This window comes from Trinickia sp. Y13, from assembly GCF_029522115.1.
Taxonomy (GTDB): Bacteria; Pseudomonadota; Gammaproteobacteria; order Burkholderiales; family Burkholderiaceae; genus Trinickia.
The window spans coordinates 1-55,544 of the sequence record NZ_JAKWFK010000010.1 but is presented as its reverse complement, the minus strand read 5'-3'; the positions used below and the strand labels follow the sequence as shown (position 1 = coordinate 55,544).

The following is a 55,544-nucleotide window of genomic DNA, read 5'->3' as shown; positions in this document are numbered from 1 at the left end:
GCGGGCTTTCATTATCTGCAGGAAGATCACGCGGCGCAGATCGGGGAAACGCTGCGCGAATGGATCGGCAGCATCGAGCAGGATTCGCTTCGGGTCGAAGCGATAGGAGAAGGGGTAAGTAAGCTGCCTTGAGACGTGCTTCGCTCAGTCAGGGCTGGATGATCACACGGACGACATCAGCCAATCCTTAACGATGCGCGCAACCGCAGTGAGCGGACGATGCCGAGCGTGGACCAGAAAATCGGAATGGCCGGTCTCATAGGCGAATTCGCCTAGTTTGCTCAATGCCCCCGACTCGATCGCTTGCCGTGCCATGAAGTCCCATCCAAGCGTCACGCCAAGACCTTCCAATGCCGCGTTGAATGACAGCGTGACCTGATTGAACGTGAGCGCATTGCGGGGGATTTGATACCGTATGCCGAAGTGATCGAACCAATCCTGCCAGTCGAGACAATCCCATTGGCTCGAGTCTAGTTGTATCAGGGGCAGCCCGATCAGGTCTTCGGGCTTGACCGGCGGTGCAATGTTCAAAGCGGGGCTGCAGATCGGGTACACGATTTCCGGAAACAGTCGCGTGCTCTCGAGTGTCGGCCAGTCGCCATCGCCGTAAAGAATGCCGAAGTCGCTCTCACCGCAACTGCGCTCATTGATGGTATTGGTCGAGATCACGTTGACCGTAATGTCCGGGTGAAGCTGATTGAAGCGCACGATTCGAGGAAACAGCCAGAAGTGCGCTACCGCCTGCGTGCAAACGATCGATACGGCTTGGCGCGCGTCTCGATCTCGCGCTTTCAGTACCGCGCGTTGCAATTTGTAGAGGAGCGGTTCGATCTCTTCGAGAAAGGTTGCCCCTGCGGCGCTAAGCTCGATTCCGCGAGCGTGCCGGTCGAACAATGCACAATGCAGCACTTCCTCGAGCGCCTTTATCTGTTTGCTGACTGCGCTTTGCGTGATGAGAAGCTCGCGCGCTGCCCGCGTGAAACTCCCGCAACGTGCCACGGCCTCGAAGCACACCAGCGTCTCCATGGGAGGTAACGTCCGTAGCAGGCGTAGGTTTTGGGCTTTCATGGGAAGATCCATTCCATCGGAGAAGATATCGACCGATGCCATCGTACGCCCGCCGCGGCACGCGCGCACCGGCTATTCTCCGAGGGAATGGACGAGCGACGCGGCCGGCCCTAAACGTCTCCGCCGGCGGCCGCCGACTCACGGGTAAGTCGCAGCCGGGCGCCGATCGTTCGAAGAGGATCGGGCGGAACCCACGAGGGGCTGGAATGCTGCTGAATGAATTGCAGGTTCTCGCTCTGGATATTGTTGATCCGGTCCGCCATGTAGTAGCCGAGATAAGTGCCTTTCACCACCCCGACGCCATTACAGCCGCCCATCGTATAGACGCCGTCGCCGGCGTCCGCAAACACGGGCTCATGATTGAGTGTCATGGCGAGCATGCCGCCCCACGTGTATTCGAAGGGCATGTCTTTCAAGAATGGAAAGCGAGCTTCGAACGATTTCCGATGCTGCTTCCAAGCGTTGTCCAATCCCGCACGCGTGCTCTTGAGTTCAGGGAGGAAGTCGAGCGTATTGCGAACGAAAATCCTTTTGTCCACGGTGAAGCGAACCGTGCTGCCCGCGGGGTGTGCGGACGTCGTGCCCCATGATCGCACGCCATTGAAGTGCTTCTTGATTTGCTCGTCGGTCAGCACTGACGTGAGGCTCGCGTAGGTGAAGACCGGAGCGAGCGTACGTGACAGCTTGCCGAATTCCTCGGAGAACGCATTCGTGGCTTGCACGACGACGGGGGCAACGATACTGCCTCCGACGAATTGCAAGCGGTGCGGCGAGCCGTATTCGATCCCGGAAACGGGGCTGTTTTCGAATAGCGTGACGTTTTTCGGCAAAGCCTTCGTCAGGCCGCGCACGAGCGCGGCGGGATTCACCAAGACGTTTCCGGGGGTATAGACCGCCGATCGATAGTAGCTCGTGCCGAGACGCCTTTCGAGCTCGCGGCCCGATAACTGCTCGTACTCGAAGCCCGCTACGCTGAGCATCTTCACGAAGCTCGTGAGGCCGGACTCGTTCTCTTCTTCATGCGCCGACATATATTTGCCCGCGTCGTCCCAGAACGGAATCGCGAAGCGATCCTTGTACTCCCGTAGGCGATCGATGGCGAATGCGTTCAATCGATAGAGCGCGCGCGCATAGTTTGCGTCTGTTTTTCCCCCGTCTAGGTTATGCGGGAGATCGATCAGGAAGCCTGCGTTACGGCCGGACGTGCCTTCGCCAACGCGCAGCGCATCGACCACGGCGATACGCGCTGACGGTTGCAGTTCGGCGAAGCGCAGCGCGAGGGAAATGCCGGTGAAGCCCGCTCCGATTACGGCCACGTCGAACGCGTGAGCGCCCTTGACGCGTTGGCCGAGCGGTGCGGTGAAGCCGGGGGTAGTTTCAAGCCAGCCGAGGTCGCCATCGACTTGGGGAAATTTTTCGATCTTGATGCGCACGGTTGCCTCCGATAGATGCGTTGAGGCTAAGGTGCATCGATACTGGCGCGCCCCGCAAACGAAATATCGGCATCGCTCATTCCCTGTAGGAATATCGACACCTACGGCCTGGGGTATTTCGTCCCGGGGCCAGTTCCATGGAGAATGCTTTGCATCTGGGATAGAGCGAAGCGCGCCAGCGCATCCTCGCCTCCAAACGCACGCCGCTGCGATTTTCGGCTGGCCGAAACCGCTAGGGCCCGCAGCCAATTGCCTTCACCAGCGAACGGTCCTGCCCCGATAGTCGAGGTATTCCAAGCCTGGGCGATCCAATTTGCTCAGCAGCACGTTCACGACTCCGGGCACGCTCTCCTCGATCGACAATCGTCCCTCGGGCCCGCCGAGTTCGGTGCGCACCCAGCCGGGCGCCATCAGCACCATGGGCCGCGGTTTCCCCGCTTGGCGCGCCGCAAAGCTGCGCATGAACTGATTGAGTGCCGCCTTGCTGCCCCGATAGACCTCTCGTTGTCCCGTTTCGTTGTCGGTGATGCTGCCTTGTCCCGACGACATGATCCCGATTAGACCTTCCGCTGCAACGAGCGGCGATAAGGATTCGACCACGCGCATCGGGCTAAGGGCATTGGTGATCATCAGATTCACGAAATCCTCGGTCGACACTTCTCCTATGGTCTGGGTCGGGTCGGGATTGGTGGTGCCGGCGTTGACGAACAGCATGTCAAAGATTCGTCCGGCCAAGCGTTCGCGCAACGCGCGGATTTGCTCGGGGAGCGTGATGTCGAGCGTCTCGATCTCGACGCGTCCCGGAAACGCATCGGCCAAGTCGTGCAGCTGCGTGCGGCGACCCGTGCGAACGGTGCCCACGACATGCCATCCCTTTTTCACGAACTCGGCCGCCATCGCGTGTCCAAGCCCGCGCGAAGCGCCGATCAGCAAGACGGTGGGAGTGATAGTCGAAACGTTGGGCATGGAGCGATCCTTTGCATGAGTGACGTCGTCAATTTTGCGGACGGCAATCGAATTGCACCAGGCGCCTGGGATGCAATTGACGGTTGCACGAAACGCCATGCATCGATCGTTTTCGACTATGCTGCGGGCATGTCACGCGTCGACCTCAATCTCCTGATCGCACTCGATACATTGCTGAGCGAACGCAGCGTTACGCGAGCCGCGCTACGTCTCGACCTGAGCGTTTCGGCCATGAGCCGCACGTTGGCGCGGCTGCGGGCTGCCACGGGCGACCGCCTGCTATTGCAGGCTGGCCGCACGCTGGTTCTCACGCCTTACGCCGAGCAGTTGAGTCAGCGCATTCCCGCCCTGGTCCGCGAAGCGGAGGTGGCGCTCGGCCGAGCGGACCCTCGGCTCGAGATTGCGACGCTCGAGCAGCGCTTCACCGTGCGGGCGGGGGAGGGCTTCGTCGATCTGCTTGGTGCGGCGTTGATCGAGCGGGTGCGGCAAGCGGCGCCGGGCGTGCAGCTTCGCTTCGCGCCGAAGCCGGACTGGAATGCGCAGCCGCTCAGGGAGGGCAACGTCGATCTGGAGATCGGTATCGTCAAAACTTCGGCGCCGGAGGTGCGTACGCGGTTGCTCTTGCGCGACCGCTACGTCGGCGTGTGCGGCGTCGGCCATCCGCTTTTGATCGAGGGTAATGTCAGCCTCGAGCGATGGGTGGCGTACCCGCATGTTGCGATATCTCGTACGGGGCAAGCCGATGATCCGGTCGACGCGGCCCTCGAACTAAGCGAGCTGCAGCGCCATGTCCCGATCGTGGTGCCGTCCTATACGAGCGCCATCCAACTCGCTCGTCAATCGGACCTGCTGGCCGTCGTCCCGCATTCGTGTTTGGGCAATGCCTTTCTGCCTGACTATGCGGCGGCCAACGGCGTGCGGCCATTCGAGTTACCGCTGCGCGTGCCAGCGTTCAACGTCTCGGCGATTTGGCATCCTCGCCTCGATCGCGATCCTGCGCATCGCTGGTTTCGCGCTGAAGTGTCGGCGGTGTGCTCGGCCGCTTATCCGCACGCTTATCCGCAAATGGCAGATTCGGATGTGCGGCAATCCCGTAGTTGAGGCCGCGGCAATGCAACACCTTGCACGCTTGCCATTGCTCGCATGGCAACGGCGGTTTCACGCGCAGCGCACATCGAGCGCTTCCATGACATAGGGCGCATACCGGAAGTCGCGTATCCTCGCGAGCCGATCGCCGTCCCAACCCAGGAGGATGACGTAGGAGGTGACCCCGGCCCCGATCGTCGGGTCGCTCGCAAGCAGCACCATGCGACCCTCCGCGCAGCCAAGCGCTAGACGGCATGCCGTATTTTCTTCGTAACGTCCGAAATACTTGCCGACGTCTTTTCTGCCCGTCATTCGCGCGCGCCCAACTAGGTCCGTCCGCACTTCTTCCGACAACAGGTTGCGCAGCGCATCGAAGTCGCGAGCGTTGAAGCGTTCAACGTAGGCGGCCAGCCGCTCCCGGTCGATGTCATTCATTTCCCGCTGCTGATCGACGGGGGCCTGCGCCACGGCTTTGAGCCGCGTACGGCCTCGGTGCAATGCGGATTTGATGGCCGCCACGCTCGTCCCCAGCAGATCGCTTGCCTCGATCAGCGAATAGCCGAACACGTCGGCGTACAACACGGCCGCTCGCTCGATCGTAGAGAGATACATGAAATGGGCGAGGCTCGCCGCCGCCGCCACGCGCGTATCGGCCGCAGCCGCATCGTCCGGCAGGTCGTCGAGCGCCGTTTCGGGCTCGGCCCAGCCCTGACGCTTCTTGCGGCGCAAGGCATCGAGCGCGGCATTGTGGGCGATGCGCATGAGCCATGCTTGCGGTTGCCGGATGTCACCCGCCATAGGCCATGCCTGTAGTGCGTGGACCAACGCTTCCTGCACGACATCTTCGCCCTCGAATGCCGAGCCCACCATGCGCGCGCAATAACGATGTAAGCGCGGCCGCATTTCCGCCATCCATGCTGTCAGTTCTTCCGATTCCAATTGGGCCGTCCTCCTCGTTCCATTGCGGCATACGGTACAAGACGCTCGTCGGGAGGCGAATGATTCGTGGATGAAAAAAATAGTTGGGCGAATCCTTTTGCCCACTGGCGACGTCTATGAGGTGTCGGCGCAATCGTGCGCCGATCGACCAGCGAGGAGAGCGTAATGCAACGCGTCACCGTCGTACGATATACCGCGAAATCCGAATACGCCGACGAAAACGAGGCACTCGCGCGTGCCGTATTCGCCGAACTTGAAGAGAGCAAGCCCGAAGGCATTTCTTATGTGATCTTCAGAGAGGGCTGTGCGTTCCTGCATGTCTTCGTGAACGCCCGCGCCGACGATGCGGACGTATTGACGCAACTGCCCGCCTTCAAGGCGTATCAGGCACGGATTAGCGAGCGCTGCGAAAACCCGCCCGATGTCCAGCGCAGCCGGATGGAGATGCTCGAAGCTTATGGGTTGGCCTGCGGGCGAACGTAACGCGGGCCGGGCGAAGCCGTTCAGCGTGGCGAGTGGACTCGGCAGGGACAGGCGGATGCAGCGAATGTCGTTGCGTGGCACAAGTGCCGACCGACATGAAAGGCGTTGCTCCCGCGTGGGCGCGGGCGCAAATCATAGAGGCAGCGGCAGGAGCAGGGGTCGAAACGACATCGTCGGGCATCGAGGCGGCCCGACGATTCCTGTCGCCTTCGTCTTCAGTGCTTTTTCTGCGCTTGCGAAGTATTCGTCCGCGCGTTGCTTGGGCCCGGCCCGGATGGGGACCAAACGGGCGCGGGCTTTTTGGGTTGCTTCGGTTTCTTCGCTTCTCGATTGCTACGCAACTGACCTTTTGCCATGACACTGCTCCCGTTGTATCGATGCTCGTAGGAAAGCTCGAATGTCCCGGCAGTGTGCGCCGATTCAGGCTTGCTGTCGCGAACCTTTTCGGCACGCAGCCTTGGGATCGACCAGGGCTTTCGACGGATTTGCCGCCGTCGCTCGGGCAGGCGCCCACGTATGGCGAAAAGGCTGTACATCCGGCAGGAAAGGTATACAGTGTTTTGCTGCGATGCAGCATTAGAAGTGGCTGCGCCGCTCCGACCTGCAAATCTGTAGCGAGACACTCGCCTCCGAAATCCCTTGGACGCATGTGCCGGGTCGATTTTGGAGCATTGAATGAACACGACTACCATCGAGCAATCGGCCGCCTTCGGCCTGAACGTCTTGCCCGCGCTCTTCAGCTTGCAGAACGAGGCGTTCGAGCGGCTGCGCAAACTGACTCAACTCAATCTGGCCGTATCGCGATCCATGTTGGGGGCGGGACAGGCGGCTCTGACGTCGTCGTCGCGAAGCTCGGCCGCGACGGACGTGATCGGCATGCCGCGGCAATTCGCCGAGGATGCGCAGACCTACGCCGAGCAGGTCCGGCAGATCGATTCGCAGTTCATGGCAGCCGCGACCCGGGTAGGCCACGATCTGCATAACCAATGCAACGCCATCTCGGAGCAGTGGGCGGCGAGTTTTGGACAGAGCGCGCCCTTTGATTCGGGCACGGCGTACAACGCGATGCAGTCAGTCGTGGGCGCAATGATGCGTGCACAAGGTATGGCGCTGGACGCCGACGAGCGAGTCGCCGGCGCGCGCACGCGCCCCGCACAGCCTCTGGCGTCGCACAGCCGCTAACAGCCGCGAGACCCGCCCAGCGCGCTGGTAGGAAGGCAATGCGCCGCGCGAGCACGGTTGATGGCCTCTCTTCCGGAGAGGCCGATAGCCGCGGACAGCAACTGCGCTTCATGCAGGCGCCATCTTCAATGCGGCGATGCCCGCGACCACGAGCGCCACGCCGCCGAGCCGAAACCATCCTGCTGGTTCCCCGAACAGCACGATGCCGACCAGCACCGTTCCTGCCGCGCCGATCCCAGTCCACACCGCGTACGCCGTGCCTACGGGCAGCACTTGCAGCACGCGGCCCAGCAGAAAGACGAATGCGGCGAGCAACAGGAGAGAAACGGCGCTCCAGCCGAGCCGTGTGTAGCCTTGGGCGTATTTCATCGATACCGCCCAGGCGACATCGCAGAGCCCCGATACGATCAACCACCCCCATGCCGCTCCTTGGCTCATGGCGTTCAGTGCGCTCATTGAATGGACACTCCCTGGCGCTTGAGCAAATAGGCATCATGCCGAGTCAGGAATGCAAGCAGACGCGCCTCATAGCCCGGCAAGACCGCGTCCTTGACACTGGGTCTTTCGAACAGCGCGCGCCGCCAAGCGTCCATTTTCGGTGTCTGCGCAAAGACGCCGGTGGGCGCGAGCGCATCGAAGACATCGAAGTATCTGAAGATCGGCGCGAATGCCGCGTCGACGAGGCACATTCGGGAACCGGAAAACAACGGACCGTCGCCCAGTTCAGCTTCCACGCGAACAAACTTCGTTTCCAGGGCCTCGCGCTTCGTCTCGTACGTGCGAGCGTCGGCGGCGGTCTCCAAATGCCAGACGTCGCCGAGAATCGCCGACGCGAATTCGATCCAGCTGCGATGCCGCGCGCGCTCCAGCGCTGCCGACGGATGCAGCGCGGGGCCCGCGCCGACGTCTTCTAGATATTCGCAAATGACCGCGCTCTCGAAAACGACCGCAGGTTCCTCGGCGCCGTGCCCATCGACGAGCAACAAAGGAACCTTGCCGAGCGGCGACACAGCTCCAAACCATGCGGGCTTATCGGCCAGATCGATGTACCGTCGCTCGAAGGCCACGCCTTTTTCGGCGAGTACGATTGCGGCGCGCTGCACGTATGGACACAGCGGATGGCTCACCAACGTGTAGGCCGGCCTTGCCGATAACCGAGTCATGCGGGCACCTTCAATCCTTCGGCCTGCATCGCTTCGCGCACCGCAGGGCGCCGGCCGACCTGCTCGAGATAGGCGCGCAGATGCGGGAAGGCGGATAGATCGACGTTGACGAACCGCGACCAATTGACGATGGTGAACAGATAAGCGTCGGCCACCGTGAACGCCTCGCCCATGAGAAAGGGCCCGCTCGCAGCCAAATGCGTGTCGACGTAGCCGAGCCGCTCGGCAATCTTGCCGCGCGCGACGGCTTGCGCCTGCTCGCCGTATTCGTTGTGGAACAGCCACGGGCTGTACATCTTGTGCAATTCCGTGGCGATGAAGTTCAGCCACGCTTGCAGACGGGTGCGCGCCACCGTTCCCGCCAGCGGCGCCAAGCCGCTCTCCGGCTTCATGTCGGCCAGGTACTGCACGATCGCGGGGCCTTCGGTGAGCAGCGTGCCGTCGTCGAGTTCGAGCACCGGAACGTAACCGTTCGGATTGATGGCCGAAAAATCGAGCCCGGATCCCGTGGTATGCGGCGTTTTGCTGATGCTCACGCGTTCCAATTGAACCGCGATGCCCGCTTCCACGGCGACGATATGCGGCGAGAGCGAGCAGGCGCCCGCGGAGTAATAGAGCTTCATAGAGGCCTCTTGAATCTTGAGCATTGACGGGAAATGAACGACGGAGCCAGCATACGGTGTGCGGACGTGCAAAGTCTATTGTGTAAATGCCATCGCGGATTGCGTTTGCGCAAGCAATCGATTAATGTTCGCGCATGAACGATTGGAACGAACTGAGGCTCGTGCTCGCCGTGCACCGCGCGGCCAGTTTGACCGCGGCGGCCGAGCGGTTGAGCGTCGATCATTCGACGGCGTTTCGCCGCTTGAAGGCGCTCGAGACGCGTCTCGGCGTGCGGCTCTTCGAGCGCTTGTCGGGCGGCGTGTATCAGGCCACCGAGGCGGGGCAGCGCATGGCGGCGGCCGCCGAGCGCATGGAAGACGAAGCGCTCGCGCTCGATCGGGATCTGACGGGCCGCGACCATCGGCTGTGCGGCCGCTTGCGCGTCACTTCGTCGGAGACGTTGGCGTACAGCCGCTTGACCCGGCATCTCGCGGTGTTCCGGCAGACGCATCCCGGCGTCGTGGTCGAATTGGTGGTCGACAATCACGTGCTCAATCTCTCGCGACGCGAGGTCGATATCGCATTGCGCCCCGTGCGGCCCAAGGAAGGCGACCTGTGGGGGCGCAGGCTCGCGCAAGTCGCTTGGGCGTTCTACGCGTCCCCGGGCTATTTGGCCGAGAACGGCGGATCGCTTTCGAGCGTGACGGGGCTCGAGCGCCATGCGTTGATCGGCTGGGAGTACGGAACGACGCAGATCGCCGCGGCGCAATGGCTATCGCAAGTCGTGCCTCACGACGCGTTCGTGTATCGCAGCAACAGTCTCGTCAATCAATTGGTGGCCGCGCGCTCGGGCATCGGGCTGGCCTTGCTGCCGTGCTATCTCGGCGACAGCGAATACGGGGTCGTGCGCGCGATGAATTCGCCCGCCCCGGGGTTGGAGGGCGAATTGTGGATCGTCGCCCACGCCGATCTCAAAGGCACCGCTAGAGTGCGGGCTTTCTTCGACGTGGTCGGCGAGGGCCTGGCGCGCGAGCGCGACTTGTTCGAAGGGCGTCGTTAGCCTGCTGCCTGTTGCCTGCCGCTCCCGCAACGCTTAAAGTATCGCCTCGTTGCGTCCGATAGGCATGGCGGTGCGATGCCTATTTGCGCGGGAGATGGCATTCCTCCTTCAACCGCCCCCGTGGCTGATGATGCCTACCTGTTCCCCGAGCCGGAATCGGTAGGCGTTCGCTCGCGCGTCGCGCCCCGTCCCGGTTCGATCAACATCACGCTTCGAATCGGGACCGCACGTTGATTTATTCGATTCTCTCCATCTTTGTCGGCGCCGGACTCGGTGCATTGTTGCGCTGGGGATTGAGTCTCGGCTTGAACGCCATCTTTCCCACGATTCCGCTCGGCACGCTCGCGGCCAATCTGATCGGCGGCTATTTCATCGGTGTCGCCGCTGCGCTCTTTGCCGCCAAAGCCGGTTTGCCGCCGGAATTGCGGCTCTTCGTCATCACGGGGTTCATGGGCGGCTTGACCACGTTCTCGACGTTTTCCGCTGAAGTCGTCACTTTGTTGTCGCAAGGCGAGCTAGGCTGGGGACTGGCTGCTGCTGGCTTGCATCTGTTCGGCTCGTTCTCGCTCACGGCGCTCGGCATGTGGACGGCGCGTCTATGGCTTGCCGCGGTCTGACGATCGGCGCTGCGGCTGGCGCGGCATAATCGCCGCTGCATAGATTCACAGTTGTGGCGCCGCAAGCACAGAGGCAAAATCGAACATGCACTGTCGGCGCCGGGAGGTCACATGCAGTCCGAGCGGTACGTCTTGTTGCGGTTCTATGTTCACGAAAACCATCGGCTTCACGGCAAGCTGCTCTGGGAGTGGCTGCTTCACCGCGCCAAGGAGATGGGGATCATCGGCGGTTCGGCGTTTCGCGCCATGGCGGGCTTCGGCGCGCACGGCGTGTTGCACGAGGACCGCTTTTTCGAGTTGCAAGGATCGCTGACGGTCGAAGTCGAGTTCCTCGCCACGGAGGCGGAGTCGCGCGCACTCGTCGAATGCGTTTCGCGGGAGAAGGTGCGCGCCGTCTACACCGAGATCCCGGCCACGTTCGGCGTCATCGGCCCCGACGCATGACTGGGTGCTGGGGGCCGATGGCCCCCGGTCGAATCAAATGCCGAACAGCGTGAGCGACACGGCCGCTCGCGTAACCACCATCAGCAATACCTGAACGATGACGAACAGCAAGATCGGCGAAAGATCGATGCCGCCCAGGTTCGGGATCACGCGCCGCAGCGGGTTCAAGAACGGCGCCGTGAGTTGATAGAGGATCGGCATGGCGGGCGAGTGCGGATTGAGCCACGAGAGCAACGCCATCAGGATCGTCAACCAGATGACCAGGTTGAGCGCCCATTTGACGACGGTCAGCAACGAGACGAGCGCGATCACCGGGGCGAACCCGAGCGGGTCCACGCCGGCGATCGCCACCATCGCAACCACGTAGACGATCGCCGCCAACAGCACCGCCACGATACTGGCCACGTCGACGCGGCGGCCGCCCGGCAGCGCGCGGCGAAGCGGCAACACGAGCCAGTTCGTCGCCTGGAAGATGGCGTTCGATACGGGGTTGTACGGCGGCAGGCGCACCACCTGCATCCAAGCGCGCAGAATGAGCGCCGCGCCGAACAACGTGAAAACGGTATTGAGTAGAAAACGGGCAATGTCCCCGAACATCTTCGATCCTTTCCTTCTTTGAGTTTCTTGGCAGTCCCGCGCCCCGGCGCCGGTGGACGGCGTATCGTCAAACGCTCGTCACGACTTCGCTGATGAGAATTTGCGGCGTGCTGTCGGTGTAGTTCGGAATATCGGCGATGAGTTCGTGGGCCACGGGCTCGAACACCTTCTGAAATGCCTCGACGGAATCGAACAGAAAGTGCCCGGACGCCACGAAGCCCGGCATCGAACCCGGTTCGCCGCCGCTCATGCCTTTATCGATGGACCATCCTTTCAGCGCCGAGCCGAAATACTTCGCGGCGAGCGTCATGTGCTTGTCGCGATAGTAGTCGATATCGAAACGGACATTGTCGTGATACGGATAGAGAATGCTGACCTTGATCATTGTGGCTTTCTCGTCAGGTTGGTAGGGCGGCGCCGCGGTTTGACTCGGCCGGCAGGCTGCCGGTCGTCACCATATCACGGCTCGTTGGGCGCTTGCACTTCGCGAGAGCGAGCGCTCGAACAGGCCGCCAGCGTGGCTTGAACGGCATCGGTCATCGCCTCGATGGCGGCGGGCGGCTGCGACCGGCGCCGCGCGAGCGAAAGCAAGCGGCGCGTGAGCAACGCGTATAGCGCGGCGTGCTCCGCACCCAGGCGCTCGAACGCCGCCAGCTGCCGCGTGAGCGTCGCCGCGTCGCCGCGCGAAACAGGCCCGGCGAGTGCGCCGGGCAAGCCCTTCGCCCGTGCGGCTTGCACGGTGCCGGCCAACATCGGCAACAGGGCGCGCAGCGATTGTTCTTCGGTGAAGCCGAGCATGCCCCAAATTTCGGCGGCCTCGTCGAGGGCGCCCAGCACGAAACTGGCCGCGTAATGCGCGGCGCCGTGATACAGCATGCGCTGTCCACCGGGCAGCGTCAGCACTTCGCAGCCGAGCGAGCGGGCCAGGGCTTCGAGCACGGCGGCGAGCTCGTCCGGCGCTTCGATCGTGACCGAACACCCGGCAATGCGCGCTAGGTCGCCGTCATCTCCGCCGAACAAGTAAAGCGGATGAAACCCGCCGATCGACGTGCCTTGCGCGCGGGCGGCGGCCAGCACCTCCACCTGCGTCGCGCCGCTGCAATGGACGAGCGCCTGCGAGCCGGCGCGCTTCCAGTCGAACCGTAATGTGTTCGCGATCGTACCGATGTTGTCATCGGGAACCGCTAAAAAGACAACGTCGGAGGCGTCGACGACCGCTTGCGGGTGTGCCACCGCGCGGCACTGCGGCAGTTCCCGCGCCAGGCGCTGCGCCGAAGCGGCCGAGCGCGCGGCGACGGCGGCGACCGGGTAGCCCGCGCGGGCGAAGCCGATGGCCAGGCACCGCGCCAAGCGGCCGGCGCCAATGAAACCGAGGCGAGCAGGAGCTGGGAACGACATGGAGGAGGCAACGAAGCGCAGCCGCGCATCCGTACGTGAACGAGAAAGGCATCAGTATCGCCCATCGCGTCGGCGGTGCGCAGGCATTTCGCCTACCTTGGCGCGCGCCGTTGCGCAACGGGGGTTCGTGCCGATTTTCGCCAGTCCGTTTGAAGCGTCGTATTGAGATACGGAGTGGGGGCGTTGCGTGCGCCTTCTCGGCGTTTCGTTCTTCGATCTTGCGTCGCAGTCATGCATGGGAGGTCACGATGAACGTTTTTGCTTACCGCAAGCATCTGCGGTTCTTGAGCCGTGCGCAGCGGCGTCTTTGGTGGGATCAGAAGAAGCGGCTGACGCCGCGCGTCAAGATCGGCGAGGCTTACGTGCCGCCCAGCATCACCCGCGAATTCACCTACGTGAAAGTCGGATGACGCGCCACGCCGCGGGGGCGGCCTGCGCGCACTGTGTTGCTTGCTCGCATCGAATTTGTAATTAAACATTACCGACGGTGCCGGGGCGTTCGCCCCGCGACCGGTAAAATCTCACCTATCGCACCTTGCCGAGCTTCGCCGGCCTGCATCCACGCAGCCGCCCGGCGGCCTTCCATTGCAATTTGCAACAAATGCTCAGCGCGTCGGCGTCGCTTTTTCTATACATTTGGATCATGGATGCGGTCGTGCCGGGTAGGTTGTGCGGCGCGTTCGCACATTCGCCAGAGGAATAGGAATGAAAAAGCTTGCTTTGTTGATCGCCGCGGCGACGTTGAGCGCGGGGTTCGCCGCGACGGCGCAGGCGCACGTGTCGGTCGGCATCGGCATTGGGGTGCCGATGGCCCCGGCTTATCCCGTGTATGAGGCGCCGCCGCCCGTCTACTATGCGCCCCCCCCGCCCGTGTACTATGCGCCGCCGCCGCCCGTGTACTATGCGCCGCCGCCCCCCGTGTATTACGGCGGGTATGGCGGGTATTACGGTGGCTGGCATCACCACCACCACTGGCGCCGCTGGTAAGGCGGCCGAGGGTATGGGTGCGCGCGAGCGCCCACGTCGACGTCTCACCCATTATTTTCCCGACGGCGCAACGCCGGCTTCCCGCCGCGTTGCGCCGTCGGCACGTTGGGCACGGGAAAGCGGCGTCCGGTTCTATCGCAAACACCCGCGGAAGCTGGGACAATGCGCTTTCGCTCACCCTTGCCCCGTCGCGGGTTCCATCGCCCATGCAAGCGCTTGCCCTCCCCACTTTCGATGACGTCGTCGACGCCGCCTCACGTATCGACGGCGTCGCGCATCGCACGCCGGTCCTCACCTCGCGTACGTTCGACGATCGCGTCGGCGGCTCGGTTTTCTTCAAGTGCGAGAATTTTCAGCGCATGGGCGCGTTCAAATTCCGCGGCGCGTACAACGCCATTTCGCACTTCGACGCCGATGCGCGCGCCGGCGGCGTGATCACGTATTCGTCGGGCAATCACGCGCAAGCGATTGCGTTGTCGGCGAAGCTCGCCGGGATCCGCGCGACGATCGTGATGCCCGAGGATGCGCCCGCCGCGAAAGTCGAGGCGACCAAGGGCTACGGCGGCGAGATCGTGTTTTACGATCGCTATACCGAAGATCGCGACGCGATCGGCCGACGGCTCGCGCAGGAACGCGGCATGACGCTGATTCCGCCGTACGACCATCCGCACGTGATGGCCGGGCAGGGCACGGCGGCCAAGGAACTGATCGAAGAGACGGGGCCGCTCGACGTGCTCGTCGTATGTCTGGGCGGCGGGGGGCTGCTCTCGGGTTGCGCGTTGTCGGCGGAGGCGCTCAGCCCCTCTTGCGAGATCGTCGGCGTCGAGCCGGAAGCGGGCAACGACGGGCAGCAGTCGCTTGCGCGCGGGGAGATCGTGAAGATCGACCCGCCCCGCACGATCGCCGACGGCGCTGCCACGGCGTTTCTCGGCAACTACACGTTCCCCGTGATTCAACGACTCGTCTCGAAGATCGAAACGGTCAGCGACGCCCAACTAATCGAGACGATGCGCTTCTTCGCTCAACGTATGAAGATCGTCGTCGAGCCGACCGGCTGTCTCGCGGCGGCGGCCGTCTTGCACGGCATCGTACCGGTCAAAGGCAAACGCGTCGGTGTGATCGTGAGTGGCGGCAACATCGATTTGCCGCGCTACGCTCAATTCCTCGGATAAATAAAGCGTGGCGCTGCCGCTTCGCGCTCCACCGGCGGCTGACTGGCGTCGATGCAGTTGACCCGTTGCACGTTGCGCGGGCGCAACCGAGTGCGCCAGTTGAGCGGGGATGAGCTCAGACGGTCGCGTGCGAAGCGTGCAGGATCAGATCGCGATAGCCGTCGATGATGACGCTGTACGCCAGATAAGCGAACAGCAGAGCGGAGACGACATGGCATCCGCGCAGCAGCGACGCGCCGGCGCGCTTTCGGCCTTGGCTCGCGAGCACGCAGATGAACACGGTCCAGGCGAGCCCGCCTATAAAGAAGCCGATGAGGAAGATCGACGCCGTGCGCGTGCTCGTGGCGCCGGCTTTCGCAATGAGCGCGCCGCCGACGGCCGCGAACCACAAAATGGCCGATGGCGACGACATCGCCAGTGCGACCCCGCGAGCGAAGCCGCGCGTTGCGCTCTTATCCGTATCCGTAGGCGCGCCGGTTGCCGCTTGCGCGGGCGCGAACGCCTCACGCGCCATTTTCCACGTCAGATACAACAGCATGGCCGCGCCGCCGATCCACACGACCCAGCGTACGGCGTCGAACTGAAGCAGGGCCGACATGCCCGCCAGCGCTAGCGTCGCATAGACGAGATCGCCGAAGCACGAGCCCAGTCCGAGCCAGAAGCCGGGCGCAAACCCCTGCGAGAGGGTTCGCGAGAGGATCGCGACATTGACGATGCCGATGTCGAGGCACAGCGAGAGCGACAGAAAAAAGCCGTTGGATAAGAGCGATACCGAATGCATGCTGCGCCGACTATATGAATGGGAACGAGCGATCGAGGGTGAGCTGGTTGAGCGCCGATGCGGCCGCGGTTACGGCGGCCGAATCGGCGGGCCGACGTATCAGGTTGACGTTGCCTGCCGCGCAAGCGGGACGCTCACTTCGGTGCGCCCAACTTCGAGCCCCACGGTGTTTTTGATCGTCGGCGCGCGAAATGCATCCAGCTGTGCGCGCTGTTGCGGTGTGCCGATCCGAAGCTGATGCAGCACTTCGGTGACCACGGCCGTCAATACGGCGCCGTTGCCGTCTTCGACTTTCACCGCGACGCCGATCGGACCCGCGGCGCCATCGAGCCCATGCGCACCGGCGCGCACGCCGAGGCCGTAGCTGCCCTCGGCGCCGACCTTGCCGACGACGTTGCCGCCAAAGGCGCTCATGAGCGCCGTGCAGTATCGCCCGTTGCCGGCGACGAGCTCCGGGTGGGCCGTCATCGCACGATAGATGCGCGCGAGCGCCGCTTCACGCGGCGATGCTGGCGCGAGCGCATCGGCGGCGGCCGCGAGCTTCACGAACAGCAGCGCCAGACGGTCGAGCGCGAAACTCGGCGTGGGCAGATTGCAACCGTCGGTGCCCCAGGCGATCTCGGCCTCGTTCAGACCGACGAGTTCCGCCAGCGTCGATCTCACGTGCCGCTGCAGCGGGTGCTCGGGCCGTTCGTAGTCCTTCGTTGGCGAGCCCATCGCCAATGCAGCCGCCAACATCCCGGCATGCTTGCCGGAACAGTTGCTGCAAGCGGGCGTCGGGGTGAAGTCCCGCTTGATCCAGGCGCGTTGCACTTCGTCGGAAATGGCCGCATGGCCGCCGCAGCGCAGATCCTCCTCGGTCACGTGCGTTTTCGCGAGCATGGCCCGCGCACGGGCGACATGGCGCTCTTCGCTGTTGTGCGATGCGCACATCAGCGCGAGATCCGCTTCGTCGAACCCGAAGCGCTCGAGCGCCCCGGTTTCGAGCACCGCTAGCGCCTGCGCCGGCTTGACGGCCGAGCGCGGCAGCGTCGGGCGATGCGGATCGCCGAACGCATAGAGCAGGCGGCCGGCCGCATCGGTCACGGCGATGTGCGCCAAATGCCGGTTTTCGACGGCGGGGCCGCGATACGTGGTGACAGCCGCGTTGGCGGCGAGCGCGGTATTCATAACGATGACGGCTCCTGTGCAAGTCCAGATAGCGCCCGCCGCTTCTATCAGCGGCCGAGCCCCAGGCGTTCGTACAAAGCGTCGACGCGCGTTTTCACGGCCGGATCCATGGCGATCGGCCGGCCCCATTCGCGATCGGTTTCCCCGGGCCACTTGTTGGTGGCGTCCAGGCCCATCTTCGAGCCAAGGCCCGCGACGGGCGAGGCGAAGTCGAGATAGTCGATGGGGGTGCGCTCGACGAGAACCGTGTCGCGCGCCGGGTCGACGCGCGTCGTGATCGCCCAGATCACCTCTTTCCAGTCGCGCACGTTCACGTCTTCATCGACCACGACGATGAACTTCGTATACATGAACTGTCGCAAGAAGCTCCAAACGCCGAACATGACACGCTTGGCGTGTCCCGCGTAGCTCTTCTTCATCTGCACGATCGCCATTCGATAGCTGCAGCCTTCTGGGGGCAGGTAGAAATCGGTGATTTCTGCGAACTGCTTTTGCAGGAGCGGCACGAACACTTCATTGAGCGCGACGCCGAGCATCGCGGGCTCGTCGGGCGGTTTGCCCGTGTACGTGGAGTGATAGATCGCGTCGCGCCGCATCGTGATGCGATCGACGGTGAACACGGGAAACCATTCCTGTTCGTTGTAGTAGCCCGTGTGATCGCCGTACGGGCCTTCGAGCGCATGCTCGTACCCAGCCGCCGCGCCTCGGGACGGTCGCGGCGGTGCGCCCGCGGGCGCAGCCTCCGGCGCACCGTGTTGCGGGTAAATGAACCCTTCGAGCACGATCTCCGCGCGTGCGGGCACCTGCAGCGTCTCGAGCCCGGGCGTCAGGCATCGCGCCAACTCGGTGCGAGCGCCGCGCAGAAGACCGGCGAATTGATATTCCGACAAGGTGTCGGGCACAGGCGTCACCGCGCCCAGAATCGTGGCCGGGTCGGCGCCGAGGACGACAGCGACCGGATACGGCTTGCCCGGATTGGCGAGCGCGAATTCGCGAAAATCCAGCGCTCCGCCGCGATGCGCGAGCCAGCGCATGATGAGCTTGTTGCGCCCGATCAACTGCTGCCGGTAGATGCCCAGATTCTGCCGCGGCTTGTTCGGCCCGCGCGTCACCGTCAGCCCCCAGGTCACGAGCGGGGCGGCGTCGCCTGGCCAGCAAGTTTGGATCGGCAAGCGGGCGAGATCGACGTCGGCGCCTTCCCACACGATCTCTTGGCAGGGCGGGCCGCTCACTGTCTTGGGCGCCATATCCCACACCGCCTTGGCGAGCGAGAACAGCTTGCCGGCATCTTTGAGCCCTTTGGGCGGCTCCGGCTCCTTCAAAGCCGACAGCAACCGCCCCACGTCGCGCAGCGAGCGCAGCGCCGCGCCTTCCTCGGCCGCCGCGGTCTCGTCGATGCCCATGCCTAGGGCGATTCGCCGAGTCGTGCCGAAGAGGTTGCCGAGCACGGGGAAGGCGTACCCCGTAGGCGCCTCGAACAGCAGCGCCGGGCCGCCCGCGCGCAGGACGCGATCGCATAGATCCGTCATCTCGAGCACGGGGGACACGCTATCGGGCACACGCCGCATCTCGCCGAGGGCTTCGAGGCGGCCGATGAAGTCCCGTAGATCCTTGTATTTCATACGAATTGTTGAGCCTACGACTGTAGCCGTTGAAGGGCCCGATGCCTCGGGCGCAGGAAGCCGACAATTTTACCTGCACGGCGTAACGACGTTCGTGCGAGCGCGCAAAAGCAAAATGGGTCGAAACGCGCGCGGGGCGCGGATTTTAGCCGCTCCGGGCTCGTTCTTTATTACATTTTGTTATCATTTCCAGGATTTGTAGCATTGACGATCTATAAAAGCCTGCTAGAATCCGTCCCACATTGGCTGCAGGGCCAAGTCGTTTTGAGTTGACTGCCCCCGGCCCAGCGCGCGGCCGAAAGTGTCGCGCTGCCGTACGCCGCCCTGCACGGCGCTCTACGGCCCAAAGAGTTGTCTTCCGCCAGCGCTTTGCCGCTGGCTTTCGCGTGAGAGCCACCGTGTGCATGCCCCAGGGCGTGCCGCCGGTCCTTTTGCTCCGATGTGGCTCTCCACACGGTGCGTTGCCGTAGTTGACGGTAGCTTGCCGTATCCCGGCGTCGCCGCGGTCCCGAACCAAGGCTCGCGACGCCTTGGCTCTTTCCTCTCGGTTGGCGCTTGCGCGCCGCAGTACCCGTCGGGAGGAGCCATGCTCAATGGGAGAACTGAATGAATGCTTGGTTATCGTGGCGTCCCGACGGGAGCTTTGCCGCAGCGATTCGAACCGCGCTGCGCCGTGGGACGCGTGTCAGTCACCATCTGTTTAGTGTCGTGGGCGCTTGCGCGGTCCTCGTCGCGCTCGCGCTTTGGCTGTTGCCTACCGTGCGCGGCACGTTGGCCGCGCGCTTGATGCCGTTCATCTCGGCTGCCGTCCAAGCAGGTCCTGCGAGGCTGTTGAGCGGCCATCCGCTGCCCGCGTTCGGCCCGGCCTCGCCCGAGACGAGCGACGATACGCCCGGCGCGGCCGCCGGTCTCGAGAACGCGAGCTATGACGGGGCCTTCGATGGCAGCGGGGCGAGCGGCCTTGCGCTGACGGGCGCATCTCCCTCGCTCGAAGCGCGCTTGCCGACCAGCTTGACGCCGTCGAATCTGTACTTGCTGGCCAAGATGATCTCGTCGCAGCGCGTATCGGCCGACGCACGCGACGATCGCGTGCTCGTTTCGGCCCGCGAGCAAGCGCTCGTGACGTCGTATCTGTCGCGCCGCTATCACGTCGCTCAAGAGCCCGTTGGCGAACTCGTCAAGGCGGCGTTCGACACGGGCCGCCAGGTCGGCCTCGATCCTTTGCTGCTGCTCGCCGTCATGGCGATCGAATCGGGCTTCAACCCGTACGCGGAAAGCGGCGTTGGGGCGCAAGGGCTCATGCAGGTCATGTCGAAGGTCCACTCCGACAAATTTCGCTATTTCGGCGGCACGGGCGCAGCGCTCGAACCGCTCGCGAACATTACGGTCGGCGCCGTCGTCCTGAAAAATTGCATCGCACGCGGCGGCTCGCTGGCCGACGGGTTGCGGCTTTATGTCGGTTCGACTTCGCAGTACGATGGCGGCTACGGCGCCAAGGTGCTGGCCGAGCGAGGTCGTTTGCGTGACGTGGCGCGCGGCCGATCGGTGCCGATCAACGCGCCCCAGGCGCCGCAAAAGCAGATTGTCGTCTCGACCAAACGCGTGCAGGTTGCGCTCGACAGCGGCCATTCGGCCAGCCCGCAAACGAAGACGAGCAGTGCCGGCCCGTCCTCGCCGGCAGCGACGCCCGATGAACCCGTCAATGCCGGCGCGCCACGGCATGGCGTTCCGGCGGAGCTCGGCGCATAAGCGCGAGTGGCAGGCACGCTGGCGTCGAAAAAAAAGCACCTTCGCAGGTGCTTTTTTTTCGACTTCCGCGGCAGGGCCCGAAACGGCGGCCCGGCGCTTTCTCCACTTCATCAATGCCCAAATAGCCGGGCGAGACGGGTGACGGCCTCTTCGAGCGACGCATACGCGGTCGCGTACGACAAACGGATATAGTCTCGCGGTGCGTGGTGGCCGAAATCCAGACCCGGCACGAGGACGACGCCGGCGTCGTGGAGCATGGCTTTCGTGAGCGCGGCGCTGTCACCGGCCGCCGGGTGCGGCACGCCGCGGCAGTTGGCATAGACGTAGAACGCGCCGTCGGGCATGACAGGGACCGAGAAGCCCAGCCGTTCGAGCGCGGGCACGATGAAGTCGCGCCGATGCTTGAATTCGAGGCGGCGTCCTTCGTAGATCGCGATCGTCTCGGGCTCGAAGCAGGCGAGCGCCGCATGCTGCGCGAGCGCCGATGCGCAGATGAAAAGATTCTGCGCGAGTTTCTCGAACGCGCCCACCATCGCAGTCGGCACGACGAGCCAGCCCAATCGCCAGCCGGTCATATTGAAGTACTTCGAGAAGCTATTGACGGTGACGACGTCGTCACCGAACGAAAGCGCCGAGACGGGCCGCGCATCGTACGAAAGCCCTTGATAGATCTCGTCGACGATCGTGAACCCGCCGCGAGCGCGCACGGCTTTGACGATCCGCTCGAGCTCGGCGGGTTCGATCGAAGTGCCCGTGGGGTTGGACGGCGAGGCGAGCAATACGCCGCGCGTTCGTTCGCCCCAGCGGTTCTCGATTTCGGCCGCCGTCAGCTGAAAGCGCGCGTCCGGCCCGCTCGGCACGAGCACCGGCTTGCCTTCCATCGTGGCGACGAAGTGGCGATTGCACGGGTAGGACGGATCGGGCATGAGCACTTCGTCGTCGCGATCGACGAGCGCGGCGCAGGCGAGAAGCAGCGCCGCGGACGCGCCGGCCGTGATCACGATGCGCGCGGGATCGACGATCAGCCCGTAGTTCGACTGGTAATACGCGGCGATCGCTTCGCGCAGCGGCGCGATGCCGAGCGCCCCGGTATATTGCGTGACGCCGCGCCGCAGCGCTTGGGCCGCGGCCTCGACCACCGGCTCGGGCGCCGTGAAGTCAGGCTCGCCGATGCCCATATGGATGATGTGCCGTCCCGCCGCTTCGAGCTGCCGCGCTTCTTTGGCGAGCTCCATGACGTAGAACGGAGCGATTGCGTCGACGCGCGACGCCAATTTTGCAAGCGGTTCTGCAGCGATATTCATCCCATCAACCATCCGAATTCGGTCGACGCGGGCCGGATCGCGGCGCGCGCGCGAAAGGGCAACCGGCTGGGGTTCAGCGGTTGGCCCGGCCTGCCTGTGCTTCCGTAGCCCGCAATTGCAACGCGAGCTTGTCGAGCACGCCGTTGACGTACTTGTAGCCGTCCGAGCCGCCGAAGGTCTTCGCGAGCTCGACGGCTTCGTTGATGACGACGCGATACGGGATCTCGACGTGATGCTTGAACTCGAACGCGGCCACGAGCAATACCGCCCGTTCGACGGGCGAGAGCTGCTCGATGGGCCGGTCCAGGCACGGCACGAGATCGGCCGAGAGCGCTTCGTTCTCGCGGATCACGCCGTGCAGCAGCGCATCGAGGTGTTCGTGATCGGCCTTGTCGAAGCCTTGCGCCCCGCGCAGCTGGGCGTCGATTTCGCCTGCGGGCGCGCCCGACAGCAGCCACTGGTACAGCCCCTGCGTGGCCAATTCGCGGGAACGTCGACGGGCGCTCTTCATGCCTCGTCCTCTTGTTCTTCGTCCTCGTCCTCATCGCCGCCCAGTTGCTCGAGCGCGACCGACAGATTCGCCATCTCGACTGCCACGCGCGCGGCGTCGCGGCCCTTTTCGGTCATGCGGGCGACGGCTTGGTCGTCGGTGTCGGTCGTCAGCACGCCGTTGGCGACGGGGATGCCGAAGTCGAGCCCGATGCGGGTGACGCCCGCGGCGCTTTCGTTCGAAACGAGTTCGAAGTGATACGTTTCCCCGCGGATCACGGCGCCGAGCGCGATCAACGCATCGAACTGACCGCTTTCGGCGAGCTTTTGCAATGCGAGCGGAATTTCGAGCGCGCCGGGGACAGTGACGAGCAGCACGTCTTCGCCGGCGATGCCGAGGCGTTCGAGCTCTTCGATGCAGGCGTCGACCAAACCGTTGCAGACGGGTTCGTTGAAGCGCGATTGCACGATGCCGACGCGCAGGCCGTCGCCGTCGAGATTCGGTTGGTATTGTCCGATTTCCATTTGGAGGTCCGTAGAAAGTAGGGGGAGAGGCGCTGGCGTGCGATTATGCGCCCGGCTGGGCGCTCGCGCCCGGCATCGGCACGAAACCCGTCACTTCGAGGCCGTAACCCGACATGCTGCCGAGCCGGCGCGGGTTCGACAACACCTGCATTTTGCCGACGCCCAGTTCGCGCAAGATTTGGGCGCCGACGCCGTAAGTCTTGAAGTCGACGGGCCGCCGCTTCAGTTGCGCCGCTTTTTCTTCCTCGTCCAGCGCCTTGAACACGTCGATCAGGTGATCCTTCGTATCGCCGCAGTTCAACATGACGATCACGCCCAGATCGCGGCGCGCGATATCTTTCATCGCGGCATCGAGCGTCCATGAATGGGTGGAGGTGCCGACTTCGAGCAGATCGAGCACCGACAAAGGCTCATGGACGCGCACCGGCGTTTCGATGTCGGGCGCGGGCGTGCCGCGCACGAGGGCGAGGTGCGGCGACCCGCTCGGGCGATCCAGATAGAGGATCGCGCGGAACGGGCCGTGCGCCGTTTGCATCGTGCGCTCGGCGACGCGCGTGACGATCGACTCGGTGCGGCTGCGGTAGTGGATCAAATCGGCGATCGAGCCGAGCTTCAGGCCGTGCTGCGCGGCGAACTCGATCAGATCGGGCAGGCGCGCCATGGTCCCGTCGTCCTTGATGATCTCGCAGATCACGGCCGCCGGCGTGAGCCCGGCGAGCGCCGTCAGGTCGCAGCCGGCTTCGGTGTGCCCCGCGCGCACGAGCACGCCGCCCGGCTGCGCCATGATCGGGAACACGTGCCCCGGCTGCACGATTTGCTCCGGCCGCACGTCGTGCGCGACGGCGGTGGCGATCGTGCGGGCGCGATCGGCCGCCGAGATGCCGGTCGTGACGCCTTCGGCCGCTTCGATGCTGACCGTGAAAGCCGTGCCGTATTGCGTCCCGTTTCGGTACGTCATGAGCGGCAAATTCAACTGTTTGCAGCGCTCTTGCGTCAGCGTCAGACAAATCAAGCCGCGGCCGTAGCGCGCCATGAAATTGATCGCTTCCGGGGTGACGAAGTCGGCCGCGAGCACCAGATCGCCTTCGTTTTCGCGATCTTCTTCGTCGACGAGGATCACCATCCGGCCGGCTTTGAGCTCGGCGATGATCTCGGGGGTGGAGGCGAGGGACATGTCGTGGGTGGTTTGGAGAAAGCGCGTATTTTACTGCACCGGCGCCGTCAATACTGCGAGCTTTGCCACACCGGCTCGTTGAAGCGCCGCGAGCACTTTCGCGACATTGCCGTATGGCGTGCCTTCGTCCCCTTGCAATGTGACCGGCGCGTCGGGTTGCTGCGCGTGCAGTCGTGCGAATTCGGCATCGCGCGCTTGCGGGGCGATGGGGCGTTTGTCGATGAAGACATTGCCGTCTTTGTCGACGCTCACGGTCACCGGGCGCTCCGGCGCGCTCGCGGTGGCTTCGGTCTTGGGCAGATTGACGCGGATCGCGTTGCTGAGCAGCGGCGCGGTGACGATGAAGGCGACGAGCAACACCAACATCACGTCGACGAGCGGCGTGATGTTGATTTCGCCGACGACGTCGTCCTGATCCGATTGGGTCGAAAAGGCCATTATGCGAGCACCCCCTGCGCGGTTTCGCCGCGAACCGGCGTAGCGGATGCGCTCGCGGTGCCTTGACGCTCCCCGGTGCGAAGCGTGAAACCGCGGTGCTCGGCGAGCCCGAGCAGATCGTTGGCGAAGTCATCCAGGTCGGCGTTCTGCGACTTGCTGCGGCGGACGAAGAAGTTGTAGGCGAGCACGGCCGGCACCGCCACGGCGATGCCCACACCCGTTGCTACGAGCGCCTCGCCGATCGGCCCCGCGACGACGTCGATGCTCGCGGACGCTCGATGCGAGATGGCGCTCAATGCATGAGTGATGCCGAACACCGTGCCGAACAAACCCACGAAAGGCGCCGTGCTGCCGATCGAGGCGAGCACGGCCAGGCCTTTATCCGATGCGCGCCGCGCTTGGCGGATACGCTGTGCGAGGGCGCGCTCGCAACGCTCCTGGTAGTTGCCGCGCGGCTCACGTTCATGTGGTTGCACGACGTGGATCGTGTGCCCTGCGGGGGCGAGCGCCAGCGCCGCGAAGAATGCAGCGGCCACTTGCGCCTTGGGGCTATCGGCCGCAGCCGCTTCGCTCGTGCACGCGGCGGCGGCCAGATCGTTCGCCTGCTCGAACGCGCGCTCGTAGCGGCGATCGGCGCGGGCGGCGCGCACCGCTTGCAGCGTTTTGAGGACGATCAGCGCCCAGCTTGCCACGGAGAAGGCCAGCAAGATCCATAGCGCGATGTGGGCGATGGAAGCGGCGGCGAGTTCGGACATGGTGAAGTACTCCTTCGAACGTGAATTTGAATCAGTTCAGACGAAAATCGAGCGGCACGTCGACCCATCCGTCGATGGGCGTCGCGCCGCGCTTGGCGGGGACGAAGGTCCACTGGCGCACGGCCGCGAGCGCGGCCTTGTCGAGCACGTCATGACCGCTCGACACATGCAATTGCACGCCGATGGGGTGTCCCGAGGCGTCGACGTGGACGCGCAGCACGGTGCGCCCCTCCCAGCCTTCCTCTTGCGCCGATTGCGGATAGCGCGGCGGCGGATTGTTCAGATATGCGGCGTAGCCGATGGGCGGCGTGACGGCCGGTTCCGGAGGCGGCGCAGGCGCGGCCGAAGCGGGACTCGGGGCGGCAGGCGCCGACGAAGTGGCGGGCGCGGGCTGTGTCGATGCCGTGTTCAGCGACGGCATCGACGACTGCAACGGCGCCGGGGCCGCGGGAGCATGAGGGACTGGAGGACGCGGAGGGCGCGGCGTTGTTTGACGCGTGTGCTCGCGCGCGGCGGGTGCGGGGGCCGCTGGCGCTTGCGCGATGGGTGCGTGTGCGATCGACGGGTTGGGTTGCGCCGGCGCGACCACTTCGATCGAGACGGGCGGAACGAGGGGCGGCGCGTCCGCTTGCTTCTCACCGAAGTGGCTCACGATGGCGATGAGCGCCGCGCCGTGCACGAGCACCGACGCACCCCATACGGCCAGCGCCGCTGCACGCCTGGGGCCTGCATGTGCGCTATGCGTTGCGCGCGCGGACACGAGCGCGGGCCGATGCTGCCACTGCGGCGCTGGGCCGGGCCGGGCGCTCATGCGAGCCCCGCCCAGATGGCCAACGCGAGCGAACCGGATACGAGCACGACTGCGAGCGTCTTGGTTCGATGCAACTGCGTCCAGAGCAGCACGCCCGTCACCGACAAAAGCACGAGCGAACCGGCGATCGTATCGATCAGCAGCACCCATCCCACGCCGAGCCCGACGCCCCTGTGCAGGTTCACGAGCGTGGCGACGAAGGCGTTCTCGCTGCGCTTGAGCGTCACGAAATCGTTGCCCTTCCAATACTCGGCCATGACGTTTTCATTCGGCGCCGAAAACATCAGTTGCCAGTGCTCGGGCTGCACCGTGTCGTGCGCGCCCCACGAGACGCGGTGCGCGCTTTCGTGCTGGATGCGGCCGAGCCGCCCCGTCAACGCGTATTGCTCACGCAGCCAATTCGCGAGCGCGTGCGGGGTTGCCGGAGCCGGGTCGGGCAATTTCGCCTGCACGACCGAAACCTGTGGGGCGCCGGTTGCTATCCGCAGCGGCTCGGCGCGATGGTTGAGCACGAACCCGGTGACGCCGAACAGCATGCCAAGGGCCGCGCCCCACAGGCCCACCCAGCCATGCACCTGACGCAACCATTTGATGAAAGTGGCGCGCCGGCTGCGCTTTGCGCGGAGTTCTTCTGCGTGCGTGGGCGCCGCGCGCAGCGGCGCCGTGGCTTCCGAGACGGTCATGGTTCGCTCCAGAGGCGCAAGAGGTTGTGATAGCAACCGACCAGATCGCGGCGTGCGGTCTCGTCCGCTTCGGTTGCGTTCAAGCGTTGGATCGCGTTGTCCATATCGAATAGCAGGGCGCGCTGCGCGTCGCTGCGCACGAGGCTTTGCACCCAGAAGAAACTCGCGATGCGCACGCCGCGCGTGACCGGCGTCACGCGATGCACGCTCGTGGCCGGATAAACCACGAGGTCGCCCGCCTGCAACTTCACCGCGTGCGCGCCGTAGGTGTCCTCGATCACGAGTTCGCCGCCGTCGTACCCTTCGGGAGCGGATAGAAACAGCGTGGCGGATACGTCGGTGCGCAGCTTGACGCCGTTCGGAAGCAAGCGCACCGCGCCATCGACGTGATTGCCGAAGGTCATGCCCGCTTCGTAACGGTTGAACAGCGGCGGGTAGACCTGATTCGGTAGCACGGCGCTGATGAACAGCGGGTGCCGCTCGAGCGCGGCGAGCACGGCATCGCCTAGTTCGCGCGCGATCGGCGAGTGCTCGGCGAGTTGTTGATTGCGCTTGAGCGGTGCACCCGAATAGCCCGCAGTTGCGCGGCCGTCGACCCATGCGTCGCCCGCGCCCTCGAGCCGGCTTCGCACGATCCGTATTTGCTCGGCGTTCAACACGCCGGGTATGTTTAGCAGCATGGTGTTCCTTTCCATCTCGGCCGCTTGGCGAGCGAACGCGCGGGCATCGCGCGCGCCGTGTGCGTGGCGGCCGCTTTCATCAAAGCCGATATTCGAGCGTGGCCAAGAGCGTGCGGCCGACCCCCGGCACGGAGCGGCCGCCGTCCGATGGAATCAGCGCGTCGTAGTAGAACTTGTTCGTCAAGTTCAGCAAGTTCAAACGCAAATCCCATTGCTTCGCGTGGTACGCCGCCATCGCATCCCAGCGCGTATAGCCGCCCACCTGCACGTAATTCGTATTGGCCGCATAGCGCGCCGACATATAAGTGGGGCCGCCGCCGATTTCCCAATGCGGCGTGAGGTTGTACGCGGTCCAGAAGGTCAAGGTATTGCGCGGCGTATTGGAAGGCACATGGCCTTGCGTGCCGTCTGCTGCCCGCAGAATGACCGCGTCCATGTACGTGTAGCCGCCGAATACCTGCCAATTCGGCGAGAGATGGCCCGTCACGCCCGCTTGATAGCCGCGAACCCGAATGTCGCCTTCAAGGGAGTATTCGGTCGCGGACACTTTCGTGCGCGCATTGTCTTTTTCTTGTTGAAACAACGCCGAGGTGAGCGAGAGGTTGCCGCCGAGCAAATCCCACTTGCCGCCGACCTCATACGATTTCGTCTGCTCGGGCGCGAGGTTTTGCGTGAGGTTCGTGACGGTTAGCGCTTGGAGCGACGGATCGAACGAGGTGCCGTACGAGAAGTAGTAAGACTGCCAGTCGGTAGGCTGATAGATCGCGCCGCCGCGCACGCTCGTGAAGTGGTTGGTTTGCGCCGCATAGCCCGGTGCGCTGACGGTATTGCGGATGTGCGCTTGAAAGCGATCCCAGCGGACGCCGCCGATCAGCTTCCAGTGCTGGCCGATCGAGATCGTGTCGTTCAAATACGCGGCCAGCGAGGTCGCGCCGGAATCGGCGCGATTGCCGACCGTTTGCGTGACGTTCGAAGGGGTGGCCATGTACACGGGGGCGACCAGCGACACGACCGGCATCTGATTGCGCGTATAGGCTTGATTGCCGTAGCTGTCGTGGCCGATCTCGGTGCCCGCGATCAAGTCGTGGCCAATGGACCCCGTGTGGAATCGATAGCGAACCATCGTGTCGTTGTACAGCGAGTGATTCTCGATCACGCGGTCGTGACTGGCCAACTGCACGTAGAGCGCTTGGAGCGGCAGGTTCGTGTAGTTGCCGTTCGACAGGACGGTGCTGCTCGAAAGCGGTCCGGTCAGCACTTTGCCTGCCGCGGTTTCGCGCGCATCGGTCATCGAATGCGAGAAGCGCGTCCGATTCGACACTGAGAATGAATCAGAAACTTTATGCTCGATGCGGGCCGTCAGCGTTTGGACGTCCTGAATCGTTCGATCGTCCGTCAGCCCGTAATACGTGTGCATGGACGGCGCAAACGGATGTCCGTCGATCGATTGCACGCCGTAGTCGGGCATGTCGTAGTTGTGTTGAATCAGCGCGGACAGCGTGATTTCGGTTGGCGTGCCGATCCCGAAGCGAATCGACGGCGCGACGCCGTAGTCTTTGTTTTTCATTTCGTCGCGCGTCGAGCCAAGCGACTGGCCGAACGCGTCGATGCGAAATGCGGCGGTGTCCGTGAGCGGGCGGTTCAGATCGATCGTCGTGCGGTAGCGATCGTTCGTGCCGAGCGACGTGGAAATTTCGCCGGAAGCTTTTAGTGTGGGCCGCTTGCTGACTTGGTTGATCACGCCGCCCGTCGAGCCGCGGCCGAACAGCATCGACGAGGGGCCATACAACACCTCGATCGATTCGAGGTCGAACGTGTCTCGATAGTACTGATTGCGATCGCGAAAGCCGTCGAGATAGATGTCGTTCTGCGCGGTGAAGCCGCGCAAGTTGATGTTGTTGCCGATCTGGCCGCCTTCGGCGCCGCCGATCGTGATGCCGGGCGCATTGCGCAAGCTGTCTTGAAACGACGTTGCCCCCTGGGATTTCATCAGCGCTTGGTTGATGACGGTGACCGATTGCGCGATGTCGCGCAGCGCCGTGGGCGTTTTCGCCCCGACGGTGGAGCTTTCGCTGTGAAAGTCGCTGTGCAAGGCAGTGCCGCCGACTCTGACCGCGGGCAACGTTGCGACCGGCGCGGCATGGGGACCTGTCTTTACCTCCTTGGAGGCGGCCCCGTCGCCCGACGTGGGCGCCGTGTCGTTGCGCGGCGGGCGATTCGGCGTGGCGCTAGCCGATGAAGCTTGAGCATGTGCGGCGAGCGGAAGCGCCGTGACGTGTAGCGCGAGAGCAAGCTTGAGCGCGCGCGCAAGCGGCGTCTTGGTCAGCATAAAAAACCCCTGTGTCGATCGCGGCGCCCGTTCTGGCTGTGGCGGGCGCTCTTGTTACGCGGCTGCGTGGTTCAGACTGCGGTCGTGATTATAAATGCAAATGAGAACGATTAGCATTAATAATTCGAGACGCAAAGGGACTTTTTGGCGTTGCTCGCGAGCGGATCGTCGCTTGGAAGGGCGCTTCGAGGGCGAGGGCGAGGGCGAGGGCGAGGGCGAGGGCGAGGGCGAGGGCGAGGGCGAGGGCGAGGGCGAGGGCGAGGGCGAGGGCGAGGGGCGCGGCTGAAAGTTTGCGCGCCTCGCCCGCCCCTTCACGCGCCGGCGACGCATCGTCCGTGTCGGCGCGCCACCCTGTGCCGCGTGTGGCGGCGTGCGGAAACGAACCTATGCCACCGTTTCGCGTTCGGGCGTGGCGCTGATTTTGTGAATCGACAAATCGGCGCCGTCGAACTCGTCTTCGTCGTCGAGCCGGATGCCGACCGTTGCGCGCAGGATGCCGTAGACGAGCGCGCCACCCGCGGTGGCGACGACGATGGCCCCGAGCGTGCCGATGATCTGTGCGATCAGGGAGACGCCCCCCGCACCGCCGAGCGCGGTCATGCCGAAGATGCCCGCGGCGATGCCGCCCCAGGCGCCGCACAGGCCGTGCAGCGGCCAGACGCCGAGCACGTCGTCGATCCGCCACCGGTTCTGCACGCAGGTGAACATGTAGACGAAGAGGGCGCCCGCGATCACGCCCGTGATGAGCGCGCCGATCGGATGCATGATGTCGGACCCGGCGCAAACGGCGACTAATCCGGCCAGCGGGCCGTTATAGGCGAAGCCGGGGTCGTTGCGCCCGGCAAGCCAAGCGGCGATCGTGCCGCCCACCATCGCCATCAGCGAATTGACCGCGACGAGGCCGCTGATTTTGTCGAGGGTTTGCGCGCTCATCACGTTGAAGCCGAACCAGCCGACCGCCAACACCCAGGCGCCCAAGGCCAGGAATGGGATATTGGACGGCGGATGCGCCGCGATGCGTCCGTCGCGTTGATACCGGCCGCGCCGCGCGCCGAGCAGCAGTACCGCGGGCAGTGCCACCCAGCCGCCGAACGCATGCACGACGACGGAGCCGGCGAAATCATGGAACTGCGCGCCGAACGTCGCGGCTAGCCAGCTTTGCAGGCCGAATCGCCCGTTCCAAGCAATCCCTTCGAAGAACGGATAGACGAAGCCCACGAGGACGAATGTGGCGCACAGCTGCGGGTTGAACTTGGCGCGTTCGGCGATCCCGCCCGAGACGATCGCGGGGATCGCGGCAGCGAACGTCAGCAGAAAGAAGAAGCGCACGAGGTCATAGCCGTTGTGCTGTGCGAGCGTCGCCGCATTGCCGAAGAATTGGACGCCGTATGCGATCGTGTAGCCGATGAAGAAGTAGGCGATCGTCGACACGGCGAAATCGACGAGGATTTTGACGAGTGCGTTGACTTGATTCTTCTTGCGGACGGTGCCGAGTTCCAGAAATGCGAACCCTGCATGCATCGCGAGCACCATTGTGGCGCCCAAAAGGAGAAACAGCGTATCGGCGCCCGATTTCAACTCATTCATGGTTTGGTTGCGCGCAAAAAACAGGCGCAGGAAGCAAGAAGCGTACCAAAGTCGGGAGTGACTGCGCCGATTTTGGGCGCAGCGAGCGCAGATGGGGCTTCGCGCACCTTCGTGGGTCGCGTCGAACGCAACTGCCCACCATGTCGTATGCCCTGACTTAGTGCTCGTCATGCACGCGCGTCGAGCGTCTGCACTCACTGCGAGCATTTGCATGCACCAGTGCGGCGAGCCCTTGCGGCGGAGTCGTCGGTCCGCCCCGCCGCGAGCCGCTCCCGTCACTGCGGATCAGCAGTTTCCCTTCTTGGCCTGCCCGGGCGGGCAAAAGCCGTTGCCAGGCCCGCCCTGCGGACGCACCACGACGCCCGGTTGATCCGGCACGTACACGGCGCAGGCCGCGAGCGCATTGGAGGCGAAAGCCAAAACGATGATGAGTCTTTTCACGATTTCCCCGAGGAGGAGGGGGCAGCCAATGCCCCCTGGTTGACGATGCGATTGTTAGAACGAGAAATTCACGCCGCTTTGGCTGCCGCCCGCGATGTTGACAGCGCTCGATTGCGTCGCGCCGGAGGCAGCGTCCGCTTCGACCGTGTATTGGCCCGCCACCGCCCCCACCGCGGTCAACGCGATCGGCAGCGTATTACTATAGGCGCCCATCATCGGCGCTGCGATGGGCAAGCTCATCGTATAGGCGCCCGTGTCGAGATTGGCATTCGCCGACCCGATCTCATATGCCGTACCAGACACCGTCTGAAGCGCGCGCAGGCTTGCGTCCGCCGATGCGGTCACCGTCCCGCTGACCGTGTTCATCGTCGATGACGGTAACGTGATCGGTTGGCTCGCCGTGGACACGTGGGTCGTCGCCCCGACAACGACGGGCACCGACGTGATGATGCCGGTCGTCTCGTTAGGTTGTGCGATCACGATATCGTAATTGCCGTTGGCCGAACTCTGGACCAAGGTCGAGAAGAGGAAATGGCCGCTGCCGTCCGCGAGCGTGCCGCCCATCACCGTGCCGTTCTGCTCGGCGTATACCGCCGCGCCCGCTTGCGCCGGAGCGACATAGCCGTCGATCATGCCCGCGACGTTGGTCGGGGTGGCGGTGATAACCGGTTTCAGTGCGTACGAGCCGTTGCCCTGCTGGACCACCGATTTGCAGGCGTTGAAATCGAGCACGAGGTCGACCGTCGAATTCGCGGCCACATCGAACGGGCGGATGATCTTCAAACCGCTTTGCGTGGCGCTCGGCGTCGCCAGCGCTTGTTCGGTGGTCGTCCCGGAAACGACGATGGAGTTAGCCAGCGAGTTGCCTTGATTCTGCGCCAGCACGAGCCGCACTTGTTGATATCGACCCGCTGGTAGCGTGGCTTGACCGAGCGTCGACATGACGCCGTTCGTCAGCGCGAGCAGATCGACCTTCTGCGGCGTGGCAGGGGTGATCGTCGTCCAGCCCGCGTCGTTGTCGCCCGCGCCGGAATTTGCGTTGATGCGCACTTGGCTCACGGTCACATACACGTGATCGAAGCCGCACGACGGCGCATCGGTCATTTGCACGTTCACGGTGCCGGTCGGCGTGCTGCCGCCGCCGCCTCCACCGCACGCCGCCAGCGCCATCGATGCGCACACTGCCGAAAGCATGGCCTTACGGATACCGTTCATGTCCACCCCCACTCTTGTTGTTTGTGATGCGAAGAATACATTCGGCGTACGGCGGCTTATCTTTCAAATTGAAACGATGCGTAACTGTTACCGAGCTTCTTGTAAGACGTGCAACAAGCCGCGCGAAGCCGCCCGACCTTGCACACCATGACGCGCGCAGCAGGGCGAGGGGTGCGTAGACGCAGCCCAGCCTGGGTCTGCGGATGAGCGGCTCGCCACCGCCATTCCCGCAAGCTGTGACCCCTGACTGACATCGAACCTTCACTCGCCGCCGCTATCGTTGCCGCATCCCATGCGTGCGACGCATGGCCGCTACGTTCGAGCGACACGGGCAATAAGCGCCCCCGTGCTGCCAGCGTTCGAAGCTCGCCCCAACACGCCAATGCCTGCACTGGCGCCTCGCTTTCCATCGAGGCGCCAGGCGGCCCGCGCGTGGCCCCCCAGCAACTCTCGAGAGACACAGACGATATGACGAAGAAGAACACGATTGCCGCATCTTCGACCGAAACGAACGCCGGTGTATCGCGGCGCGGCTTCTTGAAGCTGGCCGGTGCATCGGGGGTCGCCAGTGCGGCCGGGGCGCTCACCGCCGCTGTAAAAGCGGCCGACGCGAGCGCGGTTGCCGACGGTACCCCCGAACAAGTCCATTTGACGTGGGGCGCGGATCCTACGAGCGAAGTCGTCGTGTCGTGGGCGTCGCAGGCGGCGGCTATCCGAGCGCGTGTCACCTTCAGCTCGGATCGCGGCCACAGCGAGACGGTGCATGCAGTGCAACGAACGTACACGGACGGACTGAGCGGCGTCGTGGTGTTCGCCTATCACGCGAGCCTGCGCGAATTGAAACCGAATACGACATATCGCTACGAAGTCACGGCCGACAACAGCAGCCGCACGAGCAGCCCGTTCATGGCCAGCTTCACCACCGCGCCGCGCGGGCGCAAGCCGTTTCGCTTCACGAGCTACGGCGATCTCGCGACGCCGAATACCGCATGGGTGTTGTCGTCTCCCCAAAGCCGCTTTGCGGTCGAAGCCGTCGAGCGCTTCCAACCGCTGTTTCATTTGCTCAACGGCGACCTGTGCTACGCGAACCTGAATCCCGCCCATCAAACCGACGTCTGGCGCGACTTCGGCAACAACAACCAAACGTCGGCTGCGAACCGCCCGTGGATGCCGTGTCCCGGCAACCACGAGCTCGAGTTTCACAACGGCCCGCAGGGGCTCGATTCGTACCTGACGCGCTATGCGCTACCTGAGAACGGCACCCGTTTTTCGGGGCGCTGGTACGCGTTCCAAGTGAGTTCGGTGCTGTTCATCTCGCTCGATGCCGACGACATCGTGTATCAAGACGGCGCTGCGTTCGTCGCGGGCCCGGCGCCGCTCGTGCCGGCGGCGAGCACGGGCAATGCGCCGATTCCGCCGGGCACCTCGCTCTATGTGCGCGGCTATAGCAATGGCGAGCAGACGCGCTGGCTCGAGAAAACGCTGCGCCGCGCCGCTGACGACCGTGACATCGACTGGATCGTCGTGCAGATGCATCAGGACGCGTTAAGTTCGTCGAAGACGGGCAACGGCTCGGATAAAGCGCTGCGCGAGGCGTGGCTGCCGCTGTTCGAGCGCTACGGCGTCGATCTCGTGCTCTGCGGGCACGACCACGATTACGAGCGCAGCTATCCGGTGTGCGGCTGCTTCCGTCACATGGGCACCGACCTCGCGACCGGCGAGCGCGTCGACACGTTGACGCCGCGGCCGGTGCGTCATGCACAGCATGGCATCAATACGTTCGACATGAGCCGCGGCACGATTCACCTGATTCTCGGCGGCGGCGGCACGAGCGCGCCGCTCGATGTGTACGGTGTCGATGCGGGCACCGGCAACCCGCAAGCGAAGGTCTTCACGAAGCCGAACCGGCCGATACCGGGTAAGACCGAAGGCACCTTCGTGCGCGCGCCGGCCGATGCGGTGGAAGACGCCGTATGGTCGGCGCAGCGCGACACCGGCACGGGGTATGGCATAGCAGTGTTCGATGTGGACCCGGGCGAGCACGGCGGCAAGACCACGATCACGATGAACTATTACCATGCGCCCGGTGCCGATCAAGCGCCGACGGGTGAGTATGAGCTGTTCGAGACGGTTACGCTGACCAAGCGGCGCCGTTGAGGCGCGGCGCCCTCACATAATCGCCCCCAACTGCCACGGCACGAACTCGTTCTGCCCATAGCCGTGGCTTTCGCTTTTCGTGCGTTGCCCCGAGGCCGTCGCGAGCATGAGTTCGAAGATGGCCGCGCCGACCTCATCGACGCTCTGCTCGCCATCCGCGATGGTCCCGCAGTTCAGGTCGATGTCCTCTTGCTGACGCGACCATAAGGCGCTATTCGTGCCGAATTTCAGCGAGGGCGCCGGCGCGCAGCCGTAGGCCGAGCCGCGTCCGGTGGTGAAGCAAATCAGGTTGGCGCCGCCGGCCACCTGACCCGTCGCGGAAACGGGATCGTAGCCGGGCGTATCCATGAACACGAGCCCCCGCGCACGCACGGGCTCCGCGTATTCGTACGTTTGAACGAGTTGCGTGGTGCCGCCCTTGGCCACCGCGCCAAGCGACTTCTCGAGGATCGTCGTCAAGCCGCCCGCCTTGTTGCCGGCCGACGGGTTGTTGTTCATGTTCGCGTTCATCCGCGCGCAATAGTCCTCCCACCAGCGCAGCCGCGCGACGAGCTTTTCACCGACCTCACGCGAGGCGGCGCGGCGCGTCAGCAGGTGCTCCGCGCCGTAGATCTCGGGCGTTTCGGAAAGGATCGCGGTGCCTCCGTGCGCCACCAGGCGGTCCACGGCAGAACCGAGCGCGGGGTTGGCCGTGATGCCCGAATAACCGTCCGAGCCGCCGCATTGCAGCCCGACCATCAGATGGCTTGCGTCCACCGGCTCGCGCGTGGCACGGTTTGCTTGCGCGAGCAGATCGCGCACGCGTTCGATGCCCGCGGCCACCGTGCGGGCCGTTCCGCCGGTTTGTTGGATCGTCATCGTCGCGAGTTGGGCGCTACGTTCGAGATGCTCGGTCTCGACCAGCGTATCGATTTGATTCGTTTCGCAGCCGAGCCCGACGATGAGGACCGCGAAGAAATTAGGATGCCTCGCATAGCCTGCGAGCGTACGCCGCAGCACGGCGATCGGCTCGCCTTCGGAGGCCATCGCGCACCCTTGTCCATGCGTGAGCGCAACCACGCCGTCCACGTTCGGGAAAGCTTCGAGCGCCTCGGGATGAATGTCGCGGCGAAAGTGGTCGGCAATCGCGCGCGCGACCGTGGCCGAACAGTTGACCGTCGTCAGAATGCCGATGTAGTTGCGCGTCGCGATGCGGCCGTCCGCGCGACGGATGCCTTCGAACGTCGCGCGCTGCGCGGCAGGCGCCGTCTCGTGGGCGTCTACGCCGAAGGCATAATCGCGCTCGAACTCGCCCATCGAAAGATTGTGGGTATGGACGTGCTCTCCGCACCGGATCGGGCGGCTCGCGAAGCCGATGATCTGCCCGTAGCGGCGCACCGGCGCGCCCGGCGCGATGTCGCGCAGCGCGACCTTGTGGCCGGGGGGAATGAGACCGGCAACGCGATGCTCGGCGTCGAGCGGCGCGCCGGGCAACAGTTGTTCGCGCGCGAGCGCGACGTCGTCGCGCGGATCGAGCAGAATCACCGCGCTGGAAAGCTGCGGCGCAGATGGCCGGTTGTTCGGGTTCATCGCTGGCCTCCCGCATACGCGCCGCGCACGCCGACATAGATCGAGTAGATGGACGTGCTCGCCGCGATGAAAAGACGATTGCGCTGTGGCCCGCCGAACACGAGGTTCGCCACGGCTTCGGGCACGAGGATTTTGCCGAGCAGCGTCCCGTCGGGCGCATAGCAATGAATGCCGTCGCCGGCGCTCGTCCACACGTTGCCGTGCTCGTCCACGCGCATGCCGTCCGGAACACCCGGTGCGACTTCGGTGAAAACGCGACCGTTGCGTAACCGACCCTGTGCGTCGACGTCGAACACCCTGATATGGTGCGGGCCGCTTTCGATGTGCGATGCGCCGGAGTCGGCCACGTAGAGTCGCGTTTCGTCCGGTGAGAATGCCAGGCCGTTCGGCTTCGCGAAATCGTCGGCCACGCGCTGCACCTCGCCGGTTTCCGGGGCGACGCGGTACACATGGCAGGCGCCGATCTCGCTCGGCGCGCGATGGCCTTCATAGTCGCTCAGAATGCCGTAGTCCGGATCGGTGAACCAGACGGAACTGTCGGAGCGCACGACCACGTCATTGGGCGAATTGAACCGGCGGCCTTCATGGCGGTCCGCGATGACCGTGATGCGGCCGTCGTGTTCGGTGCGTGTGACGCGGCGCGTGCCGTGCTCGCAGCTCACGAGGCGGCACTCCCGGTCCAACGTGTTGCCGTTGCTGAAGTTCGCGTTCGTGCGAAACACGCCTGTGCCGATGCCTGGCACCCAGCGCATCATGCGGTTATTGGGGATGTCGCTCCACACGAGAAATTCGGCCGCCGGAAACCACACCGGCCCCTCTGCCCACATGCAGCCGCTCGCGAGCTTTTCGAACTGGGCGTTCGGCTGAAGCAGCCTGCGAAAGCGTGCGTCGTGGACCTCGTATTCGTTGGGATTCATGTTTGCTTTCCGACTTTCCTAAAGTGATTCCGATCGCGTCGCGATAGTCGATTGCGCCGCGGCGCTTCTCATTGGCGCACTTTTCGTCCGCTCGCGACGACGACCGCGATGATGAGCACGCCGTACACGATCGAACGTACGCCGGCGCCGGCTCCCAACGCGTTGAGCATGGCATTGGTGAGATAGAGGAACAGCGACGCGCCCCAGACGCCCGCCACGGTGCCTTTGCCTCCCGCGACTTCGGTGCCGCCGATCACGACGACCGCCACTGAGATCAGCATGTATTCCACGCCCATGTCGAGCGCGGCGCCGCCCGACACGGCCGCCAGCAGAAGCCCGGTCAACGCGGCGATGATGGCTGCGAGCACATAGGTCACCCAGCGCACGCGTTCGACCCGCACACCGGCCAGCCAAGCGGCCCGGGCGTTTTGGCCGAGCGCTGAAAGACCGCGGCCGAACACCGTCCGATGGAGGGCGAAGGCAAGCGCGATCGACAACGCCAGCGCCAGCCAAGCGATATCGGGCACGCCGATGAGCCGTGCATTCGCGAATGCTTGCAGTGCCTGGGGCGGCGCAGGCATGCCGCGGCTCTGCGTGATCGCGACCGACTGCACGATGAAGCTCGACGAGAGTGTGGCGATGATGGGCGGAATGCGCAGGACGCGGATCAGCAGATAGTTCGCCAGGCCCACGAGCACACCCACGGCGAGCGCGACCGCTATGCCGAGCAGAATCAAATCGTCGCGGCCCTTCATCAACTGCACGCCCAATACGCCGCTGAGGGCGATCGCGGAAGGCATCGACAAATCGATATTGCCTGGACCGGCCGTGATGACGATCATCTGACCGAGGCCCACGAGCACCATGAAAACGGCAAACACTAGCGCGGTGACGACGACGTTGCCCGCAATCGAGAAGCCGAAAACGCCGGCGATGACGAACCAAACGAGGAGCGCGCCCGCGAACGACCAGAGCCAGGGCGCTTCCAACGAGCGCAGCCGCGCCAAGAAGTCGAACACCAGAGCAGGCTTGGCGGACCCGCCGCCCGTTGCTGGCACGCTGGCCGGCGTGCGGGCCCCGGAATCGTTGCCGCTCATGATTGATCTCCGCGTCGTTGCAGCAGCACGCGCAGCGAAAGCACGACGATCAGGATCGCGCCTTGCATGCCGACTTGCCAATCGGGCGACACGTTCAGAAAAGCGAGAAACGAGGCTGCGAGCGTGAGCGTCGTCGCGCCCAATACGGCGCCTATCACCGAAACGCGTCCGCCGATGAATTCGCCTCCCCCCAGTATGACGGCGGCGATCGAAAGTAACGTGTAGCGTAGGGCGAGATTGGCATCCGCGGACGTGGTCAGGCCAAGCAGGCAGAGCCCCGAGAGCACGCCGAAGATCGCCGCGATGCCGTACAGCAGCGCCTTGCCGCGTACGAGCGACCAGCCGAAACGCCGCATCGCGCGCGGGTTGCCGCCGGTGCCGCGCAGCCGCACGCCGAACGAAGAGCGCATCAGCAGCAGATGCACGAGCACGGCGATCAGCGTCGACCAGAGGATCGGCGCGGCGACGAAAGGCGTTTGATAGCCCATGACCGAAGTGAGCCACGCGGGGCTCGTGCCGCCCGGCGTGGGCAGCAGCAACACGGCAAGCCCGTTCCAGACGAACGAGAGACCGAGCGTCACGACGATGGAGGGAATCTGCCGGAATTCGACGAGGGCGCCCACGGCCGCATAGAGAAGCACGCAACCGGCGAGCGCCGCGAGGCCGACGAGCGGCCGGTCGGCCAGCAGCGTCGCGCCGATGCAGGCGACCAAACTCACGAAAGGCCCGATCGACAGATCGAGATCGTTCGCGGTGATGATCGCCAGTTGCGCGAGCGTCGCGAGCACGAGCGGCACCGCAAGATTGAGCAGCAGGCCAAGGCCGAAATAGCTGAAGGTGGCGGGCTGCAGGAAGAAGATCGGCACCAGCACCGCGACGAGGGAAAACGCGGGCAGCAGCGCGCGCAGCGTCGCGCGGTCTAGCGTCCAGTTCAAATCGGAACCCCCTCGAAGTCAGTGAAGCTCGCCGCCAGCAGCGACTGCTCGTTGCATTCGTGTGCATGCAGCAGCCGCGTCACGCGACCCGCACGGAAAACATAGGTTCGGCCGCAGTGAGCGAATTCATCGTTCTCTGTCGTGTACCAGATGAACGTGCGGCCGCGCTCCGCTTCTTCGCGAATGAGCTTGTACAACTCGCGCTTCGTGCCGATGTCGACGCCGCGTGTGGGGTCGTCCATCAGGATCAGTTGAGCGTCGGACGCCAGAGCGCGTGCGAACAGCACCTTCTGCTGATTGCCGCCCGACAGCGAGAGAATGCCCGCACCGGAAGGCGCGCCGCGTATGCCGATGCGCTCCGTCCACGCGGTGGCGAGCGCGCGGGCCGCGCGGCGATCGATCAAGCGTGGCAGAAGGGCGAGCGGCCTCGCGTTTGACTCAGCGTTGCGGCGAGCGTCGAGCAGCCACCGTACGTCTAGGTTCTGCGCGATCGACCATAGCGGAAACACGCCGTCGCGCGAGCGGTCGCCCGCCACGAACGCCACGCGTTCGCGTCCCTTCGTGGCCGCTTCGTAGATCGTCAGCAAGGCTTCGCTCTGTCCTTGGCCCGCAAGCCCCGCGAAGCCGAGGATTTCGCCGCGCAGCGCATCGATTCGCGTCCTCGCGCCGGCCCCGATCATCCAGTGGTAGGCGGGCGCCGCGTGGGTATTGCCGCGGCTGGTCTCGCCGCGCGTCGCTGGTACGGCGTCGGCATCGAGATCCTGGCCCATCGCGGCCACGATCGCATCGTGCGTAATCGCCTCACGCGGCAGGACTGCCGCCACACGGCCATCGCGCATCACCAGTACGCGATGCGCCGCGTGCACGATCTCGCCGAGCATGTGGCTGATGAGGATCGTCGCAATGCCGCGCTCACCGGCCTTTCCGATGAAAGCGAGCAACTGTGCGGCGGTATGCGCGTCGAGACTCGAAGTGGGCTCGTCGAGGATCACGAGCTTCACGGGATCGCTGACTACCGTGAACGCGCGCGCGATCTCCACCATTTGCCGCTGGGTCAGCGTGAGGTCTGCGATCAGTTCGTGCCCCTTCATGCCATGCCCCGGAAAGATCGCATCGAGCTGCTCGAGCATGAGGCGCGTGGCGCGGCGCCGCCAATCGTGCCCGCGAAGTTCCGGATGCAGGATCGGCATGTTCTCGGCCACGCTCAGGTTCGCGCACAGCGATAGCTCTTGAAACACGCAGCGCACACCGGCGGCGCGAGCCGCATTGGGGTCGTAGCCCGAGACTTGACGGCCCTCTATCGCCATGGTCCCTTCGTCGGGCCGAAACACACCCGTGAGCACGGCCATCAGCGTCGATTTGCCCGCACCGTTGTGGCCGGCGATGCCGACGCATTCGCCAGAGCGAAATTCGAAGCGGATGTCCGCCAGCGCTTGCACGCGGCCGAAGGTTTTGCCGATTCGCTCGAGCGAGATCAGCGCCGGCGGTGCGCCGTTCGACCGCGGCGGCGCGGGAGCATGCGCGTCGATCAATTCGTCCTCCTGCGTGTCGTTCGTCCCGGGTCCATGGCGACGAGCGCCTATTTGGCGTCGACGATCTTCGTCACCTCGTCGCGGCTATACAGCTTGTTGGCGATACCGCCCGGAGGCGTCTTCGCAAGAACGGCGTCGAGTTCGTCCGCCGTGACGGCCATGAGCGGCATACGGATATCGTGCGGGAGTTTTTTGCCCGCGAGCAACTGCTGCGTGACCCAGAACGCAAAAGTGGAGCAGCCGGGCGGGATGGTCACGGAGAGCGTCTCGTACCCACCGTTCTTACGCTGCTGCGCCCACCAAGCGAGCTCTTCCTGGCGGTTGCCGAGAATGATGATCGGCGTAGGGCGCCCGGCTTCCTTGATCGCGTTGGCCGCGCCGTAGCCATCGCCTCCTTGGGCGACGACGCCGTCGATCTTGGGCAGCGTCGGCAAGATGCCGGCCACCTGCTTTTGCGCGACCGTTTGCGTCCAGTCGCCGTGCACGGAACCGACGATTTTCAAGCCCGGATACTTCTTGATTTCGTCGGCGATGCCGCGGTGAATCTCGTCGTCGACCGATACGCCGGCCAGACCGCGGATTTCGAGGAGATTGCCTTTGCCGTTCAGGCGTTTGGCCATGTAGTCGATCTGCATGGCGCCGAGTTGATGGAAATCGACGGCGATGCGATACGCACAGGGTTCCGTTGCGATGCCGTCGAACGTGACCACGGTCACGCCCGCCGCGCATGCCTGCTTGATCACGCCGTTGAGCGCGGTGGGCGAGGCGGCGTCGATGGCGATGGCTTTGTAGCCCTGCAAGATGAGATTCTGAATTTGTTGCGCCTGCTCGGTGGCCTGATTCTCCGCCGTCGTGAAAGTGGGCGCCGCCGCAACGATGCCGGCCTTGACGGCGGGGTCCGCCACTTCAGCCCAGCTTTTGAGCATGGTCTGGCGCCAGCTGTTGCCGGCGTAATTGTTGGAAAGCGCGACCTTCATCGCCGCGGTGCTGCCGGCGGCTGCGGTTTGCGCCTGCGCCGCGCCGTTGGCAACGAGACAAAATCCGAGCACTGCAGAAGCGAGGTACGAACGCACTTGCTGTCTCCTTTTGATCTGATTGGAACGTCCACGCGCAACGCGGCGATGCCTGCCAAGCTCAAGGGGCGCAGGGGGACGAGGAGGTCGGGCCGAGTCGATGGCAACGCCTCGGTTGACTAATATACTAGTTGAACGGCATGATCGGTGGAATTTCTTCATGTCGCTCGACGAGGTACGTCTCCCACTGGTTGCGTCGGAACGACCCATGCATGAGTCGCGCGGCCGCCGGCCCGTAGAATGATTGTTTGATTGGGGCGCGCCCTGCCCATGGCTCATGAAAACCGACCGTAACGATCCCCAGCAATTCATCACCCGTGTGCTGCCGCGCGCCACGTCGCTGGACCGCGCGCAGCCGCTGTCCACGCAGATTTACGATCTGCTGCGTGAGGCGATCATCACCATGGCCGTTTTGCCGTCGGACGTGATCTTCGAGCGCGCGTTGAGCGAAACGCTGGGCATTTCGCGCACGCCGGTGCGCGAGGCGCTTCAGCGGCTCGCCCGCGAAGAACTCGTCGCGATCGCGGCTCAGTCCGGCACCTTCGTCGCGCCGGTGCTGCGAGAGCAGTTCATCGAAGGCGCGTTGATACGGCGTGTACTCGAAAGCGCGAGCATTCGCCGCGCGGCCGAACTGATCACCGCGCGCGAACTCGATACCTTGCACGACATTCAGGAAGCGCACCGGCGTGCGATCGGGCGGAACGATCCAGTGGAAGCGATCCGGCAGGACAACCGATTTCATGCGGCAGTGGGCGCGGCGGCTCGGCTGCCTAAGATCCTGCAATTGATCGACTTGGTCAGGGCGCCTATCGATCGGGTGCGCTACGTGACTGCGCGCGAGCCGGAAGAGGGAGCGATGACGCTCGCGCAGCACCAGCGCGTGCTCGACGCGCTAGTCGCGCACGATCCGGATGCGGCGGAACGTGCTCTGCTTGCGCACCTCGACGACGCGCTGCTGCGTCAACAGCGCGTATTCGACGAGCACGTCGAATTGTTCGAGGGGGGAGCGGGGCGATGAAGAGCGTGACGCGCGTTGGATTTTTCTACGCATGCGGAAAGCAGCACGCTGCATCCACACCGGTTGAGTGTGGTGGCGGCGCATTATGTCGGCCCCCGGATAGACTATGCATGACCGCGCCCGATCCCGACGCGTCAGTCCATCAAGGTGAGCCGCTAGTCCCATGCCACACGCCGCAGATCCCTACGTTCTAGTCGACACCCGACACGGAACCATGCTTGCCAATCGCTTCGACGAATATGTCGGGCAAGCGTTGATCCACTATGGCGAGTACGCTGAGGCCGAAACGCAGTTGCTGTTGCAATGTGTCAATGGCCCGGGCGCCATCGTCGAAGTAGGCGCCAATATCGGCAGCCAGACGGTGCCGCTGGCGAAAGCGGCCAAGGCCGTTGGCGCCGACGTGATCGCCTTCGAGCCGCAGCCGTTCGTGTTTCAGAACCTGTGCGCGAACCTCGCACTGAACGCCGTGGACAATGTGACCGCGTGGCCGTTCGCGTGCGCAGCGGATGCCGGAACGGTCTGGTTCGCGTCGCCCGACTACCGGCGCTCAGGTAATTTCGGGGCGGTGTCGGCGCGCACGGAACCGTTGAACGATGGTATTCGGGTGCCGTGCGTGCGACTCGACGAGATGATGCAGGGGCGAGCCGTTCACTTGTTGAAGGTCGACGTCGAAGGGTTCGAGTTGCAAGTGTTGCAAGGCGCCCGAGGCGTGATCGCGACGCACCGTCCTCTGTTGTTCGTTGAAAACGATCGGGTCGCCAACTCCCCTGCGCTGATCGAATATTTGTGGGCGCAACGCTACCGGCTGTGCTGGCACATCAGCCCGCTATTCAATCCGGGGAATTTTCGGGGCGAGGCACGGGACCGCTACCCGCAACTCTATTCGTTCAACATGCTGGGTGTTCCACGGGAGTCGAGCCTGGTGCTAGAAGGGTTCGAGGAAATCGTCGACGCGACGGCCCATCCATTGGCGGGGCATGCGCAGCCTTGAGCGATAGAACGGAAAACGGAAAGCGATCCCAAGATGACTCACGCGCATTCGAACAGCGCCGCTCTTCAGACGCTCATTTAAATTCTATTAATCGAATCGAATAAGGCGTCACTGTCAATGGGTGTTTTCCTGTTCAAAAGACACTCGGTGGATCCCGGGGGGGCAGGCGCCAAGATATTTTCGAGTCAATGCGCATAGTACGTATTGACAAGGCCAAGGGCGACCCATTGCGAGGGTGAGTGGAGGGCGGAGCAAACGTGCTTGCGGCCCGCAGCTGGCGAGGGTTGAGGGACATAGAGTGGACTTGTGTGTAATTAAAATGAAAGTCACCGGCAAGCTCGTTCGAAATGGAGAACTTCGAAGGATGTGCATGGGTGAGCGTGACGCAAAAAAGGTCACATGCCGAAATATCGCGATTCCCCTGAATAATATTTTGCAAGTCGCCCCGGTTCTTACATAATTGCGTCCGAGACATATCCATCGGGGCGCTCATGAACCGTAACAACGTACCGTCGAGACAACATGCGATCGCCGCCGCGCTTGCCGGCGTGCTCGCCAGTGTGGTGCCGATAGTTGCAAAAGCCGATTGTGGAATCAACGGTACGATCAGCTCGAACACCACGGAAGTAGGCTGGTCCTCGGGCAACTGTACGATCGCCCCCGGTATCGTTCTCTCGAACTTCAACACGGCGACCGCTTTCCTGGCGACCGGCTCCTCGTTGGGCACGCTCACCAACAGCGGCACCATCGCGGGCATCACGTACGGAATGGTCGGTTCAGCCACCATCGGCTTGGTGACCAACAACAATTCCGGTACCTTTGTCGGCGGCAGTTCGGGTATCAGGAATAGCGGCTCGATCGACACGTTCGACAATAGCGGTCTTGTGAGCACCTCCGGCATCGCGGGCACCATCGCGGCCGGCATCAACAACACCGGCACCATCGGAACGCTCACCAATACGGCAACCGGGACGATTACAGGCGCGGGAAGGGGCATCCTCAATAGCGGAACCATCGGCATCGTCAACAACATGGGACTGCTCGCCGGTAGCGGCACGGTGAGCGGCAGCATATTCGGCATCGACAACAACGCCGGCAGCATCGGCACGATTCTCAATAGCGGCACGATCAAAGGCTCGACGTACGCGGGAACCATCGTCGGCTACGGCGTACTTGGCGAAAATTCAGGTGTGATCGGAACGCTGAACAACAGTGGCCTGATCACCAACGAAATAGGTGTGCTCATCCGCAGCGGCGCCAACCTCGGGACGCTGACCAATACCGGCACGATCATCGGCACCTTTTCCGGCGTCGTGGCGCAGTCGGGCACGATCGGGACCATCAACAACTCCGGCCTGATCAGCGGCGCGACGACCCAAACCGTCACCGGTTTTCCGAGCGGGCCGTACACCGGTATCTTTGCGCTGGCCGGCGCAACCATCGGCTCGGTAATCAACAGCGGCACGATTACGGGTCTGCTCAACGCGATCAATATCGATAGCACCAGCACCATCAGCCAGATCAGCAACAGCGGCCTGATCGCCGGCACCATCCGCAACACGGGCTCGACCAATCTGAACATCAGCGGCGGCGCCGGCGCGGCATTCGGCACGTTGACGGGGCTGAGCGGCGGCATCGCCGCCGCGAATATCGGCACCATCGTCAATACTGCGTCCAACGTCGTATTCGGCTCCGGCAACGTATTGCTCAACGACAACGCCAACGTGGGCAGTCACGCCGTCAACAACACCGGCGCCACGCTCCAGGTCAACAATCCCATCGCGATCACCGGCAATTACACGCAAGGGGCGTCGGCCACGCTGTTGGTCGGCGTCGCGGATAGCGCCGTCGCGGGCGGTACGATCGCAAGCGACGGCGGCTATGGTCGACTGGTCGTTTCAGGCACCGCCAATATTGCGAGCGGCTCGGCTGTGACGCTGCAAAAGGTCAACGCCTACGGATTCGCCGCCGGCCAGCGCTTCGTCGTCGTCGACGCCGTCGGGACGGGTACGAACTACAACGAAGGGACGCTGCGCTATTCGGTCGCCGGGGTCACCGGGCTTGTGGTCACTGGCGCCGCGGTGGCCAACGGGGCGAACAGCGATCTGGTCCTGACGCTCGCCAACGCCACCGGGACGGGGACAGGCACAGGAACCGGTACGGGAACCGGCACTGGCACCGGGACGGGAACGGGAACGGGAACACCGACGCCGGCCCCGACGGGCGCCACTGCGCCCAATGCCGTGTCATCGCTCACGGGGCTGGCGAACTACACGGGCATCAGTCCGGCGCTCCTCAATCTGTTCAACGCCTCGCTCGCCCTCAATGCCGGCGGCTCGACCCAAGCGCTCAATGCCGCGGGCAAGCAGCTCAGTCCGACGTCGCAGAGCGCCTCGAGCCGCGCGGCGGCCGCCCCGACCTTCGATACGCTCAATATCATTTCGAGCCATGCCAACGGTCTGCGCCTGGCGCAACGGGAAGGCAGCGGCATCTCGACCGGAGAAGCGGCGCCGACTTGGGGCGCCTGGGGACAGGCGTTCGGTGGACATGCGAGCCAGGACGCGCGCGATCAGGTGGACGGATACAGCGCAAACTACGGCGGCCTGCTGTTCGGCGTCGACCGCGCGGTGTCCGATACCTGGCGTGTCGGCGGCGCATTCAGCTATAGCAACACTGCTGTTAACAACACGGGCGATACCGCCGGGGACAACACGCGCATCAATTCGTACGGCCTGATCGGCTACGGCAGCTACGTGACGGGCAGGTGGTATGCCAATCTGTCCGCCGGCGCGATCGTCCAGCGCTACGACACGAATCGGTTGGTCAACTTCCCCGGTTTCTCCGGGCAAGCCAACGGCAGCTTCAGCGGGCAGCAGTATGTCGCGCGCGGCGAGGTGGGTTATCCGCTCGCCTTCGGCGTCGCGACCGTCACGCCGCTCGCGACGCTCACGTATAGCTACTTGCATCAAAACGCCTACACGGAATCGGGAGGCAACGGGGCGGCGCTGTCGGTCGGCTCCTCGCACTTGACCTCGGTGACCACCGACCTTGGCGCGAAAATCGAACGCGAGCTGCCGACCTCGTATGGTGTGCTCGTGCCCGAGTTGACCGTCGCATGGCGCCACGAGTACGACAACACGCGCGCGCTGACCAACGCCACTTTCGCCGCCGACCCTAGCGGCCAAACCAGTTTCACCTCCCTGGGCACCAGCCCCGTCACGAACTCGGCCCTGGTAACCGCCGGCGTGACGCTGCTCAAAGCGCGGAACCTGAGCGTGACCGCGCGCTATGACGTTCAGATCGGGCAAGGCTACCTTTCTCAGGCCGGTAGTTTGCGATTGCGGCAGCTGTTTTGACTGTCGACCACGGGCAGTGAGGCCGGTGCCGTCGCCGGTCCTCACACGGCTCGCGCTCGCGGGCCGCTGTACCCGAAACGCGGCGTCGGTCAGCTAGCGCCCAGAAGCGTCTAGCTCGTGCGCGCGCGTGCTACGATCGCAAAGCATCGATTTTCCTCCTTTCCACGATCCCGACTTTTCAAGCATGCCCAGCGCCGCCCCTCCCGAGAACATCAGTATTCAGGACGCGCTTACGCGGGCCTATGCGCACTGGAATGCCGGTCAGGCCGAACAGGCTGAAATGCTGGCCCAGCGGGTGCTCGCCGCTTGGCCCGGACAGCCGGACGCGCTCCATTTGCTTGGGTTGATGGCACACGCCTACGGCAACTTGGATCTGGCGATCGTTCATCTAAAGCAGGCTTGTCTTGCCCCTCGCGCGCCGGCCGTGTATTCGAGCAATCTCGCGGAAATGTATCGCCAGAAGGGACTGCTGCCGGAAGGCGTCGAAGCCGCGCAACGCGCCGTTGCGATGGATCCGACGCTCGTCTCCGGATGGAACAACCTCGGCATCCTGCTTCAAGAAGCCGGTCAGCTGGAGCAAAGCCGCACATGCCTCGAGAAGGTCGTTGCGCTCAACCCTGCATGGCCTGAAGCACAAAACAATCTCGGCAATACGTGGCGGCGACTGGGGCAGATGGACCGGGCCGAGGCGTGCTATCGTCAGGCGCTCTCGCTCAACCCGTCCTACGCCGAAGCGCACAGCAATCTCGCCTTCCTGCTCTCGACGCAGGGCGGCTATGACGAAGCCGAGCAGCATGCGCGGCAGGCGATCGATCTGAATCCTCGCCTCGTCGACGCGTACCTGAACCTCGCCGATCTCGAGATCTCCCGGCAACGTCACGACGCGGCGTTGCGGGCGCTCGACATGCTGAGCACTTTCGCCCCCGACCATCCGGCTGCGCTGACGGCGCGCGCGAAGGCGCTCAGGCAGATTGCGCACATCGAAGAGGCGCTCGCCATCGCGCGGCATGCCGTGGCGCTCGCGCCGCGCAGCGCAGAGGCCCATTACGCGCTGGCGCTGGTGTTGCAGGATCTCGGCATAACCGACGAAGCGCATCGTGCCTACGAGCAAGCCGCGCAATTGCCCGGCACGGTGGCGGAAGGGGCGCTCGTCGGACGCGCCACGCTCTTGATGGAAGCGGGGCGCAAGGATGAAGCGCTGTTGGCTTTCGAGCAGGCGCTGGCGCGTTTTCCGGGGTCCGCCCAGGCGCTCGCGGCACGTGCGGAATTGCGCACGTTCAGTGCGGGCGATCCCGACATCGAGGCGCTCGAGTCATGTGTCGCGCAAGGCGAGCGACGCTCGCTAGTCGATCGCGTCGCGGCGCATTTCGCGCTTGGCAAGGCCTACCTCGACATCAACGATCCTGAGCGGGCGTTCGGCCACCTCGCGGCCGGCAACCGCCAGAAGCGCGCTTCGTTCGACTATGACAGCGGGCAGACCGAACGCTGGATGGAGCGTATCGCCGCGGTTTTCACGCGGGAACGATATGGCCGGCTCGCGGGCCTTGGCATGCCGTCGACAATGCCCGTCTTCGTGGTCGGCATGCCGCGCTCCGGCACCACGCTGATCGAGCAAATCCTCTCATCGCACCCGCAGGTGACGGGCGCGGGCGAACTGTCTGCGTTGCGTCTTGCGATCGACGACGTCGGCGGCTTTCCTGACGGCATCCTCGCCCTCGACGGCCAGACCGACCCCCAAGCGCGATTGCGTCAGTGCGGGCAAGCGTATCTGGCCCGTGTGGCGCCCCTTGCCGGGGGACGAGCGCACGTCGTCGACAAAATGCCCGGCAACTTCCTGTATGCGGGCGCGATTCCGCTGATCCTGCCGGGCGCTCGGATCATCCATGTTCGGCGCGACCCGGTCGACACCTGCTTGTCCTGCTACACGAAGTTGTTCGCTGGACAACAACCGTTTGCGTACGACCAGACCGAGCTCGCGGATTTTTACCGCCAGTACGAACGCTTGATGGCGCATTGGCGCGAGCTGCTGCCTAGCGACGTTTTCATCGAAACTCACTACGAGGCCGTGGTCGACGACCTCGAAGGCGAAGCACGGCGGTTGATCGCCTGGCTGGGACTGCCGTGGGACGATGCCTGCCTAGACTTCCACCGCAACCGCCGAGTGGTCCGCACGGCGAGCGTGAACCAGGTGCGCCAACCGATCTATGCGACCTCGAAAGGCCGCTGGCATGCCTACGCGCGCTATCTCGGCCCCTTGCTCGCAGCGCTGGGCGTCGAGGCTTCGTGATGCCGGGCGCCGCACTCGATCTGCACGCGATCGAGCTTCAGATTCGTCCGTTGCTGGCGTCGGGGCGCTATGAGGAAGCCGAGGCGGTCCTGCGGCCGTATCTGTCCTCGGGGCACGGACCGCTTTCGCTCTGGAAATGGCTCGCGGCCGCGCTCCGGTCGCAAGGACGCATCGCCGAGACGCGCGCGATCCAAGAAATGCTGGTGGCGCACGCGCCTGGCGATTTCCCGACGCGCTTCGATCTCGCCGAAACCTTGCTGCTCTCGGGCGAGTTCGAGCGGGGCTGGCGGGAGTACCACTACCGCTACAGCCTCGCGCACACGGCGCACATCGAACGCAAGGTCCAACGTCCGCGCTGGGATGGCCGCGCCATGCCCGGCCAGACGCTGCTGATCCACGACGAGCAGGGCTATGGCGACACCTTCCAGTTCATCCGCTTCGTGCCGTGGGCCAAGGAGAAGAGCGGTGCGCGGGTCGTCCTTGAAATCAACGCGGAATCGCTGTCGCTCGTCCGGCGTGCCACGGGGTTCGACGAGATCGTCGAACGAGGGAGCTTACCGCCCGCATTCGACATGCACTGCGAGATGATGAGCCTGCCGATGGCTTTGAGGCTGAGTCTCGACGACTTGCCCGGGCCGACGCCTTATCTGCATCCGGACCCGCAGCGCGTCGAGCGCTGGCGGCAGCGTCTGGCCGGTTTGCCGCGCCCGCTCGTGGCGCTGGTGTGGGCAGGACGGCCCACGCACCCCAACGACGCCAATCGCTCGCTGAGCCTCGCGCAGCTCGCGCCGCTCGCGCGAACGGGCGTGAGCTTCGTGTCGATTCAGAAGGGCCCCGCCGCAACGCAGGCCGCTTTGCCGCCCAAGGGGATGTCGCTGCTGTCGCTGTCCGATGAGATCCAAGATTTCGAAGATACGGCGGCGATTCTCTGCGTCGCCGATCTGTTGATTTCAGTGGACTCTTCCCCCGTTCACCTCGCGGGCGCATTGGGCCGACCCGTTTGGGTCATGTTGCCGAAAGTCCCGGACTGGCGCTGGTTGCTCGAGCGGACCGATACACCGTGGTATCCGCGGATGCGATTGTTTCGTCAGGAGGTGCGTGCGGACTGGAGCGGCGTCGTTTCCCGAATGGCGGCCGAACTGGCACGGTTCGGAGCGCAATGAGCGTCGTGGGCGGGAGGGGCCGGTGGTGCGACCGTCCGTGGGGGCGCGCACAGTCTTGCGTGGCGATGATCGTCATCGCGCTGTCAGTCTTGGGTCCGCTGTCAGGATGCACCGCGCTCGATCGCGACGCCCATGCCGACGCCTTGGCCGGGGGGGCGCATCTGCAGCGGCAACTCGTCGATTCCGGCCGCTTCGTGCTGACGGCTTTTGTGCGTATCTCGGCGCCCCGCGAGCCGCTGCGCGTGTACATCGAGGGCGATGGGCTCGCCTGGCTGTCGCGCACCGAACCTTCGCTCGATCCCACGCCGCGTGAGGCTATCGGGCTCGCGCTCGCCGCACAGGACAGCGCGCCGAACGTCGTCTATTTGGCGCGGCCTTGCCAGTTCACACCGATGGCGAGGAATCCGCGATGCGGCATTCCCTATTGGACCGGCAAGCGATTCGGGGCCGAAGTGATCGAGTCGATGAACGACGCTGTCAGCCATTTTGCCGCGCTTACACCCGGGCAGCCTGTCGAGCTGATCGGTTATTCGGGAGGGGGCGCCGTCGCGGTATTGATCGCGGCACGCCGCGCGGATGTCGCTTCCATCCGCACCGTGGCCGGCAATCTCGACGACGAATTCGTCAATCGGCTGCACCATGTCTCGCCGATGCCCGAGTCGAAAGACGCGATCGATTTCGCGAGCCGCGTTGCCGATATTGCACAAGTGCACTTCAGCGGAGCCAAGGACCATGTCGTTCCGCCGTCGGTGGCGCAGCGCTTTCTCGAGGCCACCGGTGCAAGATGCGCACGGATATCGATCGTTGCCGAGGCGTCACACGAGAGCGGCTGGATTCGACGCTGGCCGGCGTTGTTGAAAATCGTGCCGACTTGCCGTGCCACGAAGTAGGGAAGACACTGACAGCCCGTGCGTCGTTAGCATTCCTGTCTATATCCCTACCCGAAAGCGAGCGGCTCTTATCCTTCGTCCCTCAACCAGGCTGGGATATCGCCGAACTGGACGTAGGAGTCCGAATTCATTGCGCTTCCGCTACCCAAGCCCGAGGCAGTTCGACGCGCGCGGATTCCTGCGGTGCATGAAGGCAACGTCGGTTATCGACTTTGAGCGCCTGCGCAGGGAGGAAGCGTTCATCCATTTGCTGTGGCTTGCTTGGGCCACGAAGCAAATGGTTAGCTCCGCGGCGCGGTTAGGTTCAACAATTGCATGCGATTCGTCGGAGCCGCCGCCGACAACATCCTTTCGACATACGCCAATTTGTTTAGCCTGGCTGGAAAGGCTTGTCCCGCATAGACAGAGTAGTGAAAAGTTGCTCGTATACCGTCAGAAATACCGTCAACAGGCGGTGTCCGTACCGAGACATCAATAGGCAATGCGCGATGAATCGGAACCGCTATGGCGTTGTTACGGCGGAAAACGAATCTGAGAGAATTGTCTTCCGGCCAGGATCGCGCGCCGTTCGATTTCTGAAGCCAAGTCAATCAACCCCTGTTGCTCGAGAAACATGAGGAATGGGCGAGTAGAAACCTTGCGACAGTTATCCGGCAGCAGAAAACAAAGTCCACGTATCTCGCTGCCCACTGGCGATCTGTTTCTACTAGTACCGCCCGCTCGCATGTCTGCGAAACGACCGGCCAAGATAATTGTCGTTCTCTAAGCGGGGCGCCGATAGGCGATGATTAGGCGATTTCTACTTCGGTTTGCTTGATACAGCAGGCATTAGGAATCGACGAGCGTCCTTCAGCAACAGCAGCAATTGCTGTTCTCGCACCGGCGAAGCTTCAAACCCGAAACGCAGATAGAAGCGTGCTGCATCCTCATCGATCGGATGTGTCAGCATCGCGCGAACGCCGACTTGTTCGGCGATGGCCACTGTGCGCCGGATTGCATCTTGCAGCATGCCGATCCCGACGCCACGCCCATGATCCTGCATTGCTACCGCCAGCCGAGCAAGGATGACAACAGGGATCGGATAGGCACCCATCCCTTTGCGTACTCGATCAGGGGCCTCCAGAGTATCGATTTGCCCCACGGCCAGGCTGTAATATCCGACTAGGCGCTGATCTTCGGTAACGACGTAAGTCTTGGCCGAACCACTGGCTTGTGCCTGCCGCGCATGGCGCAGGAGCCAGTCATTCAGGCCGGGCCTGCCACAATCGAAGCCTTCCAAGCCATGGCTGGCGTTTAGTGCTTGCAGTGCGGACAGCGGCATCAGCTCTCCCAAGGCGCTGTTCGGGAGAACAATTCCTTCAAGCCCGCATTGTCTTGGGTCGGCCGATCGAGCATGTCAAGCAGTGCTTGCGATTGACTTTCAGTCACCAGGAACAAACGTTGATCGAGCAGCGTTCGTTCGGCGACCTGACAGGCGCTGTCGAGAATAAAATCGGTCATGGATTTGTGCGCGATCTCGGCGGCACGGCGCAGCACGGCTTCCTGCTGCGGCGTGGCGCGCAAACCCAGACGGGCGGAGCGGGTAGAGGTGCTCATAAAAAGGAATCTCCTTCAGATGTACGTCATGTTAGCACAATGGGCGTACATTTTCTCCTGGTACACGGTTCTTCCCCTTTTGTATGCTGTATCTCCACTGCACTCAAAAGCTGCTCAACCGCCTGAAACCCGAAGTGATCGAGGTCGGAAGCAGCACCACGAAGCTTGGCAACTGGTAACGCAACTGTTTTGGCATGGCGGCCGCAGGTCGCGATGCTTGTGAATGAGCAGACGCTATTGCCGGTGCCGATGCCGTTGGCTCCTGCCGTCAACCTGGCGTGTAGTCGGCTTCACTTGAGTGCCATCGCTCGACCGCCTCGCTCCAGGGCTCCGCGTCTAACACATGGATAGCTCTGCAGTGCGGGCAGCGTATCTGCTCAAAACAACTCCATTACTTCGAAGCTTCAAGCCGACGACGAGTGTTGACTCGACGGGCTGCGAATTTAGCCTCAACGTCGGCGGCCGGTAGGAGATTGCCGTCATCGGCCGAGGCTCGTGACCGCTCAACCTTGGCGCGCAGCCAGGCGTCGTAGTCAGCGGATTTTTCTTGCCGTTTCACGTAGTCCCGCATGAAGTCGCGCAAGAGTTGAGCGCCAGTGCGGTCGTGGGCCTTGGCGACTTTGGAAAACTCGTTTTTTAGGGCTTCGTCGACCCGAAAAGTAAAGGTAGCTTCTGTCATTGCGGTGCTCCCCATGTGTTACATGATAAGTGCATGGTGGCACAGTCAAGTTTGTTCCGCGCACATTGCGGTCTCGCTACAAGCAACCGGGCCATCATCCACCCTTCGCCGTCAGTGAACGATTGATATATAATGCTGATTATATAGCGAGGAGGGCGCCATGCTTACATTCAAGGTCACGACGGTCGGGGCTTCGGCTGGCTTCATTCTTACCAAGGAGGCGATGGCACGGCTCAAGGTGCAGAAGGGCGATACCGTGTATCTGACCGAGGCGCCAGAAGGCGGCTACCGGATTACGCCGTACAACCCGGATTTTGAACGCCAGATGAAACTGGCGGAAGAGATCATGCACGATGACCGCGATATTCTGCGGGCGCTGGCCAAATGACAGCGTGGCGATGGGTGCGCGCGGATCTGACTTATGCCGTCCATGATCGTCAGCTTGCCGAGCATGGGGGGCTCGATGGCGTGCGCGACAAAGGGGCAGTGGAGTCAGCACTGGCACGGCCGCAGAATCTTGTTGTTTATGCGGGTGCCGACGCAGCGGCGCTCGCCGCCGCGTATGCTTATGGGTCAGCGCGGAATCATGGCTTTGCGGACGGCAATAAAAGAACCGCCTGGGTGGTTGCGCGCCTTTTCCTGGCAGACAACGGCTATCGGCTGAAGTTCGATCCGGCCGATGCCGTTGGGACCATGGAAATGGTTGCTGCTGGCGAGCTTGACGAAGCTTCTCTGGCGGAGTGGTTCCGGCAGCGGATCGCCGAGTAAGTCGACGCTAACAGGCACGCGATTAAACTCGAAACTCCCGCTGGTTAACCCGTTAAGGGCGCCCCATGGGTGCCGACGACAGAATCCTTTCGGTGTAGCGCGCAATTATGTTGAGCCTGGTGGGAAACGCTCGTGCCACATAGGCGGAGCCGCGAAAAATCACGCGTATACCGTCAGAAATACGGTCGCGTCGCGAGAGCCATAGCGAGACGGCAATAGACACTGGCAACCCGTATTTCGTTAGCGTTCCTGGTCTATATCCCCACCCGAAAGCGAGCGGCTCTTATCCTTCGTCATTCAACCAGGCCGGGATATCGCGCGAACCATCAATCACCCGCCAGACGTCGACGTGATCGGTGCGGGTCACATAGAAAATCAGATGCGGGTACCGCTTGAGCGGCCAGCTACGCAGTCCAGGTATATCGAGTTCGTATGCGTTGTTGCGCGCAAAGTAATACTGAGCCACTTCGCGCAAAGTAAATCTGAGCCACCTTTCAGTACAGTCAGCCTTTTTTGCGCGAAGGCTGGCGATGCTCCAGAAGGAACAGTGGATGCAAATCCATGT

Annotated in this window: 56 protein-coding genes and 1 riboswitch (1 of these 57 running past the window's edge); of the genes, 20 read left to right on the top strand and 36 right to left on the bottom strand. The window is 63.8% G+C overall.

Annotation, left to right across the window (positions count from 1 at the left end):
- On the top strand, positions 1-132 hold the final stretch of the coding sequence (locus tag MMB74_RS18350) for a haloalkane dehalogenase (RefSeq protein WP_277430091.1). It extends 801 nt beyond the left edge of the window; 132 of the gene's 933 nt are visible here — the last part of the coding sequence; the start codon falls outside the window, past its left edge; the stop codon is at positions 130-132.
- A 30-nt stretch (positions 133-162) separates the two neighbouring features.
- On the opposite strand, the gene MMB74_RS18345 is transcribed toward MMB74_RS18350, so the two are convergent.
- The 3 genes from MMB74_RS18345 to MMB74_RS18335 form a co-directional block, all read right to left on the bottom strand.
- Positions 163-1,068: a LysR substrate-binding domain-containing protein gene (locus tag MMB74_RS18345; RefSeq protein WP_277430090.1), complete on the bottom strand. Its 906-nt coding sequence runs from the start codon at positions 1,066-1,068 to the stop codon at positions 163-165.
- A gap of 110 nt (positions 1,069-1,178) precedes the next feature.
- Positions 1,179-2,501: an FAD-binding oxidoreductase gene (locus tag MMB74_RS18340; RefSeq protein ID WP_277430089.1), complete on the bottom strand. Its 1,323-nt coding sequence runs from the start codon at positions 2,499-2,501 to the stop codon at positions 1,179-1,181.
- Positions 2,502-2,756: 255 nt separating this feature from the next.
- Positions 2,757-3,467, bottom strand: a complete 711-nt coding sequence (locus tag MMB74_RS18335) for an SDR family NAD(P)-dependent oxidoreductase (protein WP_277430088.1) — start codon at positions 3,465-3,467, stop codon at positions 2,757-2,759.
- A 129-nt stretch (positions 3,468-3,596) separates the two neighbouring features.
- Here MMB74_RS18335 and MMB74_RS18330 point away from each other — a divergent pair, with 129 nt between their 5' ends.
- Complete coding sequence (locus tag MMB74_RS18330) at positions 3,597-4,568, top strand: LysR family transcriptional regulator (RefSeq protein ID WP_277430211.1); 972 nt, start codon at positions 3,597-3,599, stop codon at positions 4,566-4,568.
- A gap of 57 nt (positions 4,569-4,625) precedes the next feature.
- Here MMB74_RS18330 and MMB74_RS18325 read toward each other — a convergent pair whose 3' ends face one another.
- Entirely contained in the window at positions 4,626-5,492 is an 867-nt protein-coding gene (locus tag MMB74_RS18325) for a sigma-70 family RNA polymerase sigma factor (protein WP_277430087.1), read from the bottom strand.
- Positions 5,493-5,657: 165 nt separating this feature from the next.
- Here MMB74_RS18325 and MMB74_RS18320 point away from each other — a divergent pair, with 165 nt between their 5' ends.
- Positions 5,658-5,975 (top strand): hypothetical protein, encoded by a 318-nt coding sequence (locus MMB74_RS18320; RefSeq protein ID WP_277430086.1) that lies wholly within the window; start codon positions 5,658-5,660, stop codon positions 5,973-5,975.
- A 675-nt stretch (positions 5,976-6,650) separates the two neighbouring features.
- Complete coding sequence (locus tag MMB74_RS18315; protein WP_277430085.1) at positions 6,651-7,157, top strand: phasin family protein; 507 nt, start codon at positions 6,651-6,653, stop codon at positions 7,155-7,157.
- Positions 7,158-7,265: 108 nt separating this feature from the next.
- On the opposite strand, the gene MMB74_RS18310 is transcribed toward MMB74_RS18315, so the two are convergent.
- From MMB74_RS18310 to gstA, 3 genes are read right to left on the bottom strand one after another with little or no spacing between them, the layout of a single operon-like run.
- On the bottom strand, positions 7,266-7,613 hold the full coding sequence (locus tag MMB74_RS18310) for a multidrug efflux SMR transporter (protein WP_277430084.1): 348 nt from the start codon (positions 7,611-7,613) through the stop codon (positions 7,266-7,268).
- Positions 7,610-8,320: a glutathione S-transferase family protein gene (locus MMB74_RS18305; RefSeq protein ID WP_277430083.1), complete on the bottom strand. Its 711-nt coding sequence runs from the start codon at positions 8,318-8,320 to the stop codon at positions 7,610-7,612. The genes MMB74_RS18310 and MMB74_RS18305 overlap by 4 nt, the downstream gene beginning before the upstream one ends.
- Positions 8,317-8,943 carry a glutathione transferase GstA gene (gstA, locus tag MMB74_RS18300; protein WP_277430082.1) on the bottom strand — a complete coding sequence of 209 codons (627 nt, stop codon included), beginning with the start codon at positions 8,941-8,943 and terminating at the stop codon, positions 8,317-8,319. The genes MMB74_RS18305 and gstA overlap by 4 nt, the downstream gene beginning before the upstream one ends.
- Positions 8,944-9,077: 134 nt before the next feature.
- Here gstA and MMB74_RS18295 point away from each other — a divergent pair, with 134 nt between their 5' ends.
- The 3 genes from MMB74_RS18295 (at position 9,078) to MMB74_RS18285 (ending at position 11,044) form a co-directional block, all read left to right on the top strand.
- A complete protein-coding gene (locus MMB74_RS18295) occupies positions 9,078-9,983 on the top strand; it encodes a LysR family transcriptional regulator (RefSeq protein ID WP_277430081.1) in 906 nt (301 codons plus the stop codon).
- Between the two features lie 81 nt (positions 9,984-10,064).
- Positions 10,065-10,127, top strand: a riboswitch (Fluoride riboswitch).
- 86 nt (positions 10,128-10,213) lie between these two features.
- Entirely contained in the window at positions 10,214-10,600 is a 387-nt protein-coding gene (gene crcB / locus MMB74_RS18290; protein WP_277430080.1) for a fluoride efflux transporter CrcB, read from the top strand.
- Between the two features lie 111 nt (positions 10,601-10,711).
- Positions 10,712-11,044, top strand: coding sequence for a DUF190 domain-containing protein (locus MMB74_RS18285; protein WP_277430079.1), 333 nt, complete (start codon positions 10,712-10,714; stop codon positions 11,042-11,044).
- A gap of 33 nt (positions 11,045-11,077) precedes the next feature.
- Here the strand turns inward: MMB74_RS18285 and MMB74_RS18280 are convergent, their stop codons facing one another.
- From MMB74_RS18280 to MMB74_RS18270, 3 genes are all read right to left on the bottom strand, one after another.
- Complete coding sequence (locus tag MMB74_RS18280; protein ID WP_277430078.1) at positions 11,078-11,641, bottom strand: YggT family protein; 564 nt, start codon at positions 11,639-11,641, stop codon at positions 11,078-11,080.
- 67 nt (positions 11,642-11,708) lie between these two features.
- Positions 11,709-12,026 (bottom strand): EthD family reductase, encoded by a 318-nt coding sequence (locus tag MMB74_RS18275; RefSeq protein WP_277430077.1) that lies wholly within the window; start codon positions 12,024-12,026, stop codon positions 11,709-11,711.
- Between the two features lie 74 nt (positions 12,027-12,100).
- Complete coding sequence (locus MMB74_RS18270) at positions 12,101-13,039, bottom strand: DUF2520 domain-containing protein (protein WP_277430076.1); 939 nt, start codon at positions 13,037-13,039, stop codon at positions 12,101-12,103.
- A gap of 248 nt (positions 13,040-13,287) precedes the next feature.
- Here MMB74_RS18270 and MMB74_RS18265 point away from each other — a divergent pair, with 248 nt between their 5' ends.
- The 3 genes from MMB74_RS18265 (at position 13,288) to MMB74_RS18255 (ending at position 15,198) form a co-directional block, all read left to right on the top strand.
- Positions 13,288-13,449, top strand: a complete 162-nt coding sequence (locus MMB74_RS18265) for a hypothetical protein (protein ID WP_277430075.1) — start codon at positions 13,288-13,290, stop codon at positions 13,447-13,449.
- Positions 13,450-13,744: 295 nt separating this feature from the next.
- Positions 13,745-14,026 (top strand): hypothetical protein, encoded by a 282-nt coding sequence (locus MMB74_RS18260; protein ID WP_277430074.1) that lies wholly within the window; start codon positions 13,745-13,747, stop codon positions 14,024-14,026.
- Positions 14,027-14,232: 206 nt separating this feature from the next.
- Positions 14,233-15,198, top strand: coding sequence for a threo-3-hydroxy-L-aspartate ammonia-lyase (locus MMB74_RS18255; protein ID WP_277430073.1), 966 nt, complete (start codon positions 14,233-14,235; stop codon positions 15,196-15,198).
- Positions 15,199-15,313: 115 nt separating this feature from the next.
- Here MMB74_RS18255 and MMB74_RS18250 read toward each other — a convergent pair whose 3' ends face one another.
- From MMB74_RS18250 to MMB74_RS18240, 3 genes are all read right to left on the bottom strand, one after another.
- Positions 15,314-15,979 (bottom strand): LysE family transporter, encoded by a 666-nt coding sequence (locus MMB74_RS18250; RefSeq protein ID WP_277430072.1) that lies wholly within the window; start codon positions 15,977-15,979, stop codon positions 15,314-15,316.
- 99 nt (positions 15,980-16,078) lie between these two features.
- Positions 16,079-17,149 carry an asparaginase gene (locus tag MMB74_RS18245; RefSeq protein WP_277430071.1) on the bottom strand — a complete coding sequence of 357 codons (1,071 nt, stop codon included), beginning with the start codon at positions 17,147-17,149 and terminating at the stop codon, positions 16,079-16,081.
- Between the two features lie 47 nt (positions 17,150-17,196).
- A complete protein-coding gene (locus MMB74_RS18240) occupies positions 17,197-18,771 on the bottom strand; it encodes a UbiD family decarboxylase (RefSeq protein ID WP_277430070.1) in 1,575 nt (524 codons plus the stop codon).
- Between the two features lie 606 nt (positions 18,772-19,377).
- Here MMB74_RS18240 and MMB74_RS18235 point away from each other — a divergent pair.
- Positions 19,378-20,520, top strand: a complete 1,143-nt coding sequence (locus MMB74_RS18235; RefSeq protein WP_277430069.1) for a transglycosylase SLT domain-containing protein — start codon at positions 19,378-19,380, stop codon at positions 20,518-20,520.
- Positions 20,521-20,630: 110 nt separating this feature from the next.
- Here the strand turns inward: MMB74_RS18235 and MMB74_RS18230 are convergent, their stop codons facing one another.
- From MMB74_RS18230 to MMB74_RS18170, 13 genes are all read right to left on the bottom strand, one after another.
- Positions 20,631-21,824, bottom strand: a complete 1,194-nt coding sequence (locus MMB74_RS18230; RefSeq protein ID WP_277430068.1) for a pyridoxal phosphate-dependent aminotransferase — start codon at positions 21,822-21,824, stop codon at positions 20,631-20,633.
- 73 nt (positions 21,825-21,897) lie between these two features.
- On the bottom strand, positions 21,898-22,335 hold the full coding sequence (gene nusB, locus MMB74_RS18225; protein ID WP_277430067.1) for a transcription antitermination factor NusB: 438 nt from the start codon (positions 22,333-22,335) through the stop codon (positions 21,898-21,900).
- Positions 22,332-22,838, bottom strand: a complete 507-nt coding sequence (gene ribH, locus MMB74_RS18220) for a 6,7-dimethyl-8-ribityllumazine synthase (protein WP_277430066.1) — start codon at positions 22,836-22,838, stop codon at positions 22,332-22,334. The genes nusB and ribH overlap by 4 nt, the downstream gene beginning before the upstream one ends.
- A 43-nt stretch (positions 22,839-22,881) precedes the next feature.
- A complete protein-coding gene (gene ribBA / locus MMB74_RS18215) occupies positions 22,882-24,012 on the bottom strand; it encodes a bifunctional 3,4-dihydroxy-2-butanone-4-phosphate synthase/GTP cyclohydrolase II (protein WP_277430065.1) in 1,131 nt (376 codons plus the stop codon).
- 30 nt (positions 24,013-24,042) lie between these two features.
- Entirely contained in the window at positions 24,043-24,450 is a 408-nt protein-coding gene (locus MMB74_RS18210; protein ID WP_277430064.1) for a biopolymer transporter ExbD, read from the bottom strand.
- Positions 24,450-25,205, bottom strand: a complete 756-nt coding sequence (locus MMB74_RS18205; protein ID WP_277430063.1) for a MotA/TolQ/ExbB proton channel family protein — start codon at positions 25,203-25,205, stop codon at positions 24,450-24,452. The genes MMB74_RS18210 and MMB74_RS18205 overlap by 1 nt, the downstream gene beginning before the upstream one ends.
- Before the next feature lie 31 nt (positions 25,206-25,236).
- Complete coding sequence (locus MMB74_RS18200; protein ID WP_277430062.1) at positions 25,237-26,016, bottom strand: energy transducer TonB; 780 nt, start codon at positions 26,014-26,016, stop codon at positions 25,237-25,239.
- Complete coding sequence (locus MMB74_RS18195) at positions 26,013-26,699, bottom strand: PepSY-associated TM helix domain-containing protein (protein WP_277430061.1); 687 nt, start codon at positions 26,697-26,699, stop codon at positions 26,013-26,015. The genes MMB74_RS18200 and MMB74_RS18195 overlap by 4 nt, the downstream gene beginning before the upstream one ends.
- Positions 26,696-27,379, bottom strand: a complete 684-nt coding sequence (locus tag MMB74_RS18190) for a Fe2+-dependent dioxygenase (RefSeq protein WP_277430060.1) — start codon at positions 27,377-27,379, stop codon at positions 26,696-26,698. The genes MMB74_RS18195 and MMB74_RS18190 overlap by 4 nt, the downstream gene beginning before the upstream one ends.
- Positions 27,380-27,458: 79 nt before the next feature.
- Entirely contained in the window at positions 27,459-29,708 is a 2,250-nt protein-coding gene (locus tag MMB74_RS18185; RefSeq protein ID WP_277430059.1) for a TonB-dependent siderophore receptor, read from the bottom strand.
- A gap of 384 nt (positions 29,709-30,092) precedes the next feature.
- A complete protein-coding gene (locus MMB74_RS18180) occupies positions 30,093-31,295 on the bottom strand; it encodes an ammonium transporter (RefSeq protein ID WP_277430058.1) in 1,203 nt (400 codons plus the stop codon).
- Between the two features lie 285 nt (positions 31,296-31,580).
- Positions 31,581-31,736, bottom strand: a complete 156-nt coding sequence (locus MMB74_RS18175; protein ID WP_277430057.1) for a hypothetical protein — start codon at positions 31,734-31,736, stop codon at positions 31,581-31,583.
- A gap of 54 nt (positions 31,737-31,790) precedes the next feature.
- Entirely contained in the window at positions 31,791-32,951 is a 1,161-nt protein-coding gene (locus MMB74_RS18170; RefSeq protein WP_277430056.1) for a DUF4382 domain-containing protein, read from the bottom strand.
- 468 nt (positions 32,952-33,419) lie between these two features.
- Between MMB74_RS18170 and MMB74_RS18165 the strand changes: the two genes are divergently transcribed.
- Positions 33,420-35,108 (top strand): metallophosphoesterase family protein, encoded by a 1,689-nt coding sequence (locus MMB74_RS18165; RefSeq protein WP_277430055.1) that lies wholly within the window; start codon positions 33,420-33,422, stop codon positions 35,106-35,108.
- Between the two features lie 12 nt (positions 35,109-35,120).
- On the opposite strand, the gene MMB74_RS18160 is transcribed toward MMB74_RS18165, so the two are convergent.
- The 6 genes from MMB74_RS18160 to MMB74_RS18135 form a co-directional block, all read right to left on the bottom strand.
- Positions 35,121-36,677 (bottom strand): altronate dehydratase family protein, encoded by a 1,557-nt coding sequence (locus MMB74_RS18160; protein WP_277430054.1) that lies wholly within the window; start codon positions 36,675-36,677, stop codon positions 35,121-35,123.
- Complete coding sequence (locus MMB74_RS18155) at positions 36,674-37,594, bottom strand: SMP-30/gluconolactonase/LRE family protein (RefSeq protein ID WP_277430053.1); 921 nt, start codon at positions 37,592-37,594, stop codon at positions 36,674-36,676. Before MMB74_RS18155 ends, MMB74_RS18160 begins: the two co-directional genes overlap by 4 nt.
- 68 nt (positions 37,595-37,662) lie before the next feature.
- A complete protein-coding gene (locus MMB74_RS18150; protein WP_277430052.1) occupies positions 37,663-38,691 on the bottom strand; it encodes an ABC transporter permease in 1,029 nt (342 codons plus the stop codon).
- Positions 38,688-39,626 (bottom strand): ABC transporter permease, encoded by a 939-nt coding sequence (locus MMB74_RS18145; protein WP_277430051.1) that lies wholly within the window; start codon positions 39,624-39,626, stop codon positions 38,688-38,690. Before MMB74_RS18145 ends, MMB74_RS18150 begins: the two co-directional genes overlap by 4 nt.
- Complete coding sequence (locus tag MMB74_RS18140; RefSeq protein WP_277430050.1) at positions 39,623-41,158, bottom strand: sugar ABC transporter ATP-binding protein; 1,536 nt, start codon at positions 41,156-41,158, stop codon at positions 39,623-39,625. Before MMB74_RS18140 ends, MMB74_RS18145 begins: the two co-directional genes overlap by 4 nt.
- A 47-nt stretch (positions 41,159-41,205) precedes the next feature.
- A complete protein-coding gene (locus tag MMB74_RS18135) occupies positions 41,206-42,135 on the bottom strand; it encodes an ABC transporter substrate-binding protein (protein ID WP_277430210.1) in 930 nt (309 codons plus the stop codon).
- Positions 42,136-42,508: 373 nt separating this feature from the next.
- Here MMB74_RS18135 and MMB74_RS18130 point away from each other — a divergent pair, with 373 nt between their 5' ends.
- The 6 genes from MMB74_RS18130 to MMB74_RS18105 all read left to right on the top strand — a co-directional run bounded on the left by MMB74_RS18130 (position 42,509) and on the right by MMB74_RS18105 (position 51,936).
- A complete protein-coding gene (locus MMB74_RS18130) occupies positions 42,509-43,249 on the top strand; it encodes a GntR family transcriptional regulator (RefSeq protein WP_277430049.1) in 741 nt (246 codons plus the stop codon).
- A gap of 214 nt (positions 43,250-43,463) precedes the next feature.
- Entirely contained in the window at positions 43,464-44,240 is a 777-nt protein-coding gene (locus MMB74_RS18125; protein ID WP_277430048.1) for an FkbM family methyltransferase, read from the top strand.
- Between the two features lie 491 nt (positions 44,241-44,731).
- Positions 44,732-47,596 carry an autotransporter domain-containing protein gene (locus MMB74_RS18120; RefSeq protein WP_277430047.1) on the top strand — a complete coding sequence of 955 codons (2,865 nt, stop codon included), beginning with the start codon at positions 44,732-44,734 and terminating at the stop codon, positions 47,594-47,596.
- A 184-nt stretch (positions 47,597-47,780) separates the two neighbouring features.
- On the top strand, positions 47,781-49,883 hold the full coding sequence (locus MMB74_RS18115; RefSeq protein WP_277430046.1) for a tetratricopeptide repeat-containing sulfotransferase family protein: 2,103 nt from the start codon (positions 47,781-47,783) through the stop codon (positions 49,881-49,883).
- A complete protein-coding gene (locus MMB74_RS18110; protein ID WP_346780691.1) occupies positions 49,880-51,046 on the top strand; it encodes a glycosyl transferase family 8 in 1,167 nt (388 codons plus the stop codon). The genes MMB74_RS18115 and MMB74_RS18110 overlap by 4 nt, the downstream gene beginning before the upstream one ends.
- Before the next feature lie 65 nt (positions 51,047-51,111).
- Positions 51,112-51,936: an alpha/beta hydrolase gene (locus tag MMB74_RS18105; protein ID WP_277430209.1), complete on the top strand. Its 825-nt coding sequence runs from the start codon at positions 51,112-51,114 to the stop codon at positions 51,934-51,936.
- A 799-nt stretch (positions 51,937-52,735) separates the two neighbouring features.
- On the opposite strand, the gene MMB74_RS18100 is transcribed toward MMB74_RS18105, so the two are convergent.
- From MMB74_RS18100 to MMB74_RS18090, 3 genes are all read right to left on the bottom strand, one after another.
- Positions 52,736-53,257, bottom strand: coding sequence for a GNAT family N-acetyltransferase (locus MMB74_RS18100; RefSeq protein ID WP_277430044.1), 522 nt, complete (start codon positions 53,255-53,257; stop codon positions 52,736-52,738).
- Positions 53,257-53,532, bottom strand: coding sequence for a DUF1778 domain-containing protein (locus MMB74_RS18095; protein ID WP_277430043.1), 276 nt, complete (start codon positions 53,530-53,532; stop codon positions 53,257-53,259). Before MMB74_RS18095 ends, MMB74_RS18100 begins: the two co-directional genes overlap by 1 nt.
- Positions 53,533-53,923: 391 nt before the next feature.
- On the bottom strand, positions 53,924-54,211 hold the full coding sequence (locus MMB74_RS18090) for a hypothetical protein (RefSeq protein WP_277430042.1): 288 nt from the start codon (positions 54,209-54,211) through the stop codon (positions 53,924-53,926).
- Between the two features lie 160 nt (positions 54,212-54,371).
- On the opposite strand from MMB74_RS18090, the gene MMB74_RS18085 reads away from it, so the two are divergent.
- On the top strand, positions 54,372-54,599 hold the full coding sequence (locus tag MMB74_RS18085) for a transcriptional regulator (protein WP_009889671.1): 228 nt from the start codon (positions 54,372-54,374) through the stop codon (positions 54,597-54,599).
- Positions 54,596-54,979, top strand: a complete 384-nt coding sequence (locus tag MMB74_RS18080; protein ID WP_277430041.1) for a type II toxin-antitoxin system death-on-curing family toxin — start codon at positions 54,596-54,598, stop codon at positions 54,977-54,979. Before MMB74_RS18085 ends, MMB74_RS18080 begins: the two co-directional genes overlap by 4 nt.
- 283 nt (positions 54,980-55,262) lie before the next feature.
- Here the strand turns inward: MMB74_RS18080 and MMB74_RS18075 are convergent, their stop codons facing one another.
- The gene (locus MMB74_RS18075; RefSeq protein ID WP_277430208.1) at positions 55,263-55,538 is read right to left on the bottom strand and encodes a hypothetical protein; all 276 of its coding nucleotides are present in this window, start codon (positions 55,536-55,538) and stop codon (positions 55,263-55,265) included.
- Positions 55,539-55,544 lie beyond the last annotated feature (6 nt).

What these genes read in the sequence shown, in the direction of transcription:
- MMB74_RS18345 (WP_277430090.1), bottom strand. Translation starts at nt 1,068, where the DNA reads ATGAAAGCCCAAAACCTACGCCTGCTACGGACGTTACCTCCCATGGAG.
- MMB74_RS18335 (WP_277430088.1), bottom strand. Translation starts at nt 3,467, where the DNA reads ATGCCCAACGTTTCGACTATCACTCCCACCGTCTTGCTGATCGGCGCT.
- MMB74_RS18330 (WP_277430211.1), top strand. Translation starts at nt 3,597, where the DNA reads ATGTCACGCGTCGACCTCAATCTCCTGATCGCACTCGATACATTGCTG.
- MMB74_RS18320 (WP_277430086.1), top strand. Translation starts at nt 5,658, where the DNA reads ATGCAACGCGTCACCGTCGTACGATATACCGCGAAATCCGAATACGCC.
- MMB74_RS18315 (WP_277430085.1), top strand. Translation starts at nt 6,651, where the DNA reads ATGAACACGACTACCATCGAGCAATCGGCCGCCTTCGGCCTGAACGTC.
- MMB74_RS18310 (WP_277430084.1), bottom strand. Translation starts at nt 7,613, where the DNA reads ATGAGCGCACTGAACGCCATGAGCCAAGGAGCGGCATGGGGGTGGTTG.
- MMB74_RS18305 (WP_277430083.1), bottom strand. Translation starts at nt 8,320, where the DNA reads ATGACTCGGTTATCGGCAAGGCCGGCCTACACGTTGGTGAGCCATCCG.
- gstA (WP_277430082.1), bottom strand. Translation starts at nt 8,943, where the DNA reads ATGAAGCTCTATTACTCCGCGGGCGCCTGCTCGCTCTCGCCGCATATC.
- MMB74_RS18295 (WP_277430081.1), top strand. Translation starts at nt 9,078, where the DNA reads ATGAACGATTGGAACGAACTGAGGCTCGTGCTCGCCGTGCACCGCGCG.
- MMB74_RS18285 (WP_277430079.1), top strand. Translation starts at nt 10,712, where the DNA reads ATGCAGTCCGAGCGGTACGTCTTGTTGCGGTTCTATGTTCACGAAAAC.
- MMB74_RS18280 (WP_277430078.1), bottom strand. Translation starts at nt 11,641, where the DNA reads ATGTTCGGGGACATTGCCCGTTTTCTACTCAATACCGTTTTCACGTTG.
- MMB74_RS18275 (WP_277430077.1), bottom strand. Translation starts at nt 12,026, where the DNA reads ATGATCAAGGTCAGCATTCTCTATCCGTATCACGACAATGTCCGTTTC.
- MMB74_RS18270 (WP_277430076.1), bottom strand. Translation starts at nt 13,039, where the DNA reads ATGTCGTTCCCAGCTCCTGCTCGCCTCGGTTTCATTGGCGCCGGCCGC.
- MMB74_RS18265 (WP_277430075.1), top strand. Translation starts at nt 13,288, where the DNA reads ATGAACGTTTTTGCTTACCGCAAGCATCTGCGGTTCTTGAGCCGTGCG.
- MMB74_RS18260 (WP_277430074.1), top strand. Translation starts at nt 13,745, where the DNA reads ATGAAAAAGCTTGCTTTGTTGATCGCCGCGGCGACGTTGAGCGCGGGG.
- MMB74_RS18255 (WP_277430073.1), top strand. Translation starts at nt 14,233, where the DNA reads ATGCAAGCGCTTGCCCTCCCCACTTTCGATGACGTCGTCGACGCCGCC.
- MMB74_RS18250 (WP_277430072.1), bottom strand. Translation starts at nt 15,979, where the DNA reads ATGCATTCGGTATCGCTCTTATCCAACGGCTTTTTTCTGTCGCTCTCG.
- MMB74_RS18245 (WP_277430071.1), bottom strand. Translation starts at nt 17,149, where the DNA reads ATGAATACCGCGCTCGCCGCCAACGCGGCTGTCACCACGTATCGCGGC.
- MMB74_RS18240 (WP_277430070.1), bottom strand. Translation starts at nt 18,771, where the DNA reads ATGAAATACAAGGATCTACGGGACTTCATCGGCCGCCTCGAAGCCCTC.
- MMB74_RS18235 (WP_277430069.1), top strand. Translation starts at nt 19,378, where the DNA reads ATGAATGCTTGGTTATCGTGGCGTCCCGACGGGAGCTTTGCCGCAGCG.
- MMB74_RS18230 (WP_277430068.1), bottom strand. Translation starts at nt 21,824, where the DNA reads ATGAATATCGCTGCAGAACCGCTTGCAAAATTGGCGTCGCGCGTCGAC.
- nusB (WP_277430067.1), bottom strand. Translation starts at nt 22,335, where the DNA reads ATGAAGAGCGCCCGTCGACGTTCCCGCGAATTGGCCACGCAGGGGCTG.
- ribH (WP_277430066.1), bottom strand. Translation starts at nt 22,838, where the DNA reads ATGGAAATCGGACAATACCAACCGAATCTCGACGGCGACGGCCTGCGC.
- ribBA (WP_277430065.1), bottom strand. Translation starts at nt 24,012, where the DNA reads ATGTCCCTCGCCTCCACCCCCGAGATCATCGCCGAGCTCAAAGCCGGC.
- MMB74_RS18210 (WP_277430064.1), bottom strand. Translation starts at nt 24,450, where the DNA reads ATGGCCTTTTCGACCCAATCGGATCAGGACGACGTCGTCGGCGAAATC.
- MMB74_RS18205 (WP_277430063.1), bottom strand. Translation starts at nt 25,205, where the DNA reads ATGTCCGAACTCGCCGCCGCTTCCATCGCCCACATCGCGCTATGGATC.
- MMB74_RS18200 (WP_277430062.1), bottom strand. Translation starts at nt 26,016, where the DNA reads ATGAGCGCCCGGCCCGGCCCAGCGCCGCAGTGGCAGCATCGGCCCGCG.
- MMB74_RS18195 (WP_277430061.1), bottom strand. Translation starts at nt 26,699, where the DNA reads ATGACCGTCTCGGAAGCCACGGCGCCGCTGCGCGCGGCGCCCACGCAC.
- MMB74_RS18190 (WP_277430060.1), bottom strand. Translation starts at nt 27,379, where the DNA reads ATGCTGCTAAACATACCCGGCGTGTTGAACGCCGAGCAAATACGGATC.
- MMB74_RS18185 (WP_277430059.1), bottom strand. Translation starts at nt 29,708, where the DNA reads ATGCTGACCAAGACGCCGCTTGCGCGCGCGCTCAAGCTTGCTCTCGCG.
- MMB74_RS18180 (WP_277430058.1), bottom strand. Translation starts at nt 31,295, where the DNA reads ATGAATGAGTTGAAATCGGGCGCCGATACGCTGTTTCTCCTTTTGGGC.
- MMB74_RS18170 (WP_277430056.1), bottom strand. Translation starts at nt 32,951, where the DNA reads ATGAACGGTATCCGTAAGGCCATGCTTTCGGCAGTGTGCGCATCGATG.
- MMB74_RS18165 (WP_277430055.1), top strand. Translation starts at nt 33,420, where the DNA reads ATGACGAAGAAGAACACGATTGCCGCATCTTCGACCGAAACGAACGCC.
- MMB74_RS18160 (WP_277430054.1), bottom strand. Translation starts at nt 36,677, where the DNA reads ATGAACCCGAACAACCGGCCATCTGCGCCGCAGCTTTCCAGCGCGGTG.
- MMB74_RS18155 (WP_277430053.1), bottom strand. Translation starts at nt 37,594, where the DNA reads ATGAATCCCAACGAATACGAGGTCCACGACGCACGCTTTCGCAGGCTG.
- MMB74_RS18150 (WP_277430052.1), bottom strand. Translation starts at nt 38,691, where the DNA reads ATGAGCGGCAACGATTCCGGGGCCCGCACGCCGGCCAGCGTGCCAGCA.
- MMB74_RS18135 (WP_277430210.1), bottom strand. Translation starts at nt 42,135, where the DNA reads ATGAAGGTCGCGCTTTCCAACAATTACGCCGGCAACAGCTGGCGCCAG.
- MMB74_RS18130 (WP_277430049.1), top strand. Translation starts at nt 42,509, where the DNA reads ATGAAAACCGACCGTAACGATCCCCAGCAATTCATCACCCGTGTGCTG.
- MMB74_RS18125 (WP_277430048.1), top strand. Translation starts at nt 43,464, where the DNA reads ATGCTTGCCAATCGCTTCGACGAATATGTCGGGCAAGCGTTGATCCAC.
- MMB74_RS18120 (WP_277430047.1), top strand. Translation starts at nt 44,732, where the DNA reads ATGAACCGTAACAACGTACCGTCGAGACAACATGCGATCGCCGCCGCG.
- MMB74_RS18115 (WP_277430046.1), top strand. Translation starts at nt 47,781, where the DNA reads ATGCCCAGCGCCGCCCCTCCCGAGAACATCAGTATTCAGGACGCGCTT.
- MMB74_RS18105 (WP_277430209.1), top strand. Translation starts at nt 51,112, where the DNA reads ATGATCGTCATCGCGCTGTCAGTCTTGGGTCCGCTGTCAGGATGCACC.
- MMB74_RS18100 (WP_277430044.1), bottom strand. Translation starts at nt 53,257, where the DNA reads ATGCCGCTGTCCGCACTGCAAGCACTAAACGCCAGCCATGGCTTGGAA.
- MMB74_RS18095 (WP_277430043.1), bottom strand. Translation starts at nt 53,532, where the DNA reads ATGAGCACCTCTACCCGCTCCGCCCGTCTGGGTTTGCGCGCCACGCCG.
- MMB74_RS18090 (WP_277430042.1), bottom strand. Translation starts at nt 54,211, where the DNA reads ATGACAGAAGCTACCTTTACTTTTCGGGTCGACGAAGCCCTAAAAAAC.
- MMB74_RS18085 (WP_009889671.1), top strand. Translation starts at nt 54,372, where the DNA reads ATGCTTACATTCAAGGTCACGACGGTCGGGGCTTCGGCTGGCTTCATT.
- MMB74_RS18080 (WP_277430041.1), top strand. Translation starts at nt 54,596, where the DNA reads ATGACAGCGTGGCGATGGGTGCGCGCGGATCTGACTTATGCCGTCCAT.